The sequence below is a fragment of the Sphingomonas sp. DC1600-2 genome (assembly GCF_049897605.1).
Classification (GTDB): Bacteria; Pseudomonadota; Alphaproteobacteria; order Sphingomonadales; family Sphingomonadaceae; genus Sphingomonas.
In genome coordinates, this window is the sequence record NZ_JAFCWO010000004.1 from 220,870 (window position 1) to 277,272 (window position 56,403).

Below are 56,403 nucleotides of genomic sequence, written 5' to 3' on the forward strand. Positions count from 1 at the left end.
TCATCGACCAGGATGAACATGCGGCCATTGCGGGCCTCGTCGATCAATTCCTCAGGGGTCGACAGGAACCCATGGCGCAGGCGCGCGACTTCAGGCTGTGGCACGATAATGCTCCATGCGTTTCAGATAGCGGGCGAGGACGTCAATCTCGATATTGACGGCGGCACCGGGGTGAAGGTCGCCCAGCGTGGTCATCGCCTGGGTGTGCGGAATGATGTTGAGCGAGAAATGCGAGGTGTCGCCATGGTCGGCGACGGCATTGACCGTCAGCGACACGCCATCGACCGTGATCGAACCCTTTTGCGCGACGAAGGGTGCCAGGTCGGCGGGCACCGCGATATCGATCTTGCGCGAATCACCGTCGTCGCTGACGCTCACCACACTGCCGATGCCATCGACATGGCCGGTCACGATATGCCCGCCCAGTTCCTCGCCGAGCTTCAGCGCGCGTTCGAGGTTGAGGCGGCGTCCGGTGGTCCATTGTTCGGACGGCGTGCGCGAGACGGTTTCGCCGGAGACGTCGGCGGCGAACCAGCCGGATTCGCCCGCGCCCGATTTGTCGACGACGGTCAGGCACACGCCCGAACAGGCGATCGACGCGCCAAGATCGACGCCTGCCATATCATAGTCCGTCCGCACGAAGATGCGCCGGTCGCCGCGCGCCTCGACCCGGTCGATCGTGCCGATATCGGTGATGATGCCGGTGAACATCGCGCTATCCTCTTTCGCCCGGTGCAGGCTCCCTGACGCGCTCGTAAACCTCGAGCCGGTCGCTGCCAAGGCTCCGCGACTCGATCGGTCGCCAGCGGCCATGCGCGTCGGCAAGATCGGTGAGGCCAATGTCGGGCAGCGTGCGCCCACCGCCGATCAGGATCGGCGCACGATAAAGCAACAGCCGGTCGACCAGATCGCTGGCTAGGAACGCGGCGGCGGTCGCCGGGCCGCCCTCGACCAGGACGTGATCGACCGCTTCGAGTGTCGAGATGTCAGCGGGCGCGGCGATGCGCGTCCAGCCATCGGTTTCGGTGCGCGACAGCAAAATTCGCTGCGGGCTGCGCGATTCAAGTCCCGCGAGCCGGACGTCGAGCTTCGGAGCGTCCGCTTCGAAGGTCCCGCGTCCAACCAAAATCGCTTCGTGGCGCGCGCGTTCCAGGTGCGCGTGCGCGCGCGCTTGCGGCCCGGTGATCCAGACGCTTTGCCCCGACGCCAGCGCCATCGCCCCGTCGAGCGACACGGCGAGTTTCAGCGTCACGTGTGGGCGTCCGAGCAGGCGGCGGGCAAGAAATCCCGCCATCGCCCGGCGGGCTTCGTCGGCGCGCACACCGACCTCCGCCGTGATACCGGCGTCGCGCAGGCGCGCAATACCCGCGCCGTTGGTGCGCACATCGGGGTCCTCCATCGCGACCACCACCCGTGCCACGCCGGCCAGTTGCAGCAGATCGCTGCACGCGGGGCCGCGCGGCGAGACGTGGGCGCAGGGTTCCAGCGTGACATAGACCGTCGCCCCGCGCGCCTGCTCCCCAGCCTCAGCCAGCGCCATCGCCTCGGCATGGGGGCGGCCGCCGGGCTGGGTCCAGCCGCGCCCGACGACGCGGCCCTCGGACACGATCACGCAGCCGACATTGGGGTTGGGGGCGGTGCGCCCGCGCCCGCGCTCGCCAAGCGCCAGCGCGGCACCCATCCAGCGATGGTCGTCGATCATGCTCAGAGCCCGTAAGCCTTGAGGCCGTCATTCACTTTCTTGAACTGCGCGCGCCGCTCGGCCTGCAGCCGCTTCAGCTCGTTTTCGCGCTTGGTCTGTTCGATGCCATCGATTTTCTGCTGCGCGACGATTTCGGCATCGGTGCGGTTGGCGGGCCATTGCTGCACATAGATGATGTCGCGGTGATAGGGCTTGGGCGGGATCCGCGATTCATAAATAACGCCGACCACCATCACATAGGTCAGCGCCAGCGCGACGCCCATGAAGCCGAGCTGATGCCGCTGCCGCGTGACGATGTAATAGCGCAAATCGCGCCAGGCACGCAGCGGAGAGAAATAGCGCAGGAAGTTCATGGAAAGGGAGATAGGCGCGGCGGGGCACCGATGCCACCCCCGCCGCACCTCATCACGGCCCGCTATTCGCCATCGAGCTCGAAACGCACCGCCATGGTGCGCCACGCCTCGACCGGCGCGCCGTCGCGCGTGCCCGGCGTGAAGCGCCATTTGGTCAGCGCCTGCTTGCGCGTCGCTTCGAAAAAGGCGGTGCTGGCGGCGCTGATCTGCTGCACCTCCTTCACGCGCCCGTCCGTGCCGATCAGCACGCGCACGACGACTCGGCCCGATCGGCCTGCAAGGCGTTCGTCGCTCGGGTAAGCGGGTTGGAAGAGGTTGGCATAACGCGAATCGAGTTGGGGGCCGACGATCGTCGGCACATGCGGCGGTGGGGCGGTGCCGATCTCGCCAGCCCCGGTGCCCACGGCGACTTCGGTCTTGGGCGGAAGGTCGATTGTGAACGTGGGGATGCCGGTGGCCGTCGCGGTTTGCTGTTTGGAACTATCGACGGTTTCCGGGGGTGGGTTGGTCGGGATTGGGTCCTTCAGATGCGGCGCAGGCTGGGTCTTTTCCGGCGGTGGCGGATCGGTCGGGATCGGGATGTTGATGGTCGTCAGCGGCGGATCGACCAGACGGGTGACGAGATTGGGTGCGGTCAGCGAAAGCCCGAATAAAAGCACCCCGCTCGCGCCGAGCGCGAAACCGACGCCCCCGGGGCTGAGGCCTTGGCGGCTGGAATAACGATCTGCGTACATCGTTTCTCTCCCACTATGGCGTCCGATCGCACGCCGGACAGGAAGAGAATGTTACATCATAACATTTCTGACGCAAGAGACATTATATCAGATCGTGGAAAGCCGCGCTGCCGCACGATCGCGACCGATCAACGGCAGCAGCGCCTTCATGTCGGGGCCGTGATCGCGCCCGGTCAGCGCGCGGCGCAGCGGCAGGAACAGCGCCTTGCCGCTGCGCCCGGTCTCGGCCTTCAACGCGGCGGTCAGTGCGTGCCACGGATCGGCGTCCCACGGCATCGTGGCGACATGGCGCGCGGCGGCGGCGAGGAAATCGGCATCGGCGGGATCGCGCACCGCGTCGATCCGCCCTTCGATCACCTTCCACCAATCCGCGGCCTCGGCAACGGTCGAGAGGTTTGGCCGCACCGCTTCCCATTCCGCCGCACCCACCCCTGCGGGCAGCCGCTCCGCCACGCTGGCGAAATCGAGCTGGTGGACGATCTTGGCATTGAGTGCGGCCAGTTCGGCCTCGTCGAAGCGGGCGGGCGCGCGGCCGAATTTGGCGAAATCGAAGGTTTCGACCAGCGCGGCGGTGTCGACCAAAGGCTCGACCGGCAAGCTCGTCCCGATCCGCGCCAGCAGCGCGCGGACGGCGGCGGGCTCGATCCCGACCTCGCGGAAATGCTCGACGCCAAGCGAGCCAAGCCGCTTCGACAATTTGCCTTCGGAGCCGACCAGCAACGCTTCATGCGCGAAAGCCGGCGCGGCGACACCCATCGCCTCGAACATCTGCAATTGCAGCGCGGTGTTGGAGACATGGTCTTCACCGCGCACGACATGGGTGATGCCCATTTCGGCATCGTCGATCGCCGAGGGGAGCATATACAGCCACGATCCATCGGCGCGGCGGATCACCGGGTCGCTCATCGTTGCCGCATCGAATTTCTGGGGACCGCGAATCAAATCGTCCCAGAGGATCGGCGTGTCATGGTCGAGCTTGAAGCGCCAATGCGGAGCGATGCCATCGGCTTCCAGTCTGGCGCGGTCGGCGTCCGACAAAGCCAGCGCCGCGCGGTCATAGATGGGTGGCAGGCCGCGCCCGGCGGCGATCTTGCGCTTGAGGTCGAGTTCTTGGGCGGTTTCATAGGCCGGATAGACCCGGCCCGCCGCGCGCAACGCGGCAAAGCGCGCTTCATACAGCGCGAACCGCGCCGACTGGCGTTCCTCGCCCTGCGGGGTGAGGCCGAGCCAGCCGAGATCGGCGCGGATCGCGTCGACAAAGCGTTCCTCGCTGCGTTCGGCGTCGGTATCGTCGATGCGCAGCCAGAATTCCCCGCCTTGCGCTTGCGCCCACAGCCAATTGTGGAGCGCGGTACGGATATTGCCGACATGCAACATGCCGGTGGGCGAAGGGGCGAAACGGGTGCGAATGGTCATGGATTTGCTCTAGGCAGCGCTCGTTCCTGCGGCAATGCCCCTTTACCGCGCGCAAAGCCCGCGCCTAAAGGACGCTCAGCCAACAGTGCGCGCAGCCAGACGCGGGGCATGGGGACCAAAAGGAGTTTCGAACGCCATGAAATTGATGACCGGCAATTCGAACTTGCCCCTCGCGCGCGATATTGCGTCCTATCTCGAACTGCCGTTGACCGACGCGTTGGTCCGCCGCTTTGCCGATGAGGAAATTTTCGTGGAAATCCGCGAGAATGTGCGCGGCGAGGACGTGTTCGTGCTGCAATCGACCGGCTATCCGACGAACGACAATCTGATGGAGCTGTTGATCTGCATCGACGCGCTGAAACGCGCCTCGGCCAAGCGCATCACCGCCGTCATTCCCTATTTCGGCTATGCCCGGCAGGACCGCAAACCGGGCCCGCGCACGCCGATTTCGGCCAAGCTGGTCGCCAATCTCATCACCGTCGCGGGTGCCGACCGCGTACTCTCGGTCGATCTCCACGCCGGGCAGATCCAGGGTTTCTTCGACATTCCGACGGATAATCTGTTCGCCGCGCCGGTGATGTCGGCCGACATTCTGACCCGCTATGGCAAGCGCAACCTGATGGTCGTTTCGCCTGACGTCGGCGGTGTGGTGCGCGCGCGCGCGCTGGCCAAGCGACTCGACAATGCGCCGCTCGCGATCGTCGACAAGCGGCGTGAGCGCGCCGGCGAATCCGAGGTGATGAACATCATCGGTGACGTCGAAGGGCGCTTCTGCATCATGATCGACGATATCGTCGATTCGGGCGGCACCTTGTGCAATGCCGCCGCCGCGCTCAAGCAAGCGGGGGCGGAGGGCGTCGCCGCCTATATCACGCACGGCGTGCTCTCGGGTGGTGCAGTGGCCCGAGTCGAAAGCTCGGCGCTCGAGGAACTCGTCATCACCGATTCGCTCGGCAGCCATGACATTGTCGCGGCCGCCAAGAAGATCCGCCATTTGACGATCGCTCCGCTGCTCGCCGAGGCGATCCGCCGCATCGCGGATGAAAGCTCGGTGTCGTCGCTGTTCGATTGAGGCGCGGTGGCTTAGGCCAGCGCATCCCAGATCAGCTTGATCCCAACCACGACCATCAGCGCATAAATGGCGGTGTAGAAGCGTGCGGGCGACACGCGGCGCACCAGCCAGACCCCGGCAAAGGTCGACGAAATCGCGACAGGTAACAGCAGTGCCGCGATGCCCAGCGTTTCGCGATTGAACTGGCCGAGCGCCCAGTAGGCGGGCACCTTGATCCAGTTGACGGCGGCAAAGAAGATCGCAGTCGTGCCGACCAGCACATCGCGTGGCAGGCGGCGCGGCAGCACGTAGATTTGGAAGGGCGGTTGTCCGGCATGGGCGACCTGGCTGGTGAAGCCCGAGGCAATGCCCAGCAGCGTGCCGACCCAGCCCGGCGCATGGGCAGCGACCGCCACCGCGCCGCGACGATCAGCCCACAGCCGGTACAGACCGAACACCACCGAGATCGCCCCGACCAGCGCAAGCACCGCCGTGGTCGGAACCTGTGCTGCAAACAGATAGCCGAGCGTAATCCCGATTGCGGCACCCGGCAGCATCCAGCCCAACACGGTCGCATCCCAATCGCGCCGGAACGCCCACACGCCGACCACATCCTGCACGATCAGGATCGGCAGCAGGATCGCGGCGGCGCGCACCGGTGAGGTTGTCATCGACAGCAGCGGCAGCGACAGTGCGCCAAGCCCGACAAAGCCACCCTTGGACAGGCCGAGCAGCAACACCGCCGGAATCGCCAGCGCGTAGAAGAAAGCGCTCTCGTTCAATGGGAAACGGGCGTTGCCTGCTGTGCTGCAGCCCGCACGCCGGCATGGCCGCGGCGTTTGAGTTCGGCCTTCAGCGCCTCAGGGCTTGGCGCGACCAGAAAGCCGAAGCTGACAGTCCCACCCTTGGTTTCCACCACATGGTGCAGCCGGTGCGCCTGGATGATGCGCTTCATATAGGCCGATTTCGGCAGATAGCGGTGGTTGAAGCGTTTGTGCACGATCACATCGTGAAAGCCGAGATAGATCGCCCCGTACCCGGCAATCCCGGCGCCAACCCAGATCGCCCAGTCGCCCCAGCCCCATTGCACGCCACCCAGCAACAGCGTGATCGAGGGGGCTGCGAAGATCACGAAATACAGGTCGTTCAGCTCCCAGTTTCCGGTGCGCGGGCGGTGGTGGCTTTCGTGCAGGAACCAGCCGGGACCGTGCATCAGCCAGCGGTGCGCGCCGTAGGCGAACCCCTCCATTCCGGCGACGGTGGCAACGAACAGCAGCGGGCCGATGATCCAGGACATAGACATGATATAGCGAGCCGCACGCGCAATGGCGAGCGACGCGGGCGCCTACGGGGTGGATTCGCGCGGGCGCCTGTGCTTAAGGCCAGTGCATCCCCGATCTTCGAAAGGCACCCGGCCCATGAACATCCATGAATATCAAGCGAAAGAAGTTCTCGCGAAATTTGGCGTGCCGGTGCCCGCGGGCTTCGCGGCACTGACCGTCGAGGAGGCCGTCGCCGCTGCCGCCAAGCTTCCTGGGCCGCTTTACGTCGTCAAGGCGCAGATCCATGCCGGTGGCCGCGGCAAGGGCAAGTTCAAGGAACTCGGCCCCGATGCCAAGGGCGGTGTCCGCCTCGCCAAGACGCTCGATGACGTTCGCGCCGCAGCGACCGACATGCTCGGCAACACGCTCGTCACGGTGCAGACCGGTGAGCATGGCAAGCAGGTCAACCGCCTCTACATCACCGACGGTGTCGACATCGCCAAGGAATTCTACCTGGCATTGCTCGTCAACCGCGCTACCGGCCGCGTGTCGATGGTCGCCTCGACCGAAGGCGGCATGGACATCGAAACCGTCGCGCACGAGACGCCTGAGAAGATCCACGCCATCGACATCGATTGCGCGACTGGCTTCCAGCCGCATCATGGCCGCGCCGTTGCCGCCGCGCTCGAACTGAAGGGCGATCTCGCCAAGCAGGCTGCCAGCGTCGCGTCCAAGCTGTATGATGCGTTCCTTGGCACCGATGCCGAGCAGATCGAAATCAACCCGCTTGCCGTCACCGAGGACAACAAGCTGGTCGTGCTCGACGCCAAGGTCGGCTTCGACGGCAATGCCATGTTCCGTCACAAGGACCTGCTCGAACTGCGCGACGAGACCGAGGAAGATCCGGCCGAACTCGAAGCCTCCAAGTATGACCTGGCCTATATCAAGCTCGATGGCGACATCGGCTGCATGGTCAACGGTGCGGGTCTCGCCATGGCGACGATGGACATCATCAAGCTCAACGGCATGTTCCCGGCCAACTTCCTCGACGTCGGCGGTGGCGCCAACAAGGAGAAGGTGACGGCCGCGTTCAAGATCATCCTCAGCGATCCGAACGTGAAGGGCATCCTGGTCAACATCTTCGGCGGTATCATGCGCTGCGACATCATCGCCGAAGGCATTGTCGCGGCAGCCAAGGAAGTGAACCTTTCGGTGCCGCTGGTCGTTCGTCTGGAAGGCACCAACGTTCAGTTGGGCAAGGACATCCTGGCCAATTCCGGCCTGGCGATCGTTCCTGCCAACGATCTGGGCGATGCGGCCAAGAAGATCGTCGCCGAGGTTAAGGCTGCGGCATAAGGAAGACTGCCGTCACCCCGGTGAGGATCGGGACCGCTCTGTAGCGGAGGGAAAACCCCCGCAGATCGGTCCCGGTCGTCCCGGGACGACGAAGGAACCGCCTCCCCAGGAACGGTTCGAATATTGGAGAGCGTGCAATGAAGGTGCTGGTCCCGGTCAAGCGCGTGCTTGACTATAACGTGAAGCCCCGTGTGAAGGCGGACGGAACGGGGGTCGACCTCGCCAACGTCAAGATGAGCATGAACCCCTTCGACGAGATCGCCGTCGAAGAGGCGATCCGCCTGAAGGAAAAAGCGGGCGTCACCGAGATCGTCGTCGTGTCGATCGGCGAGCAGAAATCGCAGGAAACGTTGCGCACCGCGCTCGCCATGGGTGCCGACCGCGCGATCCTGATCGTGTCCGAAGACAAGGTCGAGCCGCTGGGCGTGGCCAAATTGCTCGCCAAGATCGTCGAGGAGGAACAGCCCGACCTCGTCATCCTCGGCAAGCAGGCGATTGACGACGACAACAACCAAACCGGCCAGATGCTGGCAGGGCTGCTCGGTCGCGGCCAGGCGACCTTTGCCTCCAAGGTCGAACTGTCGCCCGGCACCGTCGTGGTGACGCGCGAAGTCGACGGTGGCGCGGAAACCGAATCGCTGCCGCTGCCTGCGATCATCACGGTCGACCTGCGCCTCAACGAGCCGCGTTATGCCTCGCTGCCCAACATCATGAAGGCCAAGTCCAAGCCGCTCGCGCAGAAGACCCCGGCCGATTACGGCGTCGATGTGTCACCGCGCCTGACCACGCTGAAGGTGGTCGAGCCGCCCAAGCGTTCGGCGGGGATCAAGGTCGCCGATGTCGATGAACTGGTGGCCAAGCTCAAGGCAATGGGAGTCGCGAAGTGAAGACGCTCGTTTGGGTCGAACATGATGGCGCATCCGTGAAGGACGCCACCCTCTCCACCGTCACCGCGGCTGCTAAGCTGGGCGAAGTGCATCTGCTCGTCGCCGGCCAGGGTGTCGGCGCAGTGGCCGAGGCCGCCGCGAAGATTGCGGGCGTCGGCAAGGTGCATGTCGCGGACGATGCGGCCTATGCCCATGCGCTCGCCGAAAACGTCGCGCCGTTGGTCGCCAAGCTGATGGAAACGCATGACGCTTTCCTCGTGCCCGCCACCACAAACGGCAAGAACATCGCGCCGCGCGTCGCTGCCTTGCTCGACGTGATGCAGATTTCGGACATCCTCTCGGTCGAGAGCGAGGATACCTTCACGCGCCCGATCTATGCCGGCAACGCCATCGCCACGGTGCAGACCAAGGACGCCAAGAAGGTGATCTCGGTGCGCGGCACCGCCTTTGAAAAGGCTGCGACCGAAGGCGGCGCGGGCACGATCGAAGCGGTTGCCTCGACCGGCGACGCGGGTGTGTCCACCTATGTCGGTTCGGAAATCGCCAAGTCGGAGCGGCCTGAGCTGACCTCGGCCAAGATCATCGTCTCGGGCGGGCGTGCGCTCGGGTCGAGCGAGCAGTTCCACGCCGTGATCGATCCGCTCGCCGACAAGCTCGGCGCGGGCGTCGGTGCCAGCCGCGCTGCGGTCGATGCGGGCTATGCCCCGAATGACTATCAGGTCGGCCAGACCGGCAAGATCGTCGCACCGGAAGTGTATGTCGCGGTCGGTATCTCGGGCGCGATCCAGCATCTGGCGGGCATGAAGGACAGCAAGACCATCATCGCCATCAACAAGGACGAAGACGCGCCGATCTTCCAGGTCGCCGATCTCGGCCTGGTCGGCGATCTGTTCAAGATCGTGCCGGAGCTGACCGAAAAGCTCTGATCGACCTGTCATTGCGACACGGGACGGGCACTCCGGAAGGGGTGCCCGTTCTCGTTTCGAGCGATCAGGCGGCTTTCGCGCGGGGCGCGATATAGCGCAGCACGACATAGCCTGCGATCGCCGACAGGATCGATCCGCCGAGCACACCGATCTTGACCGAATCCTGCACCTGCGCGTCGCCCGGAAAAGCGAGGCCGCCGATAAACAAGCTCATCGTGAAGCCGATTCCCGCGAGCAGGCCGACTCCATAAAGCTGCATCCAGCGCATCCCCTTGGGGCGCTTGGCGATCCCCAGACGCTCGGCGAGGGCGACACCCCCGACAATCCCGGCTTGCTTGCCCAGGAACAGCCCTCCCGCAATGCCCAGCACCAGCGGATCGCCCAGCGTCGCCGCCGATATGCCCAGCAGCGACACGCCCGCATTGGCAAAGGCGAATAGCGGCACGATGCCGAACGCGACCCAAGGCGACAGCGCATGTTCGAGCCGGTGGAGCGGTGAATGCGCGGCATCGGGCGCGCCGGGGGAGGTGGCGACCGGGATCAGCGCGGCGGTGATCACGCCCGCGACGGTGGCGTGGACCCCCGATAGCAGCGCCAGCCACCAGAGACCGCCAAAGCCGAGCAGATAGGGCCACAAAGCCACCACCCCGCGCCGGTTGAGCGTGAGCAGGATCAGCACCGTGCCCGCCGCGCCCGCCAGCGCGATCCAGTCGATACCGTGGCTATAGACCAAGGCGATGATCGCCACTGCGCCGCAATCGTCGACGATCGCGACGGTGGTGAGGAACAGCTTCAGCGCCGGGCTGACGCGCTTGCCGAGTAGCGCCAGTACGCCGATCGCAAAGGCGATGTCGGTCGCCGCCGGAATCGCCCAGCCCGGACCCAGTGCTGGCGCACCGCCGGTAATGGCGAGAAAGACCAAGGCCGGCATCGCCATGCCTGCGCCCGCCGCGATGATCGGCAAGCGCCGCCGCGCGGGGCTCGCCAATTGCCCGTCGACCAGCTCGCGTTTGATCTCGAGGCCGACCAGCAGGAAGAACACTGCCATCAAGCCGTCGTTGATCCATAGATGCACCGTCATCGGCCCGATGGCAGGGGCCAATACCGGCCCCGTCTCATGGTGCAGGAAGGCGAAATAGGCGGGGGCGAGCTCCGAATTGGCGAAGATCAGCGCGAACGCGGCCGCCGCCATCAGCACCATGCCGCCCGCCGCTTCCTGTGCGAGGAAGGTGCGCAGTGCCGAACGGATGTTTCGGGCTACGCGGCGCGACGTGGTGGGGTTGGCCATGCCCCCAGCCTAGCGGTACGGGCCCCGGTGCGAAACCGAAACCGGAGCCGCAGGGTCTTTACCCCGCCGCGCGCGCGAAGGCGGCGGCATCGGCGACCTGGTCATCGCTGGGGGTGACGCCGGTATAGAGCACGAACTGGTCGAGCGCCTGCAAGGTCGCGATCTCGGTGCCGGTGATGATCCGTTTGCCCGCCGCTTGCGCGGCGCGCAGCAGCCGTGTTTCCGGCGGATATTGCACCACGTCGATGACGACCAGGCTCGCCGCGATCATCGTTTCGGGAAAGGCGAGCGCATCGGCGTCGCCGCCCGCCATGCCGATCGGCGTGACGTTGATCAGCAAGGGCGCGCCCGCCGCGCCAAGATAGGCCTGCCAGCGAAAGCCGTAGCGCGTCGCCAGTGCCTGTCCCTGCTCGGCATTGCGCGCGACGATCGTGCCGTTGCGAAACCCGCTATTGCAGAGTGCCGCGGCCACCGCCTTGGCCATGCCGCCCGATCCGCGAAGCAAAAATGGCGTTGCGGGGTCGATGTCGGCGATCAGCCGCGCCACCGCCGCATAATCGGTATTGTGCCCGGTCAGCATACCCTCATCGTTGACGATGGTATTGACGCTGTCGATCGCGGCGGCGGAGGGGGAGATGCCGTCGAGCAGCGGAATCACCGCTTCCTTGAACGGCATCGAAATCGCGCACCCGCGAATGGCAAGCGCGCGAATGCCGCGCACCGCGCCCTCCAGATCGCGCGTTGAAAACGCCTTGTAGACGAAATCGAGCCCCAGCATTTCGTAGAGCCGGTTGTGGAAACGCGTTCCGAAATTGCCCGGGCGTGCCGATAGCGACATGCACAGCCGCGTCTCGCGCCCGATCAGCGGTTTGGTGGGCATCGGCGTGTCCTCGTCAGTCCGCCAGCGCTTCGGCGATCAGCTTGCGGCTATTGTCGATGCCGTACAGCGCGATGAAGCTGCCCATGCGCGGGCCTTGCGTGGAGCCGAGCAGCGTTTCGTACAGCGCCCCGAACCAGGCGCGCAGCGGATCGAACCCGCCTTCATTGCCGATCGCATAGACGATGTTCTGCAAATCGACCGCCGAGCTGTCGGCAGGCGCGTTGGCCAGCTCGCGGTCGAGCCGTTCGAGCGCGGCGACTTCGATGCCCTCGGGCTTGCGGCGCTGGAGCGTCGGCGCGACGTAATCGCGGTTATAGGCGAGTGCATGACCGATCAGCGCATCGAGTTCGGGCGTAACGGCACCTTCGATGTAATTGCTGAGATAGCCGTGGACTTGCTCCGCGGTCGCGCCTGCGCCCAGCACGCCGACCAGATTGAGCAGCAAGCCGAAGGTGACCGGCGGATTCGTGTCCGGCACCGCGGCATTGTGAATGTGGTGCACCGGATTGCCGAGTTTCTGCTCGACCGGCTGCGCCGCATAGCTTCCGCGGAACTGGAAATACTCGTCCACCGCGCGCGGAATGACGCCGATGTGCAACTGCTTGGCCTTTTTCGGCTCGCGATAGGCGAAGAAGGACAAGCTTTCCTGCGTGCCGTAATCGAGCCATTGCTCCAGCGTCAGGCCATTGCCCTTGGACTTGGAGATCTTCTCGCCCTTTTCGTCGAGGAACATCTCGTAGATCAACCCCTCGGGCGGGCGACCGCCGAGCACGCGCGCGATCTTGCCCGACTGCACGCCGCTGTCGATCAGGTCCTTGCCGTACATCTCATAATCGACGCCAAGCGCGACCCAGCGCATTGCCCAATCGACCTTCCATTGCAGCTTGGCCTGCCCGCCGAGCACCGATTGGACGAGCACTTCCCCATCGCTGTCGGTGAAGCGGATCGTGCCCTGCTCGACATTGACGACCTCGACCGGGACTTGCAGCACGATCCCGGTCTTGGGGCTGATCGGCAGGATCGGCGAATAAGTAGCGGCGCGTTCCTTGCGCAGCGTCGGCAGCATCACGCCCATGATCGCGGCATAGTTGCGCAGCACGCCCTTCAGCGCATCGTCGAACACGCCGGCTTCATATTGCGAGGCCGACGAGATGAATTCGTACTCGAAGCCGAAGCGATCGAGAAAATCGCGCAGCATGGCGTTGTTGTGGGCAGCGAAGCTCTCGAACTTCTCGAACGGATCGGGAATGCGGCTGAGCGGCTTGCCGAGATGCGTCGCAAGCATCGCCTGGTTGGGCACATTGTCGGGCACTTTCCGCAACCCGTCCATATCGTCGCTAAACTCGATCAACCGCGTCGGCGCATCGGACAGCGTCTGGAAGGCGTGGCGCACCATCGTCGTGCGCAGCACTTCGTTGAAGGTGCCGATATGCGGCAGGCCCGAGGGACCATAGCCGGTCTCGAAGATGATCGGTGCCCCTCCGGGCTTGCCCTCGGGATAGCGTTTCAGCAGTTTGCGCGCTTCCTCATACGGCCAGGCTTTGGAATCGAGGGCGGCGGTGCGGAAAACGTCGGTCATACGCGGGGGCGTAGCGCATGGGTACGGCGCGGCACAACCTCCATCGGGCGGGATGTGCCGTAAGGGGCGGTTCAAGGTTGCCCTTTCGTTCCGGCTCGCGCACTGTCGGCGCGATGTCGCCGCTTCCCGATCTTGCGCTGCCCTATCCGGCGCTGCACGCCAGCCATAGCGGCATCTGGATTTCGGATGAAGACGGCACGCGGCCGATCGGGCGGGGGGAGGCGATCCGGATCGCCGCCGATACGCCGGTGATCCTGCTCAATGCCGCCTTGGTCGGGCAGCGGCTGGGCTATGCCGATCTGTCGGGGCTCGATCTTCTCGAACTGTTCGCTTTTCTGTGCCCGGCGCGCTTCATGGTGCCGACGCCGCGCGGGCTCGCGCGCGTTACGGGGCTGACGCCGCCCGCCGCCGATGCCGAAGTCGCCACCTTCCTGCGCGCAGCCGCGGCGGCGTTGCTCGGCATCATCGAGGGCGAGTGGCCCGAACGCGAGGGCGCGTGGACTGCGGCGCAGTCGCTGTTTCGCCTCCGCTGGACCTGGGCACCGGTGCTGACCCAGCGCCTCAAAAAGCCCGAGACAGCCGAGCGCTGGCTGTTCTCCAAGCTCGGCGAATGGTCCGAAGGCGTGCCGCGCGCGCAGCCGCGCACGGTGACGCTGGAAGCCGACGAAACGCAGGCCCGACTCGCCCGCTTGACCGGCAGCACCGCCGAGCAGCGTCCCGGTCAGCGTGCCTATGCGCAGGCGGTGCGCGAGGCGTTCGGCCCGCGCATGGCGGCGGGGATGCCCAATATGGTGCTCGCCGAAGCCGGCACCGGCATCGGCAAGACACTTGGTTATCTCGCGCCGGCTTCGCTCTGGGCGGAGAAGGCCGATGGCGCGGTGTGGGTATCGACCTTCACCAAGGCGCTGCAACGCCAATTGGGGCATGAAAGCGCGCGGCTGTTCCCCGATGCGGCAACCCGCCGGGCGAAGGTGGTGACGCGCAAGGGCCGGGAGAATTACCTGTGCCTGTTGAACCTCGAAGACGCGCTGCAAGGCGGTTTCGCCGGGCGCGCCGCGATCCTGGCGCATCTGGTCGCGCGCTGGGCGGCGTATAGCGCCGATGGCGATATGGTCGGCGGCGATCTGCCCGGCTGGCTGCCGACGCTGTTTCGTCGCAACGGCGCGACCGCGCTGACCGACCGGCGCGGCGAGTGCGTGTATGCGGGGTGCCCGCATTACCGCAAATGCTTCATCGAAAAGGCGGCGCGCGCGAGTGCCGATGCCGATCTGGTCATCGCCAACCATGCACTGGTGATGGTCAACGCCGCGCGCGGGCGCGAATCGACCACGCGCCCGACACGCTATGTGTTCGACGAGGGGCATCATCTGTTCGATGCCGCCGACGCGATGTTCTCGACCGCGCTGACCGGTGCCGAGACGATCGAGCTCAGGCGTTGGGTGCTCGGCCCCGAATCGGGCGGGCGCGGGCGGCGGCGCGGGTTGGCGGCGCGGCTGTCCGATGTGGCCAGCTATGACGAGGGCGGCGCGCGCGCCATCGCCGATGCGGTGAACGCGGCGCAGGCGCTGGCGAGTGATGGCTGGCTGCAGCGCCTGGGCGAGGGCGCGCCGTTCGGCCCGATCGAGGCGCTGCTCGCGGCGGTGCGCGGCCTCACCTATGCGCGCGCCGAATCGGGGCGCGATCCGGGCGGCGATGCTGGCTATGGCTTGGAGACCGAACTGGCCGAGCCCGATCCCGGCTTGATCGAGGCGGCAGGCCCGGCAGCGGAAGCGCTGGATGCGTTGGTACGCCCGCTGGTGGCGCTCGGGCGGCGACTCGAGGCGGTGCTCGACGAAGCACCCGACTGGATGGATGGCCCGGCGCGCGCGCGCATCGAAGGCGCGATCGCCTCGCTTGGCTGGCGCGCCGAGACGGTGGCGGCGTGGCTGTCGCTGCTCGCGCGAATCGGTGGCCCCGCCTCGCCGGATTTCGTCGACTGGATGGCGGTCGATCGCGTCGAGGGGCGCGATTATGATGTCGGCCTGCACCGCCATTGGCTCGATCCGACGCGGCCCTTTGCCGAGACCGTGCTGAAACCCGCGCATGGCGTGCTGGTAACCTCGGCAACCTTGCGCGGCGGCGGCGATTGGGACGTGGCGGAGGCGCGCACCGGGGCGACGCATCTGCTGCGCGGCGCGAGCCGGTTCGAGGCACCATCACCGTTCGATTATGCGGCGCAGGCCGAGGTGCTGATCGTCACCGATGTGAAGCGCGGCGACATGGGCGCGCTCGCCAATGCCTATGCGCGGCTCGGCGTGGCGAGCGGCGGCGGGATGTTGGGCCTGTTCACCGCGATCCGGCGGTTGCGCGGCGTCCATGCTCGCATTGCCGATCGGCTCGCGCGCGAGGGGTTGCCGCTCTACGCCCAGCATGTCGACCCGATCGACACCGGCACATTGGTCGATATTTTTCGTGATGCTCCGGCGGCCTCCTTGCTCGGCACAGACGCGCTGCGCGACGGAGTCGATGTGCCGGGCCGCTCGCTGCGGATGGTGGTGATGGAGGGCGTGCCCTGGCCCAAGCCGACCGTGCTGCACGCCGCGCGGCGTCTGGCAGGGGGCGGTAGCGGCTATGACGATCGCATCGTGCGGGCAAGGCTGGCGCAGGCATTTGGGCGCTTGATTCGCCGCGCCGACGATCACGGCGTGTTCGTTCTGCTGTCTGCCGCGATGCCATCGCGGTTGCTGACGGCGTTCCCGCCGGGCGTCCGCATCACGCGCGTGACGCTGGATGAAGCGGTGGCGCGTGCAGCGGCGCTTCCCTCTGCCGCGCAAACGGGGCATGAGGCGCGCGAAACCGCCTGACGGAGACTCGCATGACCGCCGGCACCAAGACGCTGACGTTGCTCCGCCACGCCAAATCGGGGTGGGACGATCCTGCGCTCCGCGATTATGACCGCGCCCTCAACGCGCGCGGCAAACGCGCCGCCGCGCTGATCGGCGGCTATTTGCGCAGCGGCGGCGCGGTGTTCGATCACGTGGTGGCCTCGCCCGCGCTCCGCGTGGTGGAGACGCTGGCCCAGGTCGAAACGGGCTATGGCCGGACGCTTGCGCCGGAGTGGGACCGACGCATCTACCTCGCTTCAGCGGTCACGCTGCTGGATATCGTCCACGAATTTTCCGAAGACACCGCGCGGGTCTTGCTGGTGGGGCACAATCCCGGGCTGGAGGATCTGGCGATGCTACTGGTACCCGAATCGGAGGAGCCCCCGCGCGTTGCGCTTGAGGCCAAATATCCGACCGCGACGATCGCCGAACTCCAGTTTGAGGGGGACTGGGCCGACCTTGCCGCAGGCACCGCGCGGCTGGTCCGCTTCGTGCGTCCGCGCGATCTCGATCCGGCATTGGGACCCGAGGATTAATCCTTCGCCAACAGACTCTTTAAACCGGCAAGTGCCCCCGCCGGTTTGGCGTCGTCCTCGCTGATGACCCCCGCCGCGCGCAGCGCCGCCGCTGCATTGGGGCCGCGCGGGAACGGGTCGAGTGCCAGTGCCATCGTCTCCGCCGCCGCTTCGCCGAGATCGATCGCCGCGCCGTCATAGGGCATGGTGTCGAGCGCATCGAGATCGAGTTCGATTTCCTCCTCGGCGGCGGCTTCCTGCTCGGTGACGAAGCGCAAGGCGACGTCTTCGCTGACGGTGACGGGCAACGGCTCCTCGGTCACCGAGCACGCCTGCACCACCGACGCGCGCACTTCGCCGCGTGCCACCACGCCCGCCGCATCGCGCTGCACGCGGAAGGTGGCCTCCAGCCGATCGACCGCGAGCAGGCCAAACCGTTCCGCCAGTGCTGCCCGTTCGGTCGCATCGGCGGTGATCGAGACGCTGCGGGCCCCCTCGCCGATCGTGTCGATTCGCTCCAGTCGCGAAAATTCTGGGGTGGTCATGGCAGGTCTCCAGCGATCACCGCGGGGGCAGGGGTGGCGGCGAGCGCGTCGCGAAAGGCGATCAGCGCGGCTTGCGTATGTGCCAGCGCGGGCGGGGTGGGGTCGACGCCGCGATAGAGATTGCGCTGCAGCGCCGCAGTGAGATCGCCCATCGCCAGCCCATCGCGATATGCGCCCAGCCGCCCGCCAAGCATGCTCATCATCTTGCCGATATGCTTGCCGACCCCGATGTCGCCAATGCCGCTTTCGCGCAATTGTCCGTCCATGTCGGTGACGAAACGCTCGGTCAGGCGCGCGCTGACGGAGGCCGATTCGGCGTCTCCTTCCAGTCGCAACAGCACCAGCGCCAGCACCGCCGCCACCATATCGAAACGCCCGTCGAGCGTATCGGGCACGCCGCCCGCCTCATACCAATGCGGCGCGCGCGCGCGTTCGATCACGCCATTGTACAGCCGCAACGCGACCGTATCGCGCTCCCCGCCCAGCAATCTGGTAAGCCAGCCCAAAACCTTGTTCCCCATGCGCCCTTGTTTGGCCGCGTTTCCCGGCATATTGAGGCTCCCTGTCCGCGATGCAATGCGTCCCGGACCTTTGCGTGCCTGTGGAGAGTGTCGATGAGCCCCAAGTCCGTCCGCCTGATGACGGCCGCTGCCCTCGCCACCAGTGTGTTCGGGGCCAGCGCCTGCGTTCCGCTGAAGGGGCATCAGGGCTATGTCATCGATTCGGATCTGGTGAATTCGGTCCAGGCGGGCACGGATACCCGCCAGTCTGTGCTGGCGGTGCTCGGCAAGCCGACCTTCACCAGTGAATTCAACCAGGGCGACTGGTATTACATTTCGCGCGACGTGCGCAATTTTGCCTATAACAATCCGCATGTGCACGATCAGGTGACGCTGCGCATCAGCTTCGATTCGCGCGGTGTCGTGTCGGCGGTGCGGCGCTCGGGGGCCGAGCAGGTCGCGTCGATCAGCCCGTCGGGCAAGACCACGCCGACCTTGGGCAAGAAGCGCAGCTTCTTCGACGAACTGTTCGGCAATATCGGCACCGTCGGCGCGATCGGCGGCGGTCAGGGCGGCAACAACAACACCGGTGGCCGCGATACGCCGTAACGGCGGCGATACGCTTTTGCGACAACCCTGACAGAACCCTGTCACCGGCGTTCGTAAAGCGTTCAGGGCGCGTTTGCCAAAATCCTTTGCATGGCTCGACCTATTGATCCGGTCGGCCAGATATGGAGGATATGATGCGCAAATTCATTGCCACCGCGTTGCTCGCCGCAACCCTGGTGCCCGTTGCCGCCAGCGCCCAATCGAACGACGAGCTGCGCCGGGATCGGCAAGACATCCGGCGCGACCAGCGTGATCTTCGTGACGCTCGCCACGAGTATCGGGAGGACGTACGCGATCGGGAGCGGGCGTGGGGCCGCGATGACTGGCGGGGCTGGCGTGATCGCAACCCCAATTGGTATGCGCGCGGCCGCTGGGAAGCTCCGTTCCGCTATACCGCCTTCCGCCCCGGCCTGCGCATCGGCGCGCCTTATTATGGCCCGCGCTACATCATCGCCGATCCATGGCGCTATCATCTGCGTCGTCCGGCTTATGGCCAGCAGTGGATCCGGCATTATGACGACGTGATCCTGGTCGATACGCGGCGCGGCTATGTCATCGACGTGATCCGCGGCTTCTATCGCTAAACCATATCGCACCGGTCGCGCCTCTCGGCGCGGCCGGTGTTTCAGCGAATCGTGAACATCACTTGGTCGACCACGCGCCCGCCGACATCGGTCAGGCGCAGGCGGTGCGTGCCCGGACCCGCAATGATCTCGGGCTGCGAATCGGCCGCTCCAATGTCGGTCTTGTCGAGCCACAAACGGTGCGCGGTCACTGCCCCCGAGACATCCACCGCAAGCCGTTGCCGGTCATGCGGAATGTCCGGATCGATCGCATAGACGCTGCCTGAGACCGGATTGGTGATGCGCGGGCGGCGCGATTCATCGGGCGCAAAGGCGATGTGGCTTTGCCCGGTGCCGGCCAGGAAATATTCTATGCGCGGCTGCTCGATCGCGCGCGCAAAGGTGATTGCGCGCGCTTCGACGCCCGCCGGGCGCGGCGGCGGCGCGCCGCGTTCCTCGGCATTGAGCGACAGCATGATGTCGCGCCACACCGGTGCCGCGCCGCTGACGCCCGACACCGCACGCATCGAATCGCCCTCGAGATTACCGACCCAAACGGCGACCGTGTATTTCTGGGTGAAGCCGATGCACCAATTGTCGCGCAACGCCTTGCTCGTCCCTGTCTTCACCGCCGCCCAGAAGGGCAAATGCAGCGCCGAATCGAGCCCGAAAGTGACCGCGCGGGCATTGGCGTCGGCCATCATGTCGGCGACGATCCATGCGGCTTGCGGGGTGGTAATCGCGCGCGGGGCGGTGTGCGGTGCATCGAGCGTCAGCCGCAGCGGTGACCAGCGCCCGCCTTGCGCGAGGCTGCGGTAAGCATCGGCTTGCTCCAGCAAGGTGACTTCGGCCGATCCCAAAGCGAGCGAATAGCCGTAATATTCCCCATCCTCGACCAGCCCGCGATAGCCCGTGTCCCACAGCCGGTCGCGAAACGGATCGACCCCGACGAGCAGCAAAGTGCGCACGGCAGGCACGTTGAGCGACCCCGCCAGCGCCGAACGCGCCGACACCGGCCCCTTAAAGCCGCGATCGTAATTCTGGGGCACGTACAGGCCAGACGCCGTATCGAGCTGCACCGGCGAATCGTCGAGGATCGAGGCCGGGGTCAGATAGCCCTTCTCGATTGCCTGGGCATAAAGGAACGGCTTCAGCGTCGATCCCGCCTGGCGATAGCTGTTCGCGCCGTCGACAGCGGGCGCGGTCGACGCCCCACCAATGCCGCCGACATAGGCCAGCACGTCGCCGCTGGCATTGTCGACCACCACCACCGCGCCATCCCGCGCGCGCGCGCCGCCAAGGCCCTGCAACTGCCGTTTCAACGCGACGATGGCGAGCGTCTGGATGCGGCGGTCGAGCGTGGTGGTGACCTTGAGGCCGGGCTTGGTTAGCAACCGGTCCGAAAGATGTGGGGCGAGCCCCGGATCGAGCGCGAGACTGCGCGCCGGGCCGAGCATCGAGGCGGCTTCCCCGGCAAAGCGCCCACAGTCCTGTTCGTGCGAGACGGCGCAGGCACGCCGCGCGACGGTTCCGGCATCGGCTTGCGGATCGGGCAGCAGCGCCGCCAGTAGCAGTGCGTCATCGCGGGCGAGCGCGTCGGGGGTCTTGCCGAACAGCCCGAGCGCGGCCGCGCCAATGCCCTGCGCTTCGCCGCGAAACCCGGCCAGGTTGAGATAGGCTTCGAGGATCTGATCCTTCGACCAGCGTGATTCGAGCGCCCAGGCGGCGCGCATCTGGCGGATCTTGTCCCAGAAATGGCGCTGGCCGGGGGCGGCAAGGTCGGGCGCGAGGAAACCGGCGACCTGCATCGACAGCGTACTCGCCCCGCGCGCCCGTTCGCCCTTAGCCTTGTCGCGCGCGACCCCGGCGAGCGCGAGCCAGTCGACGCCGCCGTGTGAGAAGAAGCGGCGGTCCTCGACACCGACGATCGTCGTGCGCGCCACCGGGGCGATGTGGTCGAGCGGGGTCCAGGCGAGGCGGCGCGCCTTGAAATCGACCCGCGCGCTGTCGATCAGCACGCCGTTTCGGTCATAGAGCCACGCTTCGGATGGATGCCATGCGGCGCGGACCTGGGCGTAACCGGGGAGCGGCGGGGGCATGGTCGCATAATCAAGCGCGATGAAGGCGACGAGCGCGAGCGTTAGCCCGGCGACGCTCGCCCCCGCCCGAGTCTGGAGCGCAGCCCAAAGCTTTTCACCACCCCGGCGAACGCCGGGGCCCAGTTGCGACAGTTTCTGCAAGAGAGCGCCACGCTCGATCATTCAACCGCTCGATACTGGGCCCCGGCGTTCGCCGGGGTGAATTCAACAAAGATTATCGCTGCACCACCGTCATCGTATCGAGCGGCAGTTGCGCGCGGATCGCGGGCGAATACATCGCCTCGACCCGGCTCGGCGGCAGGTTGAAGCGTCCGGCTCCGTTCAGCCGCAGCATGTACGACGCGCTGAACGCCCCGCGCGGCACCCAGCCATAATAAGCCCGCCAGGTGTCGTTGCGCCGCTCGACATAGGCCGGGACGACGCCGACCTGAATGTCCCACAGCTTGCCATCGGCATCGCGCGCCTCGAACTTGGTGCCGGGTCCTGCCTGCGCTTGCCCGGCAAGGATTTGCGACTGCCCGCCCAGATCGCCGATGATCGTCGCGCCCGCCGGGATCGGATCGTTGATCACCACCCAGTTGCGCTCGGCGCTGGCCTTGACCGTGATCGTCACCTTGACCACGTCGCCGCGCGTGAGAACGCCCTTGGTGCGCGCTTGCACCACCTCGACACGGCGTTGCATCTCATAGCCGGCGAACAGCGGCTTGGTCAGCGGCACCGCTGCCGACACCGAGACGGTGGCCCACGGCCCGGCCCCACCCGATTGCGCGAGTTTCAGCGGGGTCTGGGTCGTCGGCAGCGCAAAGCTTGCGGTGCGCGCGGTGGCGGCGAGCGGCCAGCTCTTGCTGATCGTTTGCGTGCCCAACCCTAGCGTCGTCGTGCCGATGATCGCGCTGGCGGGATAGAGCGCGCCGAACTTGCGCGCCGCGATCGTGCCCCAGGCATTGGCGGTGGTGGTGTCCCACCGCCCGTGCGACTGGCGCAGCGCCACGCCGACCATCATCTTGGCGGCTTCGTCCTGCCAGCCTGGACGGCCGAGCGTGGCGATCACGGTCTTGATCGACGCTTCGTCGCCCGATGACATCAGCCACCATGGCTGATTGCTGCTGTCCGACAGATCGAGCCGTGTGCCTTCATAGACGAGCCGCGTGCGCAGGACGGCCTCGGCGGCGCTCTTCAGCGCAGCGCCATTGGCCAGGCCCTGCAGATGATCGAGCGACACGAGATAATCGGCCAGCAACGCGGTCGGCATCTCCTTTGGCGTCATGCTCAATTGGCCGAGCATCGCCGGGGTCGCGGCCCCGGCGCGCGCGAGCGCGTTGAAGGCATAGACGCGCTGCCAGCGCACATCGCCATAATCCTCATGCCGCAAGCGCCCGTCGAGCACGGCCTTCAGCCCCTCGATCATCTTCGCGCGCGGGCCCGCCGGGATCGGCAATCCCGCGTCGGAGGTCATCGCCAGCACATAAGCGGTCAGCGCTTCCGAGCCGGTCAGGCTGCCAGATGGCCAATAGCGCAGCAGGCCGTCATCCGCCTGATAGGCGGGAAGGTCGCCCGCCAGCGATTGCCACAGCCCGGCATCGCCCAGCGCGACCGCACGCGACAGACGCTGTTCGAAGCAATCATAAGGATAGCGCGCCATGAATTCGCGCACCCCGGCGAGCGGCGGCGCCAGCGTATCGTCGAGCCGGATATCGACGGTTCCGCGCCCCGCAATCGCGCCCGCAGGCGGCTGGATCGGGATAGTGGTGTCCGCGCCGACGCGGGCGAGCGTACCTGCCCACACTTCGACCGGGTAGAGCGGCACCACCGCCTGATCGGTGGTGATCTGATCGACCGCCTTGCCGTTCGACGCCTTGGCGCTGACATGCCAGCGCAAGCGATCGATGTTGGCCGGGGCGGTGAGATTCCAGGCAACCGGCACCGCGCCGCCCGCCGGGATCGTCACCGTCAGCGGTTTGCCCTGCGCGATGGCCGGGGTCAGGTCGACCGTTGCCGTCACCGTCATCGGCTTGTCCGATCCGTTGCGCAGCGTGAAGCTAGATGCATAGAAATCGCCGGTGCGCACGACCGGGGGAATGCCGGCATAGATCGACAAGTCCTGCGCGGTGCGCACGCTCGTCATGCCGGTGCCGTAGAGTTGCGCGCCGTCGGTGGCGATCGCGACCAGCTTGAACGAGGATAGCGCGTCGCTGAGCGTCACCGGAATGCGGGCATGGCCGTTCTCGTCGAGCGTGACGCTGCCCTTCCACAGGATCACCGGCTGGAAATTCTCGCGGTTGAGCCCCGAGGAATCGCCGCCGCCGCCGCCACCGGCCTCGACCGCTTTCTTGCCATAGTGGCGTTTGCCGACGACCTGCGTCTGCGCGGTCGAGGTCAGCACCGACAAGGGGCGCTCGCCCATCAGCGCGGTCAGCACGTCCCAGCTGTCATTGGGCGCGAGTTGCAGCAGCGCCTCATCGACCGCCGCGAAGGCGACATCTGCGGTGCGTGCGGGCTTGCCGTCGGGCGTCTTCACCGAGACATCGACTTGCGCCACGTCGCGCACGGCGTAGCGCGCGCGATCGGCCTTGACCGCGACTTGCAATTGATGCGCTTCCCAGCCGACCTTCACCTTGGCGATGCCGAGGCGATAGCTCGGCTTGGCGAGATCGACGAGCGCAGTCGGCTCCTGTCCCTCGGGTGGGCTGCTCGCCAGCCCGACCGACTGGGCGATGCCGTGCAGCCACGTCCAGAATCCGCTTTCGGTGCGACCGCGCACGACCATGACCGAGACGAACACGTCGGGCGCGTAACTGCCCGGCATCTTCACTTCGACCACCGGATCGGTGCCGCTGAGTTCGGTGACGAAGCTCGACAGCACGCCTTCGCGCTCGACCGTGACCAGCGCCGTCGCCTTGCGGAAGGGCATGCGCACCTGGAAGCGCGCGATGTCGCCTGCTTTATAAGCCTGCTGTTCGGGCACGACGTCCATGCGGTCGCCATTGTCGCCGCCGAACCACCAATCGTCATTGCCCGCCAGCCACACGCTTTGCGTCGCGCGCGCTTCATTGCCGTTCGCGTCCTTGGTCGTCGCAACGGCATAGACTTCGCCCGAAATGCCCGGCGCAATCTTGCATGTCGCCAGCCCCTGCGCATCGGTCGTCGCGGTGCAGCTTTGCGCAAGCTTGGTCGTCTTCATGCGGTTGTCATAGGCATAGAAGCCGCCGATCAGCCGCCGCCTGGCGGTGAGGATCTGGCGGCTGTAGAGCGCAACCGAAATCGCCTGATTGGCGATCGGCTTGCCACTCGTATCGAGCGCGACGAAGCGCAGCCGCAAATCGTCCTGCTTCATCAGCCAGCCATCGGTCTTCACGCCCAGTTGCACGGCACTCGGAAAGATCGGGATGCGCTTGGACGCGGTCAGCATTTCGCCATTGGCGTCCTGATAATCCATTTCGACCAGCATGTCGGTGACGCCGTCGAGCGTTTGCGGCACGGTGACGGTCTGTTTGCCGGTCCCGTCGCCACTGAGCGTGGTCGGCAGCGTCTGCGTTGGCGGGAGCGCGGTCTGTTCCTCCTCGCCATCGCCATTGAGCGGCTTGGTGCCCTCGGCGATTGCCTTGCCGCCGAAACTGTAGCTTTCATAGCCGTCGGGCTTGGTGTCATGCGCGAAATAGCCGATGCGCATGTCGACCGGCAGGTTCGACGCGCCGCCACCCGACAGATAGCCGACGAACAGATCGAGCAGCAGATTGGCGGGGCGGATCGCGGCGTCCTTGGGGCCGGTGACACTCGCGCGCATCGTCGGCAATTTATATTCGTCGACCTTGAAGGATTGCGTGGTTTCGATGCGGCGGCCATCGACGATCACCGAGAGATCATAATCGCCCATCGGCGCGCCGGCGGGGGCGGTCCACTCATTCTCGCCAATGCCATTGGCGTCGATCGTCAGCGGTAAGTCGAACTGCGTGTCGGACCCGCGATGCTGCAAGCGGAGCGTGCCGGACACTGCCGGGGCCATGCCGAAGCCATCGGCAATCGACGTGCGCAGGATGTGCTTCATGTGGATCGTTTCGCCCTGACGGACGAGCATGCGGTCGAACACCGTGTGCAGCATTTCGCCGCGCGCCTGATAGCCATAGGGCAAATCGAAGTCATACGGGCGGATGCCTTCGCCCCATGCCGTCAGCGTGAAGCTGAAGTCGTCGGCGGCGCGCGCCGAGACCATCAGCGGATGGCTGCTGGTACCTTCGCAACTGCCCCAGGTTTCGGGCTCGGGCAGGCCCGGCGGGGCATAGACGCCGCCGCTCTTGTCGGTCACGCCGCGCGCCAGCACTTCGCCGGTGCAGCTGTCGCTCACGCGCACTTCGGCCCCGGCGACGGGCTTGCCGGTGTCGAGTGCGGTCACCCAGGCGAGGCTCCTGGCGCGGCCCCATTTGAAGTGGACGCTCATATTGGTGACGAGCGCGGCTGCGGCGACATAGCGCGGCACCTTGCGCCCGAGCAGTGCCTGGCCCAGCACGGGGCTGGCCAGTTCGACGACATAGAAACCGGGCTTGCCGCCACCGAGCGGCATGCCGACGACTTCGAAATCCTTGCCCTTGCCGGGCAGGCCGATCTTCAGCGACGCGCCCTGCTTGCCGAGGATCGAGGTCGCGCCGGTGTCGTTGATGCGGACCTTGTCCTTGCCGCGCGTTTCCTCATGGCTGGCGGTATCGTCGGCATGGCCGACGGTGCGCAGCCATTCGGCGATCTTGCCATCCGAGCCGTCGATGCGCAGCGCTTGCCCGGCGATGCTGAGGTTGGTGCCCTGAAGGGCTGGTTCGACATTGCGCACCGTCACTGGCAGCACGCCGCCTTGCTTGGATTCCAAGATGCCGAAGGACGCGGCGAACTTCACCAGCGGCGGCGCGGCGTCGAAGCGCACGTCGAGCGGGAAGCGCTCGGCATTGGAAAGCGCGCGACCGCTCTCGTCCTTCACGCCGGTTGGCAGCAGCAGCTTGGCGGTTTGCGATTCGGGCAGCGGGCTCTTGAAGCCGACCGACGAGACGGTCGCCTTGCTCTTGGCATCGCCATGCCCGGAATCTTCGGAGGAATCATCGAACAGCGTCGGGGTCAGCAGCTTGCCGTCGGCGGTCTGGATGCGGATTTGCTTGGCGAGATCGGTCGCGACGGGCGCGGAGAAGCGCACCCACGCTTTCTCGACCGGATTGCATCCGGCCTGCGCATTGACGCGACCGCATTCGAAGCGCGCGGTAAAGGGCTTGCGCACGGTGTAATCGAAGCGTTGGTCGGCCCCTGCGGTCTTGCTGCTGGCCCCTGCGATGTTGGCACCCCATACCAACGCCATGTCGGTGCCCGGCGGCAGGGGACGGCGGCACTTCAGTGCGGTCACCCCGGCATAAGCCTTGGCGCGATCGGCAGCGGCGGGGATCGCGGCGGGGAGCCCGGCGCTTTCCAGGAAGTTCCGCACGTTCCAATTGTCGGTGCCCATTTCGCCCAGCAACTTGCCGGGCAAATCGGGTGCGAGCACTTCGACCGGAATCTTCTCGCCAATGCCCTTGACCGCGCAATAGGCGTTGGCAGCGACAGAGGCCGGGGTGGCGGGCAGGTTGGCGGCGACCAGGAAGACCTGATCCTCCTCAATCTCGCTGTCATATTGGCTGGGCAGCACCGCGCGCGCGACCGGGCCGCCGGCGTCGACCGAAAATTCCTGTTGCCCGGTCACGGCATAGCCCGACACGCTTTTCAGGCCCGAGCGCAGCTTGAACTTGCAGACGGTGCCGCCGGGCAGGCCGTTTGCGAAATCATAGACGAAGGTCTGCGGATCGACCCACCGCCCCTGCCCGCTGACCGCGCAGGTGACGTCGAAGGGCGAGGCCGCGCGCGGATCGCCGAGCGGTACGATCGGCTGGCTGAAGCGTGCGGTGAAACGTTCGATCGCGCCGTCGCCAATGCCGGGGGTGGCCAGGATGACTTGCGGGCTGGAGTCGCCAGAAGCTGCAAATGGAGCAAGCGCCAAAGCGAGCAGTGCGACTCGGAACGCGAGCTTCATCGAATCCTCCCAAAGGCTTTACCGCACGATATAAAGCGACGAACCGTGCTAGTACAGCGACGAATGGTGACGGTGTGATGACAGCTTGCTACGCGGCCATCGCTGCTAGACACTCCGTGTAGATCGACTCGGGGGGCCGGTCGAGGGGAGGAACGCTCTTGGGGGGAGAGTGGATCATCGCCGCGCTGGACGCGGTCGCGCGCGAAACGATGCTGTTCGCCGCGCTTGGCTTTCTCGTCGGTGGCCTCGATGATGTCGCGGTTGATATTGCCTGGATCGGGACGCGGCTGTGGCGGCGACCGGACGGGTTGCCCGCCACGCTGGAGGGCTACACCCGGCGCGCGCCCCGTCGGATCGCGGTGTTCGTCGCCGCCTGGGACGAAGCAGGCGTGATCGGCGCAATGTTGCGGACTTGCCTCGCACGCTTCGACCATCCCGACTACCGCATCTATGTCGGCACCTATCCCAATGATCTTCCGACCATCGACGCCGTGGCCGAGGTCGCGGCGGACGATGAGCGGATCCGATTGGTGATCGGTCCCAACGATGGCCCGACGACCAAGGCCGATTGCCTGAACGCACTTTGGGCGGCGCTGCTGCGCGATGAGCAAAACGAGCAGATTCGCGTGGCGGCGGTCGAGCTGCACGATGCCGAGGACATGGTGCATCCGGGCGAACTGCGCGTGATCGACGCCCTGATCGGGCGCTACGCCGCCGTGCAATTGCCGGTCTTGCCGTTGGTGGACGGCAAAGCGCGGCTCGTATCGGGGCATTATGCTGACGAATTTGCGGAGGCGCACGGCAAGAATCTCGTGGTACGCCAGGCGCTTGGCGCGGGGTTGCCGCTGGCCGGGGTGGCGTGCGCGATCGAGCGCGGAATGCTGGAGCGGATCGCGGCCGCGCGCGGCGGCATGCCGTTCGACGCGGACAGCCTGACCGAGGACTATGAACTCGGCCTGCACATTGCGGGGTTGGGCGGGCGTGGCGCGTTCGCGCGGGTCCGCGAAAGACCGGGCGGGCCCTTGGTCGCGGTGCGCGCCTATTTCCCGGGGACGCTGCAAACCGCCGTTCGGCAGAAATCGCGCTGGATGACGGGTATCGCGCTGGCGGGGTGGGACCGGATGGGGTGGGCGCGCCCGCTCGATCTGCACGAACATTGGATGCGCATGCGCGACCGCCGCGCGCCGATTTCGGTGCTGGTGCTGGCGATCGCCTATGTCGCGTTGGTGGCCTGGGGTGCGTCTCGATTGGGCCATGCGCTATTGGACGGCGGGGGGCTGCCGCTGTCCGATCCGATGGTGGGGCTGTTGCAGGTCAATGCGGTCTTGCTGTTGTGGCGGCTCGGCTCGCGGGCAGCCTTTACCGGTGCGGCCTATGGCTGGCGCGAGGCGGCATGGTCGCTGCCGCGCGCCTTTGTCGGCAATCTCATCGCGTTGCTCGCCGCGCGGCGTGCGATGGTCGCCTATGTCGCGTCGCTCCGCGGCACGGCGCTGCGGTGGGACAAGACCCAGCACACCTTCCCGGATGTGGCGCAGGTCGATCAGTGACGGCCGGGCGGGGACGCCCTTTGCGGTTCCTCGCCGTGTTTCTGGTTGCGTGGATCGGGGTCCGGGTCGCTTTGCTGTGGCCGCAGATCGATTCTGCGGCGGATGTGCTTCGCGCCGTCGTGCCGGTGCCGGTCGCGGTGATCCCGCCGGAATCGCCTGTCGTCGCGTCCGAACACACGGCGAAGGGAGACGTGCGGCGCTGGTACCGTGCCGCTGCGGCCAAACCGCGTGGGAGGCTGACCCTGCGCAAGCCCGATCCGACCCGGATCGCGCTCGCGCTGCTGGGTCTCGTCCGCTATGGCGATGCGCAACCGGTGTCGCAGGAGTCCCCATTATTGCCGGGGCTGCCCCATCGCCAGAGCCAACCCCTGGTGCCACGTCCGCTCTCGCGCTGGTCGGCAAGCGCGTGGCTGCTGGCGCGCGGTGGTTCCGGGCTCGCACCGGGCGGGCTTGGCGGGCAGCTTGGCGGATCGCAGGCGGGGGTGCGGGTCGCTTATGCCATCGATCGCAAACATCGCGTCGCGCTGGTCGGGCGCGTGTCCTCTCCGCTTGGGCCAGGCCTGCGCGAGGCCGCGCTCGGCGTCGAATGGCAACCGACTCGCTTGCCGCTGCGGCTGGTCGCCGAACAGCGTTTCGCGATTGCGGGCGGGCGCGGCGGACCGGCGCTGGGGGTTGTCGGCGGCCTTGATCCAACGCCATTGCCGCTCGGATTTCGGCTCGAAGGCTATGGCCAGGCCGGCGTTATTCGCCGCACCGCGACCGAGGCTTATGTCGATGGCGCGCTGCGCGTCGCGCATCCGGTGACCGAGATCGGCCGCGTCCGGGTCGATTTCGGCGCAGGGCTGTGGGGTGCGGCGCAGCGCGGCGCGGCACGGTTCGATCTTGGGCCTTCGCTTGCGGTCGCTATCCCGATCGGGGCGCGTTCGGTGCGGTTCGGGCTCGACTGGCGGCAACGCGTCGCCGGGGCCGCGCGCCCGGGATCGGGGCTGGCGGTGACGCTCGGCAGCGATTTCTGAAACGGCGTGCTTTGCGCGGGAAGCGCGAGCGGCTAACGCTGTCGGGCAATGGACATCTACCTGCCCATCGCCAATCTTTCGGTCAACGCGCTCGTCATCGTGTTGCTGGGTGGCGGTGTCGGCCTGTTGTCGGGCATGTTCGGCGTCGGCGGCGGCTTCCTCACCACGCCGTTGCTGATCGTCTACGGCATTCCGCCAACCGTCGCCGCCGCCTCCGCTGCGAGTCAGGTGACCGGGGCCAGCGTTTCGGGCGTGTTCGCGCACGTCCGGCGCAAGGGCGTCGACTTCAAGATGGGCGGGGTGCTGGTCGCGGGCGGGCTGGTCGGGTCGGTGTTCGGCGGCTGGGTGTTCCGCTTGCTGCAGGCGAGTGGACAGATCGATACCGTAATCGCGATCGTCTATGTCGTGCTGCTCGGTTCGATCGGCAGCATGATGGCGAAGGAGGCGCTGGGCGCGATTCGCGCGACACGCCTCGGGCTGGCTCCCAAGGCGCGCAAGCGGCGGCATCACCCGCTGGTCGCATCGCTTCCGCTGCGGACGCGCTTCTATCGCTCGGGGCTCTATATCTCGCCGCTTGCGCCGCTGCTGCTCGGCTTCGGCGTCGGCATCCTGACGATCCTGCTTGGTGTGGGTGGCGGGTTCATTCTGGTGCCGGCGATGCTGTATCTGCTCGGCATGACGACGCAGGTGGTGGTCGGCACGTCGCTGTTCCAGACGCTGTTCGTCACCGCGATGGCGACGATGGTGCACGCGACGACGACCAAGGCGGTCGATATCGTTTTGGCGGCGCTGCTGTTGCTCGGCTCGGTCGCCGGGGCGCAAGTGGGCGCGCGCTTCGCCGCGAAAGTGAAGCCTGAATATCTGCGCCTGGCGCTGGCGGTGATCGTGCTGCTCGTCGCCGGGCGGATTGCCCTGGGGCTCGGGTGGCGTCCCGATGAACTCTACTCGGTCGAATTGTCGTGAGACGCGGCTGGATCGCGGTCCTGCTTGCACCGCTGTTGATGGCGCAGGCCAAACCGGTGCTGGTGCCCGACGTGTCGCAACGCGACATCGAGATCCAATACAGCTTTACCGGTGCCAATCTGCTGCTGTTCGGGGCGATCCTCTATCCCGGCGGACGCTTGCCCGATGACGACAAGCCGACCGACATCGTGGTGGTGGTGAAAGGACCGGTGCAATCGATCCTGGTGCGCGAAAAGCAAAAACTGGGCGGGCTGATCTGGGTCAACGCCAGTCGCCTGCGCTATCGCTCCGCCCCGAGTTTTTATGCGATCGCATCGTCCAAGCCGATCGCGCAGATGCTCGATGCGCGCACCCGCGCAATTTACGAATTGGGGTTGTCGAGCCTGCAACTGTCGCCCGCCTCCAGCGCGCCGACGCAGGAACAGGATCGCTTTGCGCGCGGGCTGGTCGAACTGAAGGCGCGCAATGGCCTGTATGTCGAAGCTCCCGGCGCGGTCGAGATCACCCAGGGCGTGCTTTATCGTGCACGCGTCACGATCCCGGCGCGGGTGCCCGTGGGGCGTTTCACGGCGGAAACCTTCCTGATCCGCGATGGCCGCGTGCTGGCGGTGGCGACGCGGGAAATCGACATTCGCAAGTCGGGCTTCGAACGGTTCGTCGCGCGCTCGGCGGATCGGCAATCGGTGCTGTACGGGCTGGTTGCCGTGGCGTTGTCGGTGCTGTTCGGCTGGGGCGCGGGGGTAATCGCGCGACGGTTCTGAGGGCGGGTTGCCACCTCTCCCCCGTCCGCTTCGCTTGAGGACGTTACGAAAACAAGGGTTTGGAGGGCAGGCGCGGGGCTTTCCCGTCCATCAGCTGCTCCGCAACCACTGCCCAGTTCGCTATGCCCCAATCGAGTGGGTCTTGTTCCTTCAGAATTTCATCGTGGGAAAGGTTGTCCTCGATGAAGACATCCTGGAGCGGCACGGGCGTTCGGGTCCGGGCACAATAAAACACCCGCACCTTGGCGCGCGATGCGCGGCGACCGTTCAACAGGGTAACCGCGAGACGATCGGACGGCATCCGTATGAGCAATCCCGCCGGATAAACCCCAATCACTTTCATAAAGGAAAGCAGAAGCTCTGGATCGAAATGGCCGACCCAACGGTGCATTTTGGTGATGGCCTGCTGCGACGTCCAAGCGCTTTTATAGACTCGGTTGGAGGTCAGGGCGTCGTAAACGTCGCAGATGGCCGCCATCCGCGCCACGCGGCTGATCGCCTCCCCCTTCAACCGGAACGGATAGCCCGTGCCATCGACCCGCTCGTGATGATGGCGGCAGACGTCCAATACCACTGCGGGCGTCGTCGGGTCCTGGCGGAGCAGGTGATAGCCTCGCTCTGGGTGAGTGCGCACCACGGCAAACTCTTCGTCGGTCAGGGATTCGGGTTTCCGAAGAACGGCATCGGGGATGAAGATTTTCCCGATGTCGTGGAGAAGACCGGCGAGCCCGAGCTCGAAAACCTCTTGCTCGGTCATGCCCAGACTGCGCCCGAAACTGGCCAGGAGTGCGCTAACCGAGAGAGAGTGTACGTAGGTATATACATCGCGTGACTTGAGGCGCGTAATGGCGATCAGCGCGCGACGGTTGCGTTCAATCGACGATATTATGTCGACAACCGTCGCTGAAAATGCAGAAATATTTACAATATCTCCGCCGTGGACGGCGTCGAAGAGAGATTTTATTTCGTCGGTCGCGGCCCGGACCATTTCGGTCGCGCGCTCCGTCTCTTCGGCGAAACTGTTGGCCTGCTGTTGTGCCAATGGCGACCTTGGCGGCGATCCCCGGTCGGGACGCGTCGGAACGGTCGCGGTGGCCCGCCCGGAACTCGCGGCTTTCAAGGGCAGGCCGCGTCGCTCGTCGATCACGACCGATGGAACGGCGCTTTTGCGGATACGTTCGACATCGCTGGCATTTTTGACGAGGAAGCGCGTGAGCCAGAAGGGATTTTCCAGCCACGACTCATCGAAGGCATGAATGAACATGCCGATTTTAATCTGATCGGGCGTTATTCGTCTGAGCATTACTCTCCGTCGGCATAATTGGTGCGGGCGAATCGGTTAAAATTGCGTTCCCCCGCAGACGCCACGCGAGCACAAATGCCGATGGCCCGTCGGGCGCTGCGCCTGTCCTCATCCAATCTTTACCGGTTGCCTTGCATGAATTCCCCGACGCAAGCAGGGGCTGCCGCGAATGACCGAGATGCCGGGCGGAAACGCCTTTGTCCAAACCGTGCCGTTCGCAGCGGTGCCGTGCATTGGCATGGTGTTCGATATTGCCGGATCGAGCAGCATGGTGATGCTGGATCCCGTCGCGCTCGAAGGGACGATGGGGCATAGCGACGCCGTTATCGCCGCCGCCGGTTCGGTCGGCAGCCAAATCAAGGTGCGCGTCGGCGGCGCGTGGCTGATCGCCAATGTCCGCTCGTTGAAACTGGTCGACGGGCATGAGGATCGTATTGCCGCGCAGGTCGATTTCCTGGGCGAGGGCGATGAGGAAAAGCTGACAGGGAAGCTGTATAATTTCCGCCGCGGCGTCACGCGCTATCCGACGCCGGGGTATCCGGTCTATCCGGTTTCCACCGCCGATCTGACGCAGATCTATGCCGCCGACGAGCGCGCGAATATCGAGATCGGCACCGTGTATCCGACACCCGACATCCGCGCGGCGCTGTATGTCGATGCTCTGCTCGGCAAACATTTCGCGCTGCTGGGCTCGACCGGCACGGGCAAGTCGACGGCGGCCGCGCTGATCCTCCACCGCATTTGCGAGCTGGCTCCGCAGGGGCATATCGTGATGGTCGATCCGCACGGCGAATATGCCGCGGCCTTCAAAGGCAATGGCGCGATCTACGACGTGTCCAACCTGCAAATGCCCTATTGGCTGATGAATTTCGAGGAACATTGCGAGGTGTTCGTCACCGCATCGGGGGCGGAACGGCAAATCGATGCCGACATCCTCGCCAAATGCCTGCTCGGCGCGCGCGCGAAGGGGCGGCTGGGGCAGGAAATCAGCAAGCTGACGGTCGATGCCCCGGTTCCCTATCTGCTGAGCGACCTGTCCAACCTGATTCAGCTCGAAATGGGCAAGCTCGATCGGGCGGGCGACACCGCGCCCTATTTGCGGTTGAAGACCAAGATCGACGAGATCAAGGCCGATCCGCGTTATGGCTTCATGTTTTCGGGCATGTTGGTCGCCGATACGATGGGCGCGTTCCTCGAGCGGATCTTCCGCTTGCCCGGCGACGGCAAGCCGATTTCGATCATCGATGTGTCGGGCGTGCCAAGTGAGATCACCTCGGTGGTGGTGGCGGTGCTGGCGCGGATGGTGTTCGACTTTGCGATCTGGTCGCGCGGCGAGGCGCAGCGACCGATCCTGCTCGTCTGCGAAGAGGCGCATCGCTACATTCCGAGCGGGCAGCACGCCGATTTTTCGAGCGTCGGACGCATCCTCAGCCGCATCGCCAAGGAAGGCCGCAAATATGGCGTTGCGCTGGGGTTGATTACCCAGCGGCCATCGGATCTGGCGGAGGGTGTGCTGTCGCAATGCGGCACGATCATCGCGATGCGGCTCAACAACGATCGCGACCAGGCCTTTGTCCGTGCAGCGATGCCCGAGGGTGCGCGCGGATTTCTCGATTCGATCCCCGCCTTGCGCAACCGCGAGGCGATCGTCTGCGGCGAGGGCGTCGCGATCCCGATCCGCGTCGCCTTCGATACGCTGGCCGAAGACAAGCGCCCCGCATCGGACGACCCCGTTTTCTCGCGGCTGTGGCGGGAAACCGGCGGCGAGGGCGAGATTATTGCGCGCACGCTCAAACGCTGGCGCGCGCAGGGGCGGTAACGCGGGCGTTACGCCCCCGGGCGTACCGCCAACAGGCTCGCCACTTTCGCCTTGAACTGGCGCAATTGTTCGCCCGACAGGGTGGCAATGCTGGAGAAGGAGAAGCCGCGCGGGTTGACCGCGACGCCGTTGCGGATGACTTCCCAATGGAGATGCGGGCCGGTCGACAGCCCGCTCGAGCCGCTATAGCCAATCACCTGGCCGCGCGCGACATGCTGCCCGGACCGCGTCGCGAACCGGCTGAGATGGCCGTAACAGGTGACGATGTTGCCGCCATGCGCCATCTTGATGAAATTGCCATAGCCGCCGCTGCGCCCGGCATAGACGATGGTGCCGTCGGCGGGGGCGTGGATCGGTGTGCCCCACGGCGTGCCGATATCGATGCCCTTGTGCATCCGCGTGAAGCCGAGCAGCGGGTGGAAACGCATTCCGAAGCTGGATGTCACCCGCGCCATCGACACCGGCATGGTGAACATGCCCTGCCGCTCGGCCTGGCCCGAGGCTTCATACCAGGTGCCGTCGGTCCATTTGACCAACTGCGTCTTCTTGTCGCCGTGATCGAGCCCGGCGAACAGCAGATTGCCGAGCTGCTGCTCGCCGGTCGCGGCGCGCTGGCGTTCGATCACCAGATCATAGGTGTCGCCCGAGGAAACCCGGCCGATCGCGAATTTGGTGGCGATTGCCTTGATATAGGTTTCGACCAGCTTCACCGGCACACCGGCGGCGCGCGCCGAACGGTACAGGCTGCCCCCGACCGGCCCCTGAATGCGCAGCGGCGTATTGTCGATCGCAATCGCCTGGCGGGTGAGCGTCAGGCCGCTGCCGACACGCTTCAACGTCAGTTCGAGATCGAAGCGCGCACGTACCGACAGCGCTTCGAGCGGACGTGCGACGGTCTTGTTGGGGCGCCGACCCAGCGTCATCGGAATTTGCGTGCCGGGCTTCAGATCGCCGAGCGGCACGGCGGACGAAATCAGCGCGGTGGCATCCTGCGCATCGCGTTCGGAAAGGCCTGCGCGCTGCAGCATGTCGCCAAAGCCGCCGCCGCGTCCGACGGTGACGGTGCGATCCTCGATCGGGCGTTCGGGTGCTTCGGCCAGCGGGACGACGAGGTCGTTCGCCGCCATATGTCGCCCACTGTCGCCACCCCAGGCGATCGGCGCGATCGCTTGCGCGCGCGCTTCGTCGCGGTCGGTGCCGGAGAGCGGGCTGGGCATGGTGCCGAGCAAGGGGCGACCGATCGGCGGAGCGATCGCAATCGCGCCAGCGCACAGGGCGGCGCAGGTCGCCGCGCCGCGCCACCAGTCGAGCGAACCGATTCGCGATCCGAGATCGGGCACCCAGTCGATCTGGAGTGCGGCGGCGCGCAGTCGATCGACCAGCCCCAGTTCGGGTCGTGGGACGATCGCGCGACCGAATGCCATCGTCGCCGTGCCGCCCGCCTGTTCCAGGCCATGATCGCTTCGCAAGAACAAGGCTGAGGGTGCCCCCGAAAATTCCACCTGCCGCCAGTACCCGCCCCGCAGCATCAGGCGTAGGACTGTGCCCGACAAAGCCTAAAGTCAAATTAACCGAGCCGTTGAAATGGGCAGGGCGCGGCGAAGCGTTTGGTCTATGCGGCGAAGGGATGGAACTTACGGAAAAGTGCGTAATTCGATATGGTTAAGGGAATAAACCTAGATTATCATAATTCTTGCGGCCAGCGGTTGCGCGCGGCTCCGTGGCACGCGATGTTGCAGGGGTCATGCAACGAAACGAAGACCGCGCCGCTGCGGCGGTGCCCGTTACGGCAGTGTTGGGCCCGACCAACACCGGCAAGACCCATCTCGCGGTCGAGCGGATGTGTGGCCATTCGAGCGGCATGATCGGCTTTCCGCTGCGGCTGCTGGCGCGCGAAGTCTATGACCGCGTCGTCAAGCTGAAGGGCGAGAATCGCGTCGCGCTGATCACCGGCGAAGAGAAGATCGTGCCCAAGGACGCGCGCTGGTTCCTGTGCACCGCCGAATCGATGCCGCTCGACAAGGATCTCGCCTTCGTCGCGCTCGACGAGGCGCAACTGGGCGCGGACCCAGAGCGCGGCCATGTCTTCACCGACCGCATTTTACGCGCACGGGGTCGGGAGGAGACGATGCTGCTCGGCTCCGAAGCACTGCGGCCGATGCTCAAGGCGCTGGTCCCGAAGGTCGAGATCATCAATCGCCCGCGCTTTTCGACGTTGACCTATGCCGGGGCCAAGAAAATCAGCCGCTTGCCCAAACGCTCGGCGATCGTCGCGTTCAGCGCCGAGGAAGTCTATGCCGTGGCCGAGATGCTGCGGCGCTTACGCGGCGGTGCGGCGGTGGTGATGGGCGCGCTTAGCCCGCGCACGCGCAATGCGCAGGTCGCGATGTTCCAGGCGGGCGAAGTCGATTATCTGGTCGCCACCGATGCGATCGGCATGGGGCTCAACATGGATGTGGCGCATGTCGCCTTTGCCAGCCTCAACAAATTCGACGGTCATCGCCAACGCCGCCTGCGCATCTCGGAAATGGCGCAAATCGCCGGGCGCGCCGGGCGGCATCAGCGCGACGGCACCTTCGGCGCGCTGGTCGAGGAAGGGCCGGGGGCGTTCGCGCCGGAAGAGGTGCTGGCGATCGAGGAACATCGCTTCCCGCCGCTCGAACAGCTCTATTGGCGGCAAGGCGAGCCCGATTATTCGAGCGTCGATGCGCTGATCGAAAGCCTGGAACAGCGCCCGCAGCATCCGGCCTTGTGGGCGGCCCCGCAATCGGTCGATCTCGCGGTGCTCAAGCGCATGGCCGAGGAGCCGGGCGTGCGCGCCCGCGCGCGGCATCCGGCGATGGTCGCGCGGTTATGGGCGGCGTGCGGCGTACCCGATTTCCGCAAATTGGGGGTCGATCCGCATACCCGCTTCGTCGCGCGGTTGTGGGGCTATCTCAGCGAAGGCAAGGGCCATGTCCCGCACGAATGGTTCGCCGCCGAAATCGCGCGGCTCGACCATGTCGCGGGCGATGTCGAGACGCTGGCCGGGCGAATCGCGGCGGCACGCAGCTGGTCTTACATCGCCAACCGGGCCGATTGGCTGGCCGACCCGGCGCATTGGTCGGCACGGGCGAGCGCGGTCGAGGAACGCCTGTCCGATGCGCTGCACGCCAGTCTCACGCAGCGCTTCGTCGACAAGCGCACCACTTTGCTGATGCGCCAGATCGGCACCGATCCGCGCGCGCTGCCGGTGACGATCGGGCCTGAGGGCGAAGTGCTGGTCGAGGATCATGCGATCGGGCGGCTCGACGGCTTTCGCTTCACCGTCGCCGCCGATGCGCGCGCCGCCGACAAGCGCCTGCTGCTCGCCGCCGCCGAGCGCCGCCTCGGGGACGAGCGCACGCGGCGGGGGCTGGCGCTGGCCGATGCGACCGATGCCGATCTGATGGTGGTGATGGACGCAGGCGCGGTGCCGACGCTGCTGTGGCGCGCTTTGCCGGTGGCGACGCTCGGCCCCGGTGCATCGCTGATGCGCCCGCGCGTGGTCCTTGACCGAGCGCTCGAATGTCTGACGGTCGAGCTGCGCGGGCGCATTGCGACGCGGCTCGGCGATTGGTTGTCGGGGCAGCTCCGGCGCGCGCTGCCGGGGCTGGCGCTGCTCGATTCGGTGCAGCGCGATCCTGCCGCCAGCCCCGCCTCTCGCGCGGTTGCAGCGGCGCTGGTCGCGGGTGGCGGGATGGTGGCGCGCGCCGATATCGCGGTGTCGCTCGATGGTCTGGACGGCGTGGCGCGCAAGGCGTTTCGCGGGGCCGGGGTGACGATCGGCGCGCTCGACGTGTTCGATGCGCGTGTGCTGAAGCCTGCACCGGCACGCTGGCGGCGCGTGTTGCGTGCGGCGCGCGCCGGTGCCGCAGTGGAAGCGGGGCCGCGCGACGGCGCGAGCGTGCTGGAGCGCGGGGCCCCTGGCGCAACGCTCGATCACGGCTATCGCCCGGTCGCAGCACAGGCGGTGCGGATCGATCTGGTCGAGCGGATCGCGCGCGCCGCGCATGACGCGCGCGGGGCGTCGGGTCGCAAGCCGTTCGCGCTCGATTCCGGGCTCGCTTTGTCGATGGGGCTGACACGCCCGACGCTGGAGCGGCTGATGGCCGGGTTCGGGTTCCGCCCGGCCCCGGGGTCCGATACGGCGGCCTTGTGGACCTGGCGCGGTCTGCCGACGGTGCGCGCCACGCCGCCGCCGCGCGACACCGCCATGGCCGGGGCGTTTGCCGCTTTGGCGGATCTGGCGGTGTAACCGCTTGGCGGCGACGCAGGGCATGATGCGGATCGACCGCTTCTTGTGGTTCGCGCGGATCGCCAAGACGCGCGGCCTGGCACAGGCGATGGCGGCAAGCGGGCATGTTCGGCTCGATGGCCGCGCGATCGACAAGCCCGCCGCGCCGGTGCGCATTGGCTGTGTCATTGCGTTCGTCACCCCTGGCGGACGCGTTCGCGCGTTGCGCGTCGAGGCGCTGCCGCTGCGCCGTGGTCCGGCGGACGAAGCCCGCGCTTGCTATGTCGACCTGCTCGAAAATGCGCCTTCCATGCGCGCAGGCGTTGACGGCGGAAGCGCTCGGGCATAGCAGCAACCGGTTCGTTGCTCCGGGAGTGTTTCAATGACCTACGTCGTCACCGATGCCTGCATCAAGTGCAAGTACATGGATTGCGTCGAGGTGTGCCCGGTCGATTGCTTCTATGAGGGCGAGAACATGCTCGTCATCAACCCCAGCGAATGTATCGATTGCGGCGTGTGCGAGCCCGAATGCCCGGCCGAAGCGATCCTGCCCGACACCGAAAAGGACGTCGAGACCTGGCTGGAGCTGAACGCGACCTTCTCCGCGCAATGGCCCAACGTCACGCGCAAGGCCGACCAGACCCCCGCCGATGCCGATGAGCATAAGGGCGAGGCGGACAAGTACGACAAATATTTCTCGGCCGAGCCCGGCGCGGGCGACTGATCCGTCCCAAAATGGGTAGCAGGATAGGCAACCCGCCACGCCTTTGAGCGTTAACGCCGCGCATGGAGCGACGTTTGGCTGGTAATTTTATTACGACTCTGTTAAAAGGATCGTACGGAAGCGCCGTCGCGCGCAAATCCGGCACGGAGACGTATACACTCAAAACCCTGCATGCGCCTCTTCAGCCTTGCTGCTGCGGACGCGCTGCCCCGGGAATCCCGGTCCACAGAAAGGTCTTACGGAATGGCTGCCAAGGCGCTGTCCTTCGACGTCGGCGATTATGTCGTTTACCCCAAGCACGGCGTTGGCCGTGTGATCGAACTGCAACGGCAGGAAATCGCCGGGATGCAACTCGAACTCTATGTCCTGCGCTTCGAAAAGGAACGCATGACGCTGCGCGTTCCCACCAATAAGGCCGAAAGCGTTGGCATGCGCAAGCTGTCCAGCGACAAGACGTTGCGTGAAGCGCTCGAAACCTTGACCGGCAAGCCCCGCGTCAAGCGCACGATGTGGTCGCGTCGCGCCCAGGAATATGAGGCCAAGATCAATTCGGGCGACCTCGTGTCGATTGCCGAAGTGGTCCGCGATCTGTTCCGCGCCGACGACCAGCCCGAGCAAAGCTATTCGGAGCGGCAGATCTTCGAAGGCGCGACCAGCCGTCTCGCCCGCGAACTCGCCGCGATGGAGCAGGTCGACGAGCCGACCGCACAGGAAAAGATCCTCGAAATCCTGCGCAAGGCCGCCGCGATCCACAATAAGGACAAGGCCCCGGCCTGATCCGCCCCGGCCTGATTCGCATTGGCGACGGAATCTCGAAAAAGGGCGGCTGGCGACAGCCGCCCTTTTTTGTTGCGCGCGCGATCCAGGGGTGTATTGTTACGGCAACACACAGGAGACCCTTATGCGCGCCATCCTCTTGCTCCCCGCTTTGCTGTTGACCGCTGCCCCATTGGCGGCCTGCTCGGTTGATGGAGACGATGGCGGCCCCGGCGCTTCCGCTGCGGGCACCGGTACCGCACGGACCTTCGCGATCACCGGTTTCACGGGGGTCGCGCTGCGCGGATCGGATGATGTCGATGTGCGCGTCGGCCCGGCTTTCTCGGTCCGCGCCGAGGGCCCGAGCGCCGAACTCGACAAGCTCAAGATCGAGCGCGTCGGGGACACGCTCCGGGTCGGGCGCAAGCCCAATAGCGGCTTCAGTTGGGGTGGCCAGCATCGGAGCGTCAAGGTGTTCGTGACGATGCCGCGCATCGCCGCCGCACAAATCGCGGGATCGGGCAATCTGGCGATCGATCGCGTAACGGGGGGCGATTTCGACGGCGACAGCGCAGGCTCGGGCAATCTCAGCATCGCGTTGCTGACAGTGCCGCACGCCAAACTGTCGATCGCCGGGTCGGGCGATATCGCCGCGAAGGGCGCGGTCGATCGCTTGACGGTCGATGTCGCGGGATCGGGCAATGTCGCGGCTGGCGGGCTGAACGCGCGCAGCGCCAGCGTGTCGGTCGCCGGATCGGGCAATGTCCGCGCCGAGGTGGTTGGCAGCGCGTCGGTCTCGGTGGTCGGGTCGGGCGATGTCGATCTTGGCCGCAGTGCCAAATGCAGCACGACCAAGATTGGCTCGGGCGAGGTGCATTGCGGCGGCTGATAGCACTTGCATGGGGCGGCCCGAGCGGGGATGCTCGGCGACGATGAACCGTCTCGCGCTTGTCGTGCCGCTGCTTGCCGTCGCCGCCCCGCTTGAGGCGGCGGACCGCACGGCCTTTGTCACCCAATTCGATCGGGTCCGTGTGGACGGCCCGTTCGAGGTGCATTTGGCGACGCGCGCCGGGCCGGGCGCACGGATCACGGGCGCGCCCGACGCGGTCGATGTCCATGTCGAGGCGGGCACGCTGATCGTCCGCGCCGCGCCCCGGAGCGCGGCGGGTGGCGGCGCGGTCGTCTATCTGCGCACCACCGATTTGCGCGTCGCGACCGTGATCGGGGGCGGCAAGCTCGACATCACCGGCCCGCTGCGCGCGCAACGCGTCGATGTGCAATTGACGGGCGGTGGCACGATCGTCGCGCCGGCGATCGAAGCCGAACAGGTCAATGTAACGCTGATCGGTGCGGGCACGCTGACGCTGGGCGGACGCGGCGGGCAAGTGCGGATCATCTCCAGTGGCGCAGGCACGATCGATGCGACCGCGCTGCACGCCGACCAGATTGTCATCCGCAACGGCGGGGCGGGTCCGATCACGGCCAGCGCGCGCTATTTCGCCGATGTCATGACCACGGGGCTGGGCGCGGTGACGGTGCTCGGCAGCCCCAAATGCAAGACCAAGGCGGTGGGCGGCGCGATTACCTGTGGCGGCGCGGCGGTGGGCCAATAGCAGGGCGGGCCTCTCAAGCCGCTACAGCAACCCCAAAGCCGACAATTTCCCCAGCAACGCCGCCGGAATGGCATCGCCCGCCACCGCGCCCTCGCCGAGATCGGCGGGGGCGTCGGTGGCTTCAAGATAGCGCCAGCCCTGATGCGCGCGCTTGGGGCGGCCTTCGGTCAGCACCAGTTCGGGGTCGATATGGATCGCCACGCGCCCGCCCTCGGCTTCGCCGAAGCGCAGGATCGGGGAGCGCGCCACCAGCGTGTGCTTGATGATCCAGAACAGCGAGCCGCCCGCTTCGGCACCCGGCCCGGCGATTTCCTCATGCCGTTTGGGCAAATAGCGCGTGGTGAGGAACACCGGCCCTTCGGCCCCGCGCTGGCGCAGGCGTTCGGCGAGATGGTCGAGGCTGGTCGCGCCGAACGCGACCTTGGTCAAATGCAACGGCATCTGCGCCAAATGGGGCGGCGTGCGCTAACCGCCAAGCCCGAACAGCGTGGCGAGCCCGAGGAACGAGAAAAACCCCATCACATCGGTCATCATCGTCACGAACACCGCCGACGACACCGCCGGATCGATGTCGAGCCGGTCGAGCGTCACCGGGATCAGGACGCCCGACAGCCCCGCGATCAGATTGTTGATGACCATCGCCATCGCAATCACGATCGCCAGATTGGCGTTGCCGAAGATCAGCAGGGTGCCGATCCCGATCAGCGCGCCCAGCATCGCGCCATTGGCGGCGGCGATGCGGAATTCGCGGTAGATCATACGCCCGGTGTTGGAGCTGGTCAGCTGGTTGGTCGCGATCGCGCGCACCATCACCGCCAGCGTCTGCGTGCCGGCATTGCCGCCCATGCCCGACACGATCGGCATCAGCACCGCGAGCAAGGCGAAGCGCCCGATCTCGCCCTGGAACAGCCCCACCACCGATGCCGCCAGCATCGCCGTGCCGAGATTGACCACCAGCCAGGTGATGCGCGTGCGCACGGTCAAATGGATCGGTTCGTTAATGTCGCCGTCGCCCGCGCCGGACAGGCGCAGAATGTCCTCGCCGGCTTCTTCGGAAATGATGTGGACCACGTCGTCGACGGTGATCATCCCGACCAGCCGCCCGGCGGGATCGACCACGGCGGCCGAAATCAGCGCATATTTCTGGAAGCGGAGCGCCACCTCTTCCTGGTCCATGTCGACCGGGATCAGCGTCTGTTCGCGCTGCATCACATCGCTGATGGCGATGCCGTGCGGGGTGCGCAGGATCCACGACAAGGCCACGGTGCCGACGGGCTTGTGCGCCGGGTCAACCACGAAGATTTCCCAGAAATCGGTGGTCAACTCCTCATGCCCGCGCAGATAGTCGAGCACGTCGCCGACCGACCAATGTTCGGGCACCGCGATCAGCTCGCGCTGCATCAAGCGACCGGCCGATTCCTCCGGGTAGCGCAGCGCCTCCTCGATCGCGGCGCGGTCGTCGGGGTCGAGCGCGCGGAGCACTTCGCGCTGGTCGGCGGGCTCCATGTCCTCGATGATCGCGACCGCGTCGTCGGTATCGAGCTCGGAGGCGATGTCGGCGACTTGCGTGGCGGACAGCGCGTCGATCAAATCCTCGCGGACATAATCGTTCATCTCGGCGAACACGTCGCCGTCGAGCAGGTTTTCGAGCGCGGTGGCGAGCGCGGCGCGCAGTTCGTGCGGGGTCAGCTCGAACAGATCGGCAATGTCGGCGGGGTGGAGCGGCTCGACCAGCGCGCGCGCGGCCTCGGCGTCGCCATCCTCGACCGCATCGAGCACCGAGCGGACGAATTCCGGCTTGAGCCGATCGTCCTCGTCAAGCTGCGCGGTATCGACGTCGGTTTCGGGCAGATCGGTCTCGCTCATGTCAGACCTCCTCAGCCACGCGACCATGGCGGTGTAGCGTCGCCCCGCCGCAAAGCCAAGCGAACGCGACCCAGCGCGCTGGCTGCGCGGTTGCGGATTTGCCAGCCGTGCCCGGCATCGCTACGGCGGACCATTACGGATAATAGCAGGAGAGCCTCCGTGGCCGAACTTCCCGAAACCCTTACCCTGACGCTCGACACCGGAAATGGCGAAGGCGGCGATGTTGTCATCAAGCTGCGCGGCGATCTCGCGCCCAACCATGTCGCGCGGATTGCCGAACTGGCCAATGACGGCTTTTACGACGGCGTCGTGTTCCACCGCGTCATCCCCGGCTTCATGGCGCAGGGTGGCGATCCCACCGGCACCGGCATGCACGGCTCGGACAAGCCCAATCTCGCCGCCGAATTCTCGAAGGAGCCGCATGTCCGCGGTGTCGCGTCGATGGCGCGCGCGCAGAGCCCGAACTCGGCCAACAGCCAGTTCTTCATCTGCTTCGACGATGCACGCTTCCTCGACGGCCAATATACCGTGTGGGGCGAAGTGACCTCGGGCATGGAGCATGTTGACGCGCTCCCCAAGGGCGAGCCGCCGCGCGAGCCCGGCAAGATCGTGAAGGCGCGCGCGGAATAACGCTATCTCCCTCTCCCCGCTTGCGGGGAGAGGGTGGCCGAGCGCAGCGAGGTCGGGAGAGGGGCAGTATCAAGGGGGCGCCCGTGGACGGCCTCTCTCCCCGACCCTCTCCCCCAGGGGGAGAGGGAGATTTACACGCTCGGATCGGCGATGGTGTCGATCAGCCAGTCGTGAAACAGCTTGACCGGGCGCTGCGTCAGCGCGCGCGGGCGACAGGCGAACCAATAGCTGTACGGGCTTTCCACCGGAATATCGAACAGCCGCACCAGCCGGTCGTCATGCGCATCCTCAAAATGGCTGGCGTGCATGAAGGCAATGCCAAGCCCCTGCGCCGCCGCCTCCAGCATCAGTGCGCCCGAATCGAAATGGTCGATCGCCAGCGGCTCCAGGTCGGTCAGCCCCGCCGCCGCGCGCCAGGCGCTGAACGTATCGGGCATATCGCGATGGACCAGCGCGGTCAGGCCCGCGAGCTGTTCCGGTCGCACGATCGGGTCGGCACCTTCGCGCAAGTGCCGCGCCCCAATCACATAAACCTGATTGCGATCCAGCCGCCGCGCATACAGCGACGGGTCGATCTCGCGCGCGAGCGCGATCACCGCGTCCAGCCCTTCGCCCAGGCGCGCCAGGCCGTGTTGCGCGGTGTCGACATCCAAATGCAATTCGGGGTGCTTGGCGCGCAGTTCGGGCAAGCGCGGAAACAGCCGTTGCGAGGCGTAGAGCGGCAGGATGCCGAGGCGCAGCCGCAGCACGTCGGTGTTGCTGGTCATGATCTCGACCGCGTCCGACAATTGGTCGAGCGCCGGGGCAATTTGCTGCAGCAAGCGGTCGCCATCGGCATTGAGCACGACCGCTTGATGCCGCCGTTCGAACAGCGGGCGTCCGATGAAGCGCTCCAGCGCCTGGATGCGACGACTGAGCGCGGGCGGCGACAAAGCGAGTTCCTGCGATGCAGCCTTGATCGACCCCGTCCGTGCGACCTGCACGAACGCCTCGATTGCGGTCAATGGCGGCAATCTCCGCATGATGGAATGGCCTCTTCCCTTATGGTTGCGCTATCTTGTGCAGCGCACCAAAATACCGTTCGCTCGAAAGCTATCATTTCTCGACTGCAAAAGAAAAGCACCGATTGCAGAAAGCGCAATCGCAATCGGTTCTTTCGCACTTGCAACATGGAACGCCGCACGGCACATAGGGGGTGCCTTTCAGGCATCCTCTCCTAAAACTTTCAAGGCCGATCCTTCACAGGGTCGGCCCTTTTTTTGTTTTATCAACGCCTTCCGTAACGACTTCGCCCGCGCTCTCGCATTTGTGGAACCACGTTCCTATCTCGCGCGCTCAACACCTGGCCGACTGCCCTGCGCAGCGACGGGTTTAAGCGAGGAACAGATCTATGGCGGACGTCGAGACGCCGATTCGGAAATTGCAGGTCGCTAACGCCCGTCCCGAGGATAGCGGGCGCGGGCTCGCCCACGTGCCCCGCGCGCTGCTGGCCGCGCTCGGTCTTGGCGAGGGCGATGTTATCGAGATCGTTGGCAAATCCTCCACCCCCGCGCGCGCGGTCGCGCCTTATGCCGAGGACGAAGGGCTTGAGATCATCCGCATCGATGGGCTTCAGCGCGCCAATGCGGGAGTCGGGTCGGGCGATTTCGTCGAAATCCGCCGTGTCGAATCGAAGGCGGCGACGCGGGTGGTGTTTGCCCCGGCGCAGCAGAATCTGCGTTTGCAGGGCTCGTCCAACGCGTTGAAGCGCACCTTCCTGGGCCGCCCGCTGACGCAGGGCGACGTCGTCGCAACCGCAGGGCAGCAGCGCGTCGACAACATGCCCCCCGGTGTGCAGAATATGCTGCGCGCGCCGGCTTATGCGCTCCAGGAAATCCGCCTCGCGGTGATCTCCACCGTGCCCAAGGGCGTGGTGCATGTGGACGAAAATACTGAAATTGAACTTCGCCCCGAATATGAGGAGCCGAAGGAAGCGCGCCGCGCCGACGTTACCTATGACGATATTGGCGGCATGGGCCCGACGATCGATCAGTTGCGCGAAATGGTCGAATTGCCGCTGCGCTACCCCGAATTGTTCCAGCGTCTTGGCGTCGATCCGCCCAAGGGCGTGTTGCTGCACGGGCCGCCCGGCACCGGCAAGACGCGGCTTGCGCGCGCCGTTGCCAACGAATCCGCCGCCGAGTTTTTCCTGATCAACGGGCCCGAGATCATGGGCTCCGCGTACGGCGAATCCGAGGGCAAGTTGCGTCAGGTGTTCGAGGAAGCGGCCAAGGCGGCACCCTCGATCGTGTTCATCGACGAGATCGATTCGATCGCGCCCAAGCGCGGGCAAGTGTCGGGTGAGGCCGAGAAGCGGCTGGTCGCGCAATTGCTGACGCTGATGGACGGGCTGGAAGCGCGCGCCAATGTCGTGGTGATCGCGGCGACCAATCGCCCCGAAGCGATCGATGAGGCGCTTCGGCGTCCGGGTCGGTTCGACCGGGAAATCGTCGTCGGCGTGCCGGATGAGCGCGGTCGTCGCGAGATTCTCGGCATCCACACACGTGGTATGCCGCTTGGCGACAAGGTCGATCTGGATGAGCTGGCGCGCACCACCTATGGCTTTGTCGGGGCCGATCTTGCCGCACTCGCGCGCGAGGCGGCGATCGAGGCGGTGCGCAAGCTGATGCCGCGGCTCAACCTGTCGGAGGGCACGATCCCGCCCGAGATCCTCGACACGCTCGCCGTGACCCGCGAGGATTTCGTCGATGCGCTGAAGCGCGTGCAGCCCTCGGCGATGCGCGAAGTGATGGTCGAGGCACCGCGCGTCCGCTGGGACGATGTCGGTGGTCTCGATTCAGCGCAGATGCGCTTGAAGGAAGGTGTCGAACTCCCGCTGAAGGACCCCGATGCGTTCCGGCGGCTGGGCATTCGCCCGGCCAAGGGCTTCCTGCTTTACGGTCCGCCCGGCACCGGCAAGACCCTGCTGGCCAAGGCGGTCGCGCGCGAGGCGCAGGCGAACTTCATCGCGACGCGCTCGTCCGATCTGCTCAGCAAATGGTATGGCGAGAGCGAACAGCAAATCGCCAAATTGTTCGCGCGCGCGCGGCAGGTGGCACCGTGCGTGATCTTCATCGATGAGCTTGATTCGCTCGTGCCCGCGCGCGGCGGCGGTCTTGGCGAGCCGCAAGTGACCGAACGCGTCGTCAACACCATCCTCGCCGAGATGGATGGGCTGGAGGAATTGCAATCGGTCGTCGTGATCGGCGCGACCAACCGGCCCAACCTGATCGACCCGGCCTTGCTGCGGCCGGGGCGCTTCGACGAGTTGATCTATGTCGGCGTGCCGAGCCTCGACGGGCGCGCGCGCATCCTGGCGATCCAGACCGCCAAGATGCCGATCGCCGAGGACGTCAATCTCGACGAACTCGCGCGACGGACCGATCGCTTCACCGGAGCCGATCTCGAGGATCTCGTGCGGCGCGCCGGGCTCACGGCTTTGCGCGAATCGCTGGCCGTCACGCAGGTGACGATGGCGCATTTCGAGATTGCGCTGGGCGAATCGCGCGCCTCGGTCACGCCCGAGCTCGAACGCGAATATGAATCGATGAGCACGCGGCTGAAGCAGGATGCGGCGTCGCTGCAGCCAATCGGCTTCGTCTCACCGGGGCAATTGCGCCCCCGCGAGGGAGATCGCTGACGGTTCGCGCAAGGTGAAGCGGGCATAGAGGAACAGCAGCAGCATTGCGGCACCCGCTGTCAGATAGGGCAGCGGGTGCCATGCTTCATACAGCCCCACCCCGATCGACGGCCCCAGCACGAACGCCGCACCGTTGATCGAGGTGACCTTCCCCGCAACCGCCCCTTGCGCGTTATGCCCGACCGCGAGCGACGCCCCTGCCGTAAACGCCGGGCGCGTAAAGCCGAAGCCGACGCTGGCGAGCGCATAGGCGCAGGCGATGCTGTAGAGCGACGTCGCCAGCCCGGTCAGCACGCAGCCGAGCGTCGCGATCAGCAGCCCCGTCAGCATCATCGCGCGCGGTCGCAGATCGAGATTGGGGATGATCCCCCATTGCACCAGCAGCGCCGCGCCCGCGCCCATCATGAGCACGATACCGGTCGGTTGCAGCGCGAGCGCCGGGGCGAGATGCAAGCGGTCGATCACGAGGAAACCGATCGCCTGCCCCGTCATCGCCTGGCCGTGGCCCATGATCAGCCCCGCGATCATCCAGCCCCGAATGCGCGGGTCGGCATAGCCCACTTGCTCGCTATGCGGCTCGGTCGCCGCCATGATGCTCGCACCCGAACTTTGCCCGCCGATCGAAGGATAGGCATTGGCCGCACCATGCGTCCCCGCCTGCGGGATCAGGTCGTTGGGCAGCATCTGCCGCACCGCGATCCACACGCTGAGCCCGAACAGCGCGAACAGGAAGGCCGGGCCCGCCAGCCCGATCTCGACCCCGCCGAGCGACCCGAGGATCAGGTAGGGGGCAATGGCGGGGCCAAGGATGGTCCCAAGGCCAAAGGCCGATCCCAACAGCGTCAGGGCTTTGGTGCGTTGCGCGCGCGAGGTATTGCCTGCGACCAACGCCTGGACGGCGGGCGGTGCCGCTGCGCCGAAGGTGCCGTAGATCAGCCGCCCGACGATGAAGCACAGGAACGCCGCCGTCCCGCCGATCCAGCCATTGATCCCGGCGGTGAGAAACACGCCGCATACGCTCAGCGACACGGCAAAACCACCGACGCCGAGCAGGATCATCGCGCGCCGTCCGTGCCGGTCCGACCGCTTCGCCCAGAACGGCGCCGCCAGCACCCACAGCAGTGCCGATACCGAAAATGCCGCCGCCACCGCGCTGTCGGGCACGCGCAGCGACCGGCCAAGCGCGGGCAGCACCGATTGCAGCGCGGTGTTGCCCGCCGCGATCGTCAGCATGACGGTGAACAGCAACGCGAAATCGCGATCGATCCGCGCTTGCCGCTTCACCGCTCGCGCCCGAAATTGAGCCGCTTGGTGACGTTATAGTCGAGCACGGTCATCACGAAAAAGGCAGCGGCCTGCTTGGTGCGAGTCCACCAGCCGGTGGTGGCGCGATAATGTTCGGCGGTGATCCGCTCGGATTCACCCACCTCGTTATCGACATAGGCGCGGACATGCGCGGCAAAGGCCGGGTCATCGATCCGCAGCATCATTTCCAGGTTCAGGAACAGGCTGCGAATATCGTAATTGGCCGAGCCGATATAGACGACGTCGTCGATCAGGAAGAGCTTGGTGTGCAGCTTGGTCGGCTGATATTCGTAGATCTGCACGCGCTTGCGCAGCAGCCCGGCATAAGTGAAGCGCGACGCCCAAATCGCGGCACCGTGATCGTTTTTGGACGCCAGCACGATCCGCACCCGGCCGCGCAGCCCGGCCGCGTCGAGCCGCCGCAGCATCCCCGGACTCGGCGCGAAATAGGCGGAGATCAGATCGACGCGCTGGGCGGCTTCGAGATCGCGCTTCACCGCGCGCGCCCAGGGAGACAGCCTGCGGGTCGGGCCGCCGAACAGCCAGCGCACGCTGCCATCTGGCTCGCTCCACGTCTTCAGCGCACGGCGCAGTGCGCGCAACGGAGGCTTGGGCCGCTTGGCCCAGCGCGCCAGCGCATCGAAATAACCGGTGATGCGCTGCGCGGCGGGCCCTTCGACCAGCAAACCGAGGTCGCGCCATGCCTGCTCGGCGGGTGTCCCGAAATAGCTGTCCTCGACGTTAAAGCCGCCGATAATGGCGCGCGCTTGATCGGATTCGCCATCGGCCAGCGCCAATTTCTGGTGATTGCGCAATAGATAGCGCCTGCCCCAGCGCGGCACGAAGCGACAGACCTCGACGCCGGCTTCGCGTAGCGGTTCGAAAAAGTGATGGCTCTCGGCGACTTCGCTGCCCAGGCCGTCGACCACCAGCGATACCTTCACCCCGCGCGCCGCCGCCCGGATCATCGCGCCGCGCACCTTGGCCCCGGCCGCGTCATCGACATAGATGTAGTAGAGGATGCGCAGCGTGTGTTTGGCACCGTCGATCAGCGCGATCAGCGTGTCGAGACGTCGCGGACCCGTATCGAGCATGGTCAGGCGGTTGCCAGCGACCGTGAAGGTCGGTTGTTCGCGCGGGCTCTCCATCCGCCTGCTCTGGCGGGGCCGCTGGCGGGATGCAACCCGCTTTCCTTGACTCCCGCGCACTTCCAGCCTAAATCGCCGCCTTTCCGACTATCGTCGTACAAGCAAGGAAGCCGTTCATGGCGCGCGTCACTGTCGAAGATTGCGTCGACAAGATTCCCAACCGCTTCGATCTCGTCCTGTTCGCCGCCCAGCGCGCGCGGCAGATTTCGGGTGGTGCTGAATTGCTGCTAGATCGCGATCGCGACAAGAACCCGGTCGTCGCGCTGCGCGAGATCGCCGAGGAGCTGGTGCAGCCCGCGCATCTGCAGGAATCGGTCGTCTCCGGTCTGCAGCGCGTCCAGATGGACGATGACGATGTTGCCGATGCGGTCGGTTCGCTGGCGGCTTCAGCCGAAGCGCTGCGCCTCACCGCAGCGGCTCCCCCGCGCAACCAGAATCTCGGCGCGGACTACGAAGGCTGAGTATGACGCCCGCGCCTGACGCTTTGCGTTAGACGCGGGTCACCCAAGTGGCGGACGGCGGTAGCGCGGGGCGTGTTCCCGCGTTTGCCGTCCGACGGCGTGGTTTGCCACACCGTATTTACGTCTCCCAGATCACGCCTCGTCTGGTTCCGTCGCGGCCTTGGCGCGACCCTTGAAACCCTGCGCCACCACATACCATTCGCTCGACGCCTTGCGGCTGGCGGCGGGCTTGGCGTGTTTCACCGTCGCGAAATTGCGCTTCATCTCCGCCACCAGGGCGGTGTCAGCACCACCTGCGAAGACCTTGCCGACAAAGGCACCGCCGGGCTCCAGCACGTCAATGGCAAAGGCCAAAGCCGCCTCGACCAAGCCCATCGTGCGCAAGGCATCGGTCTGGGGATGGCCGACGGTATTGGCCGCCATGTCCGACAGCACAAGGTCGGGCGCGCCATCGAGCGCCGCCATCAGTCGCTCGGGCGCGACATCGGCCATGAAATCGAGCTGAAATATCGTGACGCCGTCGATCGGGTCGACCGGGAGCAAATCGATCCCGACGATCGCCGCCTTGGGCACCAGCCGTCGCACCACTTGCGACCAGCCACCCGGCGCGATGCCAAGATCGACCACGCGGCGCTTGCCCTTCAGGAAGGCGAAGCGTTCGTCCAGCTCGCTCAATTTATAGGCCGCGCGGCTGCGAAAGCCGTCGGCCTTGGCGCGCTTCACATACGGGTCGTTCAATTGCCGCTCGAGCCAGCGCGTCGATTGCGCGGTGCGCTTGCGTGCCGTCTTCACGCGGACCCTCAGGCCGCCACCATCCCGGCTCATGCACCATTTCCCATCAAGCGTCGAAGAATGCCCTCGCGAATGCCGCGATCGGCGATGCCGAGCCGTTCGGCCGGCCACAAGTCCAGAATGGTTTCCAGAATGGCGCAACCAGCGACGACCAGATCGGCGCGTTCCGACCCGATACAGGGCAATTGCGCGCGCTGGCGCAAGTCCATTTCCGCAAGCTCGGTACTGATGCGCCGCATGGCGCTGGCGGGGACGATCAAACCGTCCACTTGCGCCCGGTCGTAATGCGACAGGCCGAGATGCACGCTTGCCAGCGTGGTGACGGTTCCCGATGTGCCGAGCAGGCGCGGCACCGCGATGCCGCGTGGCAGCCGCGCCGCAAAGGGGGCCATGCTTTCGGTAACCAGCGCGCGCATGCGGGCATAAGCGGCCGCGCGGCCCTCCGGCCCGTCGCCATGGCCGGCGCTTTCGGTCAACGAGACCACGCCCCATGGCGCGCTGTGCCAGTCCAGCACCTTCGGGTCGGGGCCGCGCGTGTCGACCAGAACCAGTTCGGTCGATCCGCCGCCAATGTCGAAAATGAGCGCAGGGTCTTCGCCCGGCTCGATCAGCGCATGGCACCCGAGCACCGCGAGCCGCGCCTCCTCCTCGGCGGTGATAACGTCGAGCAAAATCCCGGTTTCGGCATAAGCGCGAGCGATGAACTCGGCCCCGTTGCTGGCGCGGCGACAGGCCTCGGTGGCCACCGCGCGCGACAGGGTGACGTTGCGGCGCTTCAATTTGTCCGCGCAGATTTTCAGCGCGGCGATGGTGCGTTCGATCGCAGCGTCGCTCAAGCGTCCCGAACTTGCCAGGCCTTCGCCCAGCCGCACGATCCGCGAAAAAGCGTCGATTACGGCAAATCCATCGCCTTGTGGTCGCGCGATCAGCAGGCGGCAATTGTTGGTGCCAAGGTCAAGTGCGGCGAAGTGGCGTGGATCTCGCCCGCGTGTAACGAGTGCGGTGCCGCCTCTTGGTTTGCCGTTGGTCGGCGCCGAACGGGCAGGCTTTACCTGCCGGTACGGCATATCGGGCGATCGATCCCCCATGCCGTGTGACTCGCTTATTCTGTTCTGCCGTCGCGGCGCGCGGGTCGCGCGCCGTTCGGTGCTTGGGCGGGATCCTAGCGGATGGTCGGTCGACCGGCAAGCGACCCCGCTGCGCCTCTGCCATCGGTTGACATGCGCGGCGCTCGCCCGTAGAGCGCGACCCCGGCGTTGCCCCGTCGTCTAATGGTAAGACTGCGGTTTCTGATACCGCCTATTGAGGTTCGAATCCTCACGGGGCATCCAGCCATCTCCTTCCTTTTCCGACCCACTGGCGCGCAACGATCTCGCGCGCGCTGGGTTGATGGGGGGTACGCCCGCACGTTGCATGGCCGGGTTATGGGAGGTCGGGTGAACGGAAGCGTATCGGCAGCAGGAGGTGACCGTCTCGCCCGGTGGCTGCGCTGGCGCTATGTTCTGGGCGCGCTCGGCTTGGCGTTGGGGGCGGTTTTGCTTGGGCTGTGGCTGGCGCGCAAACCGCTCGCCGAGCATTTCATTGCCGATACGCTTCGCGCTCGCGGGGTTCCCGCGCGCTACCAGATCGAGAAAATTGGCCTGCGCACACAGCGCCTGACCAATGTCGTCCTCGGTGATCCGGCCAATCCCGATTTGCGCGCCGACTGGCTGGAAGTGGATACCAGCCTGGGGTTTTCGGGGGTCGGCGTTACGGCGGTCCGTATCGGTCATCTCGCCATGCGCGGGCGACTGGCCGACGGAAAGGTCTCGTTCGGTGCCATCGACCGACTGCAGCCCCAAGCCGCGGGTACGGCATTCGCGCTGCCGCGCATCAGAGTCGACATTGCCGACGCGCGCATCGCGCTGACGACGCCTTATGGTGCGCTCGCATTGGCGACGACGGGATCCGGGGCGCTGGACGATGGCTTTTCGGGGAGGTTGCGCGCGACCTCGGCGCGGCTCGCGGTTGGCGGGTGTCGGCTGGACGACGTTTCCGCCGATGTGGCGATACAGGTGCTGGCAGCACGGCCAAGCGTCAGCGGCCCCGTCCGCGCCGCACGCGCTGACTGTGCGGGCGTGCAAGCGACGGGAGCAGCCGTCGACCTAGACGTGGTGCTGAACCGGCAGCTCGACCGATGGAAGGGAAAGGCACAGCTTGGTATCGCGGCTGTCGCGCGGAGCGGTGTGGGCGCGCGCACGATCATGGGGCCAGTGTCCTTCGCTGGATCGGGGAAGGATCTGTCGGGTGCTGTCGACCTGCATTCGGGCCCTTTCGCCGCCAGCGGCGTTGCCGGACGCCAGGCCGCGCTGACCGGAGCCTATCGGTACGCGAATGGTGGTTTCACGTTCGATGGCGACGCGCGGGCGGTGGCAGCGCAACTCTCTCCCGCCCGGTTGACGCAGCTCGATTCGTGGCAAAGCGCGAGCGCGGGAACGCCGCTCGGGCCGATGGCCACGCAGGTGGTGATGGCGACACGGTCGGCGGCGCGTTCCGTCAGTGTTGATGCCCGCATAACCGCCACGATCGGCGGTGCCCAGGGGCGGGTACGGATGTCGCGACTGGCGCTCGCGACTGCGTCGGGCGTGAACCTTCGTGCCTCGGGCGCTGCTGACATCACCTATGGCGGGGCCCGCAGCGGATGGCGGATCGCGGGTGCCGCCGAGATGGCAGGCGGCGGCTTGCCGGAGGCACGGGTTCGGGTCATGCAGGATGCTGCGGGCAGCCCGTTGATCGGTCAAGCGATCATCAAACCCTATGCCGTCGGGACATCGCAGCTTGTGTTGGCCCCTGTCGCCTTCACCGCGCGCAACGATGGCGCGACCCAGGTCACGACCAGGATCGATGTGTCGGGGCCGCTTGGCGACGGTCGGGTCGAATCGCTGCGCTTGCCGATCGTGGCGACGTGGGACGGGGGCTCCCGCTTGACCGTCAATGCCACATGTGCCCCGCTCGGGTTCGCGCGACTACGCCTTTCGGGCATCGATTTGCGGCGGTCTTCGATGACGCTGTGCCCCCGCGATGGCGGACTGGCGCGCCTGGAGCGCGGCGTGTTGCGCGGCGGAGGCGGGATCGGGCCGATCCGACTGGCTGGGACACTGGGCGCGTCGCCGCTGGAACTGGTGATGCGGCAGGCGCAGTGGAGTTTGGAAGACCGTCGCTTCGTGCTGGCGGGGCTTGGTGTGCGGGTCGGGACGGCAGAGCGGATCACCCGGCTCGATGTGGCGCGATTGGCCGGGGCGTTTGCCGCCAATCGCCCGCAGGGCAGCTTTGACGGAGCAGCGGGACAAATCGGCAGCGTCCCGCTGCTCCTGTCGGCCGCCAATGGCAATTGGCGCTTTGCCGAGGGCAAGCTGTCGCTGGCGGGAGGACTCGCGGTGGCGGACAGTGCCGCCAGTCCGCGGTTCCACCCTATGGCGGTGCGCGGCGCGGCCGTGACGCTGGCCGACAACCACATTGTCGCCACTGGCACGCTGTTCGAACCGAAGCAGGGCGTGAAAGTGGCCGATGTCACCATCGCGCACGATCTCGGCACAGGAACGGGCCGCGCCGATCTGATCGTCCCGGGCATCACCTTCGACGAGCATTTCCAGCCCGATCACCTCACCCCGCTGACCTTTGGCGTCATCGCCAATGTCGTGGGTGCGACCAGCGGAGAGGGGCATATTCGCTGGACACCGCAAGCCGTGACGAGCGACGGCGTGTTCCGCACCGGGGGCATCAATCTGGCCGCCGCTTTTGGCCCGGCGAGCGGCATTGCCGGGGAAATCCGCTTTACCGATCTGCTCAATCTCGAGAGCGCGCCTGGGCAGGTCGCGACGATCAAAAGCCTCAACCCGGGCGTTGCGGTCAATGACGGCGTGGTTCGCTATCAGTTGCTGCCGGGCGCGCGGGTGCGGGTCGAGCAGGGCGTATGGCCCTTTGCCGGCGGTCGCCTGTCGCTCGAACCGACCCTCCTCGATTTCGACGAGGCGCAGGAACGCCATTTGACCTTCCGCGTGACGGGCGTGCAGGCCGACCAGTTTCTCCAGCAATTCGACTTCAAGAATTTGAACGCGACGGGCATTTTCGACGGCGCGCTGCCGATGGTGTTCGATGCGCGCGGCGGGCGGATCGAAAACGGCAATCTGGTGGTGCACCCCGGCGGCGGCACGATCGCCTATGTCGGCGAAGTGACGCAGAAAGACCTCGGCTTTTGGGGGAATTTCGCGTTCCAGTCGCTGAAATCGCTGCGCTATCGCAATCTCGACATCGTCATGAACGGTCCGCTGGCGGGCGAGGTGATCACGCAAGTGCGTTTCGCCGGGATTGCGCAAGGCGCGGGCGCCAAGCGCAATTTCCTGTTCGACCGGCTGCAGAAGCTGCCGATCGTGTTCAACCTCAGGATTTCCGCACCGTTCCGCCAGCTCGCCGATTCGGTGCAGAATTTCTATGATCCCAAGCGGCTGGTCGAACGCAATTTGCCGACCCTGCTGGAAGAACAAAATAAACGCGCGGTGCCGCCGACGCCCGCCACCCCCATTCAGCCCTCCGACAGCAGGACCGTGCCATGACCGAAAC

Annotated in this window: 48 protein-coding genes and 1 tRNA gene (2 of these 49 cut by a window edge); 25 read left to right on the forward strand and 24 right to left on the reverse strand. The window is 66.2% G+C overall.

Annotated elements, in window-relative coordinates; translation table 11 throughout:
• The 6 genes from ribB to ACP7BL_RS11080 form a co-directional block, all read right to left on the reverse strand.
• Window positions 1-104, reverse strand: the start of a protein-coding gene (gene ribB / locus ACP7BL_RS11055; RefSeq protein WP_426258328.1) for a 3,4-dihydroxy-2-butanone-4-phosphate synthase. 1,045 nt of this gene lie to the left of the window's left edge; 104 of the gene's 1,149 nt are visible here — the first part of the coding sequence; the start codon lies at window positions 102-104; its stop codon lies beyond the left edge, outside the window.
• Window positions 91-711, reverse strand: a complete 621-nt coding sequence (locus tag ACP7BL_RS11060; RefSeq protein ID WP_426258329.1) for a riboflavin synthase — start codon at window positions 709-711, stop codon at window positions 91-93. Before ACP7BL_RS11060 ends, ribB begins: the two co-directional genes overlap by 14 nt.
• A gap of 4 nt (window positions 712-715) precedes the next feature.
• Window positions 716-1,702: a bifunctional diaminohydroxyphosphoribosylaminopyrimidine deaminase/5-amino-6-(5-phosphoribosylamino)uracil reductase RibD gene (ribD, locus tag ACP7BL_RS11065; protein ID WP_426258330.1), complete on the reverse strand. Its 987-nt coding sequence runs from the start codon at window positions 1,700-1,702 to the stop codon at window positions 716-718.
• A gap of 2 nt (window positions 1,703-1,704) precedes the next feature.
• The gene (locus ACP7BL_RS11070) at window positions 1,705-2,055 is read right to left on the reverse strand and encodes a hypothetical protein (RefSeq protein ID WP_033966983.1); all 351 of its coding nucleotides are present in this window, start codon (window positions 2,053-2,055) and stop codon (window positions 1,705-1,707) included.
• 62 nt (window positions 2,056-2,117) lie between these two features.
• The gene (locus tag ACP7BL_RS11075; RefSeq protein WP_033966984.1) at window positions 2,118-2,789 is read right to left on the reverse strand and encodes an energy transducer TonB; all 672 of its coding nucleotides are present in this window, start codon (window positions 2,787-2,789) and stop codon (window positions 2,118-2,120) included.
• An 87-nt stretch (window positions 2,790-2,876) separates the two neighbouring features.
• The gene (locus ACP7BL_RS11080; protein ID WP_033966986.1) at window positions 2,877-4,205 is read right to left on the reverse strand and encodes a glutamate--tRNA ligase; all 1,329 of its coding nucleotides are present in this window, start codon (window positions 4,203-4,205) and stop codon (window positions 2,877-2,879) included.
• A gap of 136 nt (window positions 4,206-4,341) precedes the next feature.
• On the opposite strand from ACP7BL_RS11080, the gene ACP7BL_RS11085 reads away from it, so the two are divergent.
• A complete protein-coding gene (locus ACP7BL_RS11085) occupies window positions 4,342-5,277 on the forward strand; it encodes a ribose-phosphate pyrophosphokinase (protein ID WP_426258331.1) in 936 nt (311 codons plus the stop codon).
• An 11-nt stretch (window positions 5,278-5,288) separates the two neighbouring features.
• Here ACP7BL_RS11085 and ACP7BL_RS11090 read toward each other — a convergent pair whose 3' ends face one another.
• Window positions 5,289-6,038, reverse strand: coding sequence for a sulfite exporter TauE/SafE family protein (locus ACP7BL_RS11090; protein WP_426258332.1), 750 nt, complete (start codon window positions 6,036-6,038; stop codon window positions 5,289-5,291).
• Window positions 6,035-6,553 carry a sterol desaturase family protein gene (locus ACP7BL_RS11095; protein ID WP_426258368.1) on the reverse strand — a complete coding sequence of 173 codons (519 nt, stop codon included), beginning with the start codon at window positions 6,551-6,553 and terminating at the stop codon, window positions 6,035-6,037. The genes ACP7BL_RS11090 and ACP7BL_RS11095 overlap by 4 nt, the downstream gene beginning before the upstream one ends.
• A 121-nt stretch (window positions 6,554-6,674) precedes the next feature.
• Here ACP7BL_RS11095 and sucC point away from each other — a divergent pair, with 121 nt between their 5' ends.
• The 3 genes from sucC to ACP7BL_RS11110 all read left to right on the forward strand — a co-directional run bounded on the left by sucC (window position 6,675) and on the right by ACP7BL_RS11110 (window position 9,687).
• Window positions 6,675-7,874 carry an ADP-forming succinate--CoA ligase subunit beta gene (gene sucC, locus ACP7BL_RS11100; protein ID WP_033966992.1) on the forward strand — a complete coding sequence of 400 codons (1,200 nt, stop codon included), beginning with the start codon at window positions 6,675-6,677 and terminating at the stop codon, window positions 7,872-7,874.
• A 137-nt stretch (window positions 7,875-8,011) separates the two neighbouring features.
• On the forward strand, window positions 8,012-8,761 hold the full coding sequence (locus ACP7BL_RS11105) for an electron transfer flavoprotein subunit beta/FixA family protein (RefSeq protein ID WP_426258333.1): 750 nt from the start codon (window positions 8,012-8,014) through the stop codon (window positions 8,759-8,761).
• The gene (locus ACP7BL_RS11110) at window positions 8,758-9,687 is read left to right on the forward strand and encodes an electron transfer flavoprotein subunit alpha/FixB family protein (RefSeq protein WP_426258334.1); all 930 of its coding nucleotides are present in this window, start codon (window positions 8,758-8,760) and stop codon (window positions 9,685-9,687) included. Before ACP7BL_RS11105 ends, ACP7BL_RS11110 begins: the two co-directional genes overlap by 4 nt.
• 64 nt (window positions 9,688-9,751) lie before the next feature.
• Here the strand turns inward: ACP7BL_RS11110 and nhaA are convergent, their stop codons facing one another.
• Genes nhaA through ACP7BL_RS11125 form a run of 3 tightly spaced genes read right to left on the reverse strand, consistent with a single transcriptional unit; the run spans window position 9,752 to window position 13,434 of the window.
• On the reverse strand, window positions 9,752-10,975 hold the full coding sequence (gene nhaA / locus ACP7BL_RS11115; RefSeq protein WP_426258335.1) for a Na+/H+ antiporter NhaA: 1,224 nt from the start codon (window positions 10,973-10,975) through the stop codon (window positions 9,752-9,754).
• 58 nt (window positions 10,976-11,033) lie between these two features.
• The gene (locus ACP7BL_RS11120; protein ID WP_426258336.1) at window positions 11,034-11,855 is read right to left on the reverse strand and encodes a shikimate 5-dehydrogenase; all 822 of its coding nucleotides are present in this window, start codon (window positions 11,853-11,855) and stop codon (window positions 11,034-11,036) included.
• A gap of 13 nt (window positions 11,856-11,868) precedes the next feature.
• A complete protein-coding gene (locus tag ACP7BL_RS11125) occupies window positions 11,869-13,434 on the reverse strand; it encodes a lysine--tRNA ligase (RefSeq protein WP_426258337.1) in 1,566 nt (521 codons plus the stop codon).
• A 113-nt stretch (window positions 13,435-13,547) separates the two neighbouring features.
• On the opposite strand from ACP7BL_RS11125, the gene ACP7BL_RS11130 reads away from it, so the two are divergent.
• Together ACP7BL_RS11130 and ACP7BL_RS11135 are read left to right on the forward strand one after the other, a co-directional pair.
• Window positions 13,548-16,277: an ATP-dependent DNA helicase gene (locus ACP7BL_RS11130; protein ID WP_426258369.1), complete on the forward strand. Its 2,730-nt coding sequence runs from the start codon at window positions 13,548-13,550 to the stop codon at window positions 16,275-16,277.
• An 11-nt stretch (window positions 16,278-16,288) separates the two neighbouring features.
• Window positions 16,289-16,834: a SixA phosphatase family protein gene (locus ACP7BL_RS11135; protein WP_126848580.1), complete on the forward strand. Its 546-nt coding sequence runs from the start codon at window positions 16,289-16,291 to the stop codon at window positions 16,832-16,834.
• On the opposite strand, the gene ACP7BL_RS11140 is transcribed toward ACP7BL_RS11135, so the two are convergent.
• Both ACP7BL_RS11140 and ACP7BL_RS11145 read right to left on the reverse strand, forming a co-directional pair.
• Window positions 16,831-17,358, reverse strand: a complete 528-nt coding sequence (locus ACP7BL_RS11140; RefSeq protein ID WP_426258338.1) for a YceD family protein — start codon at window positions 17,356-17,358, stop codon at window positions 16,831-16,833. The genes ACP7BL_RS11135 and ACP7BL_RS11140 overlap by 4 nt on opposite strands.
• Window positions 17,355-17,879 carry a ubiquinol-cytochrome C chaperone family protein gene (locus tag ACP7BL_RS11145; protein WP_426258339.1) on the reverse strand — a complete coding sequence of 175 codons (525 nt, stop codon included), beginning with the start codon at window positions 17,877-17,879 and terminating at the stop codon, window positions 17,355-17,357. Before ACP7BL_RS11145 ends, ACP7BL_RS11140 begins: the two co-directional genes overlap by 4 nt.
• Before the next feature lie 93 nt (window positions 17,880-17,972).
• Between ACP7BL_RS11145 and ACP7BL_RS11150 the strand changes: the two genes are divergently transcribed.
• Window positions 17,973-18,467: an outer membrane protein assembly factor BamE gene (locus ACP7BL_RS11150; protein ID WP_426258340.1), complete on the forward strand. Its 495-nt coding sequence runs from the start codon at window positions 17,973-17,975 to the stop codon at window positions 18,465-18,467.
• A 134-nt stretch (window positions 18,468-18,601) separates the two neighbouring features.
• Window positions 18,602-19,051 carry an RcnB family protein gene (locus ACP7BL_RS11155; RefSeq protein ID WP_426258341.1) on the forward strand — a complete coding sequence of 150 codons (450 nt, stop codon included), beginning with the start codon at window positions 18,602-18,604 and terminating at the stop codon, window positions 19,049-19,051.
• Window positions 19,052-19,092: 41 nt separating this feature from the next.
• On the opposite strand, the gene pbpC is transcribed toward ACP7BL_RS11155, so the two are convergent.
• Window positions 19,093-21,291 carry a penicillin-binding protein 1C gene (pbpC, locus tag ACP7BL_RS11160; protein WP_426258342.1) on the reverse strand — a complete coding sequence of 733 codons (2,199 nt, stop codon included), beginning with the start codon at window positions 21,289-21,291 and terminating at the stop codon, window positions 19,093-19,095.
• 52 nt (window positions 21,292-21,343) lie between these two features.
• Window positions 21,344-27,166, reverse strand: coding sequence for an alpha-2-macroglobulin family protein (locus ACP7BL_RS11165; protein WP_426258343.1), 5,823 nt, complete (start codon window positions 27,164-27,166; stop codon window positions 21,344-21,346).
• 158 nt (window positions 27,167-27,324) lie between these two features.
• On the opposite strand from ACP7BL_RS11165, the gene ACP7BL_RS11170 reads away from it, so the two are divergent.
• The 4 genes from ACP7BL_RS11170 to ACP7BL_RS11185 are packed head-to-tail and all read left to right on the forward strand — an operon-like array spanning window position 27,325 to window position 31,453.
• Window positions 27,325-28,713, forward strand: a complete 1,389-nt coding sequence (locus ACP7BL_RS11170; RefSeq protein WP_426258344.1) for a glycosyl transferase family protein — start codon at window positions 27,325-27,327, stop codon at window positions 28,711-28,713.
• Window positions 28,714-28,733: 20 nt separating this feature from the next.
• Window positions 28,734-29,729, forward strand: a complete 996-nt coding sequence (locus ACP7BL_RS11175) for a hypothetical protein (protein ID WP_426258345.1) — start codon at window positions 28,734-28,736, stop codon at window positions 29,727-29,729.
• Between the two features lie 48 nt (window positions 29,730-29,777).
• The gene (locus ACP7BL_RS11180; RefSeq protein WP_341204155.1) at window positions 29,778-30,692 is read left to right on the forward strand and encodes a sulfite exporter TauE/SafE family protein; all 915 of its coding nucleotides are present in this window, start codon (window positions 29,778-29,780) and stop codon (window positions 30,690-30,692) included.
• 38 nt (window positions 30,693-30,730) lie between these two features.
• Window positions 30,731-31,453, forward strand: a complete 723-nt coding sequence (locus ACP7BL_RS11185; RefSeq protein WP_405053004.1) for a TIGR02186 family protein — start codon at window positions 30,731-30,733, stop codon at window positions 31,451-31,453.
• Window positions 31,454-31,496: 43 nt separating this feature from the next.
• Here the strand turns inward: ACP7BL_RS11185 and ACP7BL_RS11190 are convergent, their stop codons facing one another.
• The gene (locus tag ACP7BL_RS11190) at window positions 31,497-32,756 is read right to left on the reverse strand and encodes an HD-GYP domain-containing protein (RefSeq protein WP_426258346.1); all 1,260 of its coding nucleotides are present in this window, start codon (window positions 32,754-32,756) and stop codon (window positions 31,497-31,499) included.
• A gap of 169 nt (window positions 32,757-32,925) precedes the next feature.
• Between ACP7BL_RS11190 and ACP7BL_RS11195 the strand changes: the two genes are divergently transcribed.
• The gene (locus ACP7BL_RS11195; RefSeq protein ID WP_033965689.1) at window positions 32,926-34,575 is read left to right on the forward strand and encodes an ATP-binding protein; all 1,650 of its coding nucleotides are present in this window, start codon (window positions 32,926-32,928) and stop codon (window positions 34,573-34,575) included.
• An 8-nt stretch (window positions 34,576-34,583) separates the two neighbouring features.
• On the opposite strand, the gene ACP7BL_RS11200 is transcribed toward ACP7BL_RS11195, so the two are convergent.
• Window positions 34,584-36,050, reverse strand: a complete 1,467-nt coding sequence (locus ACP7BL_RS11200; protein WP_426258347.1) for a peptidoglycan DD-metalloendopeptidase family protein — start codon at window positions 36,048-36,050, stop codon at window positions 34,584-34,586.
• 269 nt (window positions 36,051-36,319) lie between these two features.
• Between ACP7BL_RS11200 and ACP7BL_RS11205 the strand changes: the two genes are divergently transcribed.
• From ACP7BL_RS11205 to ACP7BL_RS11230, 6 genes are all read left to right on the forward strand, one after another.
• Window positions 36,320-38,851 carry a helicase-related protein gene (locus tag ACP7BL_RS11205; RefSeq protein ID WP_426258348.1) on the forward strand — a complete coding sequence of 844 codons (2,532 nt, stop codon included), beginning with the start codon at window positions 36,320-36,322 and terminating at the stop codon, window positions 38,849-38,851.
• 25 nt (window positions 38,852-38,876) lie between these two features.
• Window positions 38,877-39,179 carry an RNA-binding S4 domain-containing protein gene (locus ACP7BL_RS11210; RefSeq protein ID WP_033967383.1) on the forward strand — a complete coding sequence of 101 codons (303 nt, stop codon included), beginning with the start codon at window positions 38,877-38,879 and terminating at the stop codon, window positions 39,177-39,179.
• 33 nt (window positions 39,180-39,212) lie between these two features.
• Entirely contained in the window at window positions 39,213-39,554 is a 342-nt protein-coding gene (gene fdxA / locus ACP7BL_RS11215) for a ferredoxin FdxA (RefSeq protein WP_033967381.1), read from the forward strand.
• A gap of 243 nt (window positions 39,555-39,797) precedes the next feature.
• Window positions 39,798-40,331 carry a CarD family transcriptional regulator gene (locus tag ACP7BL_RS11220; RefSeq protein ID WP_010161421.1) on the forward strand — a complete coding sequence of 178 codons (534 nt, stop codon included), beginning with the start codon at window positions 39,798-39,800 and terminating at the stop codon, window positions 40,329-40,331.
• A 124-nt stretch (window positions 40,332-40,455) separates the two neighbouring features.
• A complete protein-coding gene (locus tag ACP7BL_RS11225) occupies window positions 40,456-41,199 on the forward strand; it encodes a head GIN domain-containing protein (protein WP_426258349.1) in 744 nt (247 codons plus the stop codon).
• A 43-nt stretch (window positions 41,200-41,242) separates the two neighbouring features.
• The gene (locus ACP7BL_RS11230) at window positions 41,243-41,923 is read left to right on the forward strand and encodes a GIN domain-containing protein (protein WP_426258350.1); all 681 of its coding nucleotides are present in this window, start codon (window positions 41,243-41,245) and stop codon (window positions 41,921-41,923) included.
• Between the two features lie 21 nt (window positions 41,924-41,944).
• Here the strand turns inward: ACP7BL_RS11230 and ACP7BL_RS11235 are convergent, their stop codons facing one another.
• Complete coding sequence (locus ACP7BL_RS11235; protein ID WP_033967242.1) at window positions 41,945-42,364, reverse strand: DUF1489 family protein; 420 nt, start codon at window positions 42,362-42,364, stop codon at window positions 41,945-41,947.
• Window positions 42,365-42,388: 24 nt separating this feature from the next.
• Window positions 42,389-43,789 (reverse strand): magnesium transporter, encoded by a 1,401-nt coding sequence (gene mgtE / locus ACP7BL_RS11240; protein WP_426258351.1) that lies wholly within the window; start codon window positions 43,787-43,789, stop codon window positions 42,389-42,391.
• Window positions 43,790-43,948: 159 nt separating this feature from the next.
• Here mgtE and ACP7BL_RS11245 point away from each other — a divergent pair, with 159 nt between their 5' ends.
• On the forward strand, window positions 43,949-44,419 hold the full coding sequence (locus tag ACP7BL_RS11245) for a peptidylprolyl isomerase (protein WP_010405437.1): 471 nt from the start codon (window positions 43,949-43,951) through the stop codon (window positions 44,417-44,419).
• A 131-nt stretch (window positions 44,420-44,550) separates the two neighbouring features.
• Here ACP7BL_RS11245 and ACP7BL_RS11250 read toward each other — a convergent pair whose 3' ends face one another.
• Entirely contained in the window at window positions 44,551-45,441 is an 891-nt protein-coding gene (locus tag ACP7BL_RS11250; RefSeq protein ID WP_209612700.1) for a LysR substrate-binding domain-containing protein, read from the reverse strand.
• A 368-nt stretch (window positions 45,442-45,809) separates the two neighbouring features.
• Here ACP7BL_RS11250 and ACP7BL_RS11255 point away from each other — a divergent pair, with 368 nt between their 5' ends.
• The gene (locus ACP7BL_RS11255) at window positions 45,810-48,098 is read left to right on the forward strand and encodes a CDC48 family AAA ATPase (protein WP_033966505.1); all 2,289 of its coding nucleotides are present in this window, start codon (window positions 45,810-45,812) and stop codon (window positions 48,096-48,098) included.
• Here ACP7BL_RS11255 and ACP7BL_RS11260 read toward each other — a convergent pair.
• Both ACP7BL_RS11260 and ACP7BL_RS11265 read right to left on the reverse strand, forming a co-directional pair.
• Window positions 48,060-49,382, reverse strand: a complete 1,323-nt coding sequence (locus ACP7BL_RS11260; protein WP_033966506.1) for an MFS transporter — start codon at window positions 49,380-49,382, stop codon at window positions 48,060-48,062. The genes ACP7BL_RS11255 and ACP7BL_RS11260 overlap by 39 nt on opposite strands.
• Window positions 49,379-50,551, reverse strand: a complete 1,173-nt coding sequence (locus tag ACP7BL_RS11265) for a phospholipase D-like domain-containing protein (protein WP_126848546.1) — start codon at window positions 50,549-50,551, stop codon at window positions 49,379-49,381. The genes ACP7BL_RS11260 and ACP7BL_RS11265 overlap by 4 nt, the downstream gene beginning before the upstream one ends.
• Before the next feature lie 116 nt (window positions 50,552-50,667).
• On the opposite strand from ACP7BL_RS11265, the gene rpoZ reads away from it, so the two are divergent.
• Window positions 50,668-51,012 (forward strand): DNA-directed RNA polymerase subunit omega, encoded by a 345-nt coding sequence (gene rpoZ / locus ACP7BL_RS11270; RefSeq protein ID WP_033964671.1) that lies wholly within the window; start codon window positions 50,668-50,670, stop codon window positions 51,010-51,012.
• 132 nt (window positions 51,013-51,144) lie between these two features.
• On the opposite strand, the gene ACP7BL_RS11275 is transcribed toward rpoZ, so the two are convergent.
• Window positions 51,145-51,837, reverse strand: coding sequence for an RlmE family RNA methyltransferase (locus tag ACP7BL_RS11275; RefSeq protein ID WP_033964670.1), 693 nt, complete (start codon window positions 51,835-51,837; stop codon window positions 51,145-51,147).
• Complete coding sequence (locus tag ACP7BL_RS11280; protein ID WP_231565051.1) at window positions 51,834-52,892, reverse strand: Ppx/GppA phosphatase family protein; 1,059 nt, start codon at window positions 52,890-52,892, stop codon at window positions 51,834-51,836. Before ACP7BL_RS11280 ends, ACP7BL_RS11275 begins: the two co-directional genes overlap by 4 nt.
• Window positions 52,893-53,061: 169 nt before the next feature.
• Here ACP7BL_RS11280 and ACP7BL_RS11285 point away from each other — a divergent pair.
• The 3 genes from ACP7BL_RS11285 to ACP7BL_RS11295 all read left to right on the forward strand — a co-directional run.
• Window positions 53,062-53,135, forward strand: a tRNA-Gln gene (locus ACP7BL_RS11285).
• 105 nt (window positions 53,136-53,240) lie between these two features.
• Window positions 53,241-56,396 carry an intermembrane phospholipid transport protein YdbH family protein gene (locus tag ACP7BL_RS11290; RefSeq protein ID WP_426258352.1) on the forward strand — a complete coding sequence of 1,052 codons (3,156 nt, stop codon included), beginning with the start codon at window positions 53,241-53,243 and terminating at the stop codon, window positions 56,394-56,396.
• A protein-coding gene (locus ACP7BL_RS11295; protein ID WP_052192311.1) for a YnbE family lipoprotein crosses the window boundary here: on the forward strand, window positions 56,393-56,403 show its start. 223 nt of this gene lie beyond the right edge of the window; the window shows 11 of its 234 coding nt (coding positions 1-11); its start codon is at window positions 56,393-56,395; its stop codon lies off the right edge, out of view. Before ACP7BL_RS11290 ends, ACP7BL_RS11295 begins: the two co-directional genes overlap by 4 nt.

Excerpts from the sequence above, each read along its gene's own strand:
- ACP7BL_RS11060 (WP_426258329.1), bottom strand. The coding sequence starts at position 711 with ATGTTCACCGGCATCATCACCGATATCGGCACGATCGACCGGGTCGAG.
- ribD (WP_426258330.1), bottom strand. The coding sequence starts at position 1,702 with ATGATCGACGACCATCGCTGGATGGGTGCCGCGCTGGCGCTTGGCGAG.
- ACP7BL_RS11070 (WP_033966983.1), bottom strand. The coding sequence starts at position 2,055 with ATGAACTTCCTGCGCTATTTCTCTCCGCTGCGTGCCTGGCGCGATTTG.
- ACP7BL_RS11075 (WP_033966984.1), bottom strand. The coding sequence starts at position 2,789 with ATGTACGCAGATCGTTATTCCAGCCGCCAAGGCCTCAGCCCCGGGGGC.
- ACP7BL_RS11080 (WP_033966986.1), bottom strand. The coding sequence starts at position 4,205 with ATGACCATTCGCACCCGTTTCGCCCCTTCGCCCACCGGCATGTTGCAT.
- ACP7BL_RS11085 (WP_426258331.1), top strand. The coding sequence starts at position 4,342 with ATGAAATTGATGACCGGCAATTCGAACTTGCCCCTCGCGCGCGATATT.
- ACP7BL_RS11095 (WP_426258368.1), bottom strand. The coding sequence starts at position 6,553 with ATGTCCTGGATCATCGGCCCGCTGCTGTTCGTTGCCACCGTCGCCGGA.
- sucC (WP_033966992.1), top strand. The coding sequence starts at position 6,675 with ATGAACATCCATGAATATCAAGCGAAAGAAGTTCTCGCGAAATTTGGC.
- ACP7BL_RS11105 (WP_426258333.1), top strand. The coding sequence starts at position 8,012 with ATGAAGGTGCTGGTCCCGGTCAAGCGCGTGCTTGACTATAACGTGAAG.
- nhaA (WP_426258335.1), bottom strand. The coding sequence starts at position 10,975 with ATGGCCAACCCCACCACGTCGCGCCGCGTAGCCCGAAACATCCGTTCG.
- ACP7BL_RS11120 (WP_426258336.1), bottom strand. The coding sequence starts at position 11,855 with ATGCCCACCAAACCGCTGATCGGGCGCGAGACGCGGCTGTGCATGTCG.
- ACP7BL_RS11125 (WP_426258337.1), bottom strand. The coding sequence starts at position 13,434 with ATGACCGACGTTTTCCGCACCGCCGCCCTCGATTCCAAAGCCTGGCCG.
- ACP7BL_RS11130 (WP_426258369.1), top strand. The coding sequence starts at position 13,548 with ATGTCGCCGCTTCCCGATCTTGCGCTGCCCTATCCGGCGCTGCACGCC.
- ACP7BL_RS11135 (WP_126848580.1), top strand. The coding sequence starts at position 16,289 with ATGACCGCCGGCACCAAGACGCTGACGTTGCTCCGCCACGCCAAATCG.
- ACP7BL_RS11140 (WP_426258338.1), bottom strand. The coding sequence starts at position 17,358 with ATGACCACCCCAGAATTTTCGCGACTGGAGCGAATCGACACGATCGGC.
- ACP7BL_RS11145 (WP_426258339.1), bottom strand. The coding sequence starts at position 17,879 with ATGGGGAACAAGGTTTTGGGCTGGCTTACCAGATTGCTGGGCGGGGAG.
- ACP7BL_RS11150 (WP_426258340.1), top strand. The coding sequence starts at position 17,973 with ATGAGCCCCAAGTCCGTCCGCCTGATGACGGCCGCTGCCCTCGCCACC.
- ACP7BL_RS11155 (WP_426258341.1), top strand. The coding sequence starts at position 18,602 with ATGCGCAAATTCATTGCCACCGCGTTGCTCGCCGCAACCCTGGTGCCC.
- pbpC (WP_426258342.1), bottom strand. The coding sequence starts at position 21,291 with ATGATCGAGCGTGGCGCTCTCTTGCAGAAACTGTCGCAACTGGGCCCC.
- ACP7BL_RS11165 (WP_426258343.1), bottom strand. The coding sequence starts at position 27,166 with ATGAAGCTCGCGTTCCGAGTCGCACTGCTCGCTTTGGCGCTTGCTCCA.
- ACP7BL_RS11180 (WP_341204155.1), top strand. The coding sequence starts at position 29,778 with ATGGACATCTACCTGCCCATCGCCAATCTTTCGGTCAACGCGCTCGTC.
- ACP7BL_RS11185 (WP_405053004.1), top strand. The coding sequence starts at position 30,731 with ATGGCGCAGGCCAAACCGGTGCTGGTGCCCGACGTGTCGCAACGCGAC.
- ACP7BL_RS11190 (WP_426258346.1), bottom strand. The coding sequence starts at position 32,756 with ATGCTCAGACGAATAACGCCCGATCAGATTAAAATCGGCATGTTCATT.
- ACP7BL_RS11195 (WP_033965689.1), top strand. The coding sequence starts at position 32,926 with ATGACCGAGATGCCGGGCGGAAACGCCTTTGTCCAAACCGTGCCGTTC.
- ACP7BL_RS11205 (WP_426258348.1), top strand. The coding sequence starts at position 36,320 with ATGCAACGAAACGAAGACCGCGCCGCTGCGGCGGTGCCCGTTACGGCA.
- ACP7BL_RS11210 (WP_033967383.1), top strand. The coding sequence starts at position 38,877 with ATGCGGATCGACCGCTTCTTGTGGTTCGCGCGGATCGCCAAGACGCGC.
- fdxA (WP_033967381.1), top strand. The coding sequence starts at position 39,213 with ATGACCTACGTCGTCACCGATGCCTGCATCAAGTGCAAGTACATGGAT.
- ACP7BL_RS11220 (WP_010161421.1), top strand. The coding sequence starts at position 39,798 with ATGGCTGCCAAGGCGCTGTCCTTCGACGTCGGCGATTATGTCGTTTAC.
- ACP7BL_RS11225 (WP_426258349.1), top strand. The coding sequence starts at position 40,456 with ATGCGCGCCATCCTCTTGCTCCCCGCTTTGCTGTTGACCGCTGCCCCA.
- ACP7BL_RS11230 (WP_426258350.1), top strand. The coding sequence starts at position 41,243 with ATGAACCGTCTCGCGCTTGTCGTGCCGCTGCTTGCCGTCGCCGCCCCG.
- ACP7BL_RS11235 (WP_033967242.1), bottom strand. The coding sequence starts at position 42,364 with ATGCCGTTGCATTTGACCAAGGTCGCGTTCGGCGCGACCAGCCTCGAC.
- mgtE (WP_426258351.1), bottom strand. The coding sequence starts at position 43,789 with ATGAGCGAGACCGATCTGCCCGAAACCGACGTCGATACCGCGCAGCTT.
- ACP7BL_RS11250 (WP_209612700.1), bottom strand. The coding sequence starts at position 45,441 with ATGCGGAGATTGCCGCCATTGACCGCAATCGAGGCGTTCGTGCAGGTC.
- ACP7BL_RS11255 (WP_033966505.1), top strand. The coding sequence starts at position 45,810 with ATGGCGGACGTCGAGACGCCGATTCGGAAATTGCAGGTCGCTAACGCC.
- ACP7BL_RS11265 (WP_126848546.1), bottom strand. The coding sequence starts at position 50,551 with ATGGAGAGCCCGCGCGAACAACCGACCTTCACGGTCGCTGGCAACCGC.
- rpoZ (WP_033964671.1), top strand. The coding sequence starts at position 50,668 with ATGGCGCGCGTCACTGTCGAAGATTGCGTCGACAAGATTCCCAACCGC.
- ACP7BL_RS11275 (WP_033964670.1), bottom strand. The coding sequence starts at position 51,837 with ATGAGCCGGGATGGTGGCGGCCTGAGGGTCCGCGTGAAGACGGCACGC.
- ACP7BL_RS11280 (WP_231565051.1), bottom strand. The coding sequence starts at position 52,892 with ATGGGGGATCGATCGCCCGATATGCCGTACCGGCAGGTAAAGCCTGCC.